General features: G+C 69.7%; 53 protein-coding genes (2 of these 53 cut by a window edge). 33 read left to right on the top strand and 20 right to left on the bottom strand.

Going from position 1 to position 56,643, the window contains the following annotated elements; all coding sequences use genetic code 11:
• Positions 1-1,280: the 5' portion of an oligopeptide:H+ symporter gene (locus WQ56_RS04050; RefSeq protein ID WP_047135923.1), read on the bottom strand. The gene continues 343 nt to the left of window position 1, outside the view; 1,280 of the gene's 1,623 nt are visible here — the first part of the coding sequence; it begins with the start codon at positions 1,278-1,280; its stop codon lies off the left edge, out of view.
• Between the two features lie 181 nt (positions 1,281-1,461).
• Here WQ56_RS04050 and WQ56_RS04045 point away from each other — a divergent pair, with 181 nt between their 5' ends.
• The 3 genes from WQ56_RS04045 (at position 1,462) to WQ56_RS04035 (ending at position 4,672) form a co-directional block, all read left to right on the top strand.
• On the top strand, positions 1,462-3,243 hold the full coding sequence (locus WQ56_RS04045) for a M14 family metallopeptidase (RefSeq protein ID WP_047135787.1): 1,782 nt from the start codon (positions 1,462-1,464) through the stop codon (positions 3,241-3,243).
• Between the two features lie 11 nt (positions 3,244-3,254).
• Positions 3,255-4,106: an endonuclease/exonuclease/phosphatase family protein gene (locus tag WQ56_RS04040; protein ID WP_047135786.1), complete on the top strand. Its 852-nt coding sequence runs from the start codon at positions 3,255-3,257 to the stop codon at positions 4,104-4,106.
• Positions 4,107-4,315: 209 nt separating this feature from the next.
• On the top strand, positions 4,316-4,672 hold the full coding sequence (locus WQ56_RS04035) for a YbaY family lipoprotein (RefSeq protein WP_047135785.1): 357 nt from the start codon (positions 4,316-4,318) through the stop codon (positions 4,670-4,672).
• Between the two features lie 434 nt (positions 4,673-5,106).
• Here the strand turns inward: WQ56_RS04035 and WQ56_RS04030 are convergent, their stop codons facing one another.
• The 5 genes from WQ56_RS04030 to WQ56_RS04010 form a co-directional block, all read right to left on the bottom strand.
• Positions 5,107-6,507 (bottom strand): replicative DNA helicase, encoded by a 1,401-nt coding sequence (locus tag WQ56_RS04030; protein WP_047135784.1) that lies wholly within the window; start codon positions 6,505-6,507, stop codon positions 5,107-5,109.
• Positions 6,508-6,972: 465 nt separating this feature from the next.
• Complete coding sequence (rplI, locus tag WQ56_RS04025) at positions 6,973-7,425, bottom strand: 50S ribosomal protein L9 (protein ID WP_047135783.1); 453 nt, start codon at positions 7,423-7,425, stop codon at positions 6,973-6,975.
• A 150-nt stretch (positions 7,426-7,575) separates the two neighbouring features.
• On the bottom strand, positions 7,576-7,806 hold the full coding sequence (rpsR, locus tag WQ56_RS04020; RefSeq protein ID WP_047135782.1) for a 30S ribosomal protein S18: 231 nt from the start codon (positions 7,804-7,806) through the stop codon (positions 7,576-7,578).
• An 11-nt stretch (positions 7,807-7,817) separates the two neighbouring features.
• Entirely contained in the window at positions 7,818-8,261 is a 444-nt protein-coding gene (rpsF, locus tag WQ56_RS04015) for a 30S ribosomal protein S6 (protein WP_047135781.1), read from the bottom strand.
• Between the two features lie 397 nt (positions 8,262-8,658).
• On the bottom strand, positions 8,659-9,978 hold the full coding sequence (locus WQ56_RS04010) for an MFS transporter (protein ID WP_047135780.1): 1,320 nt from the start codon (positions 9,976-9,978) through the stop codon (positions 8,659-8,661).
• Between the two features lie 179 nt (positions 9,979-10,157).
• Here WQ56_RS04010 and cyoA point away from each other — a divergent pair, with 179 nt between their 5' ends.
• The 5 genes from cyoA to WQ56_RS03985 are packed head-to-tail and all read left to right on the top strand — an operon-like array spanning position 10,158 to position 15,228.
• Positions 10,158-11,360, top strand: a complete 1,203-nt coding sequence (cyoA, locus tag WQ56_RS04005) for a ubiquinol oxidase subunit II (RefSeq protein WP_047135779.1) — start codon at positions 10,158-10,160, stop codon at positions 11,358-11,360.
• Between the two features lie 42 nt (positions 11,361-11,402).
• Positions 11,403-13,415 (top strand): cytochrome o ubiquinol oxidase subunit I, encoded by a 2,013-nt coding sequence (gene cyoB, locus WQ56_RS04000; RefSeq protein ID WP_047135778.1) that lies wholly within the window; start codon positions 11,403-11,405, stop codon positions 13,413-13,415.
• 1 nt (position 13,416) lies between these two features.
• Positions 13,417-14,067, top strand: a complete 651-nt coding sequence (gene cyoC, locus WQ56_RS03995) for a cytochrome o ubiquinol oxidase subunit III (protein ID WP_082132186.1) — start codon at positions 13,417-13,419, stop codon at positions 14,065-14,067.
• On the top strand, positions 14,064-14,456 hold the full coding sequence (gene cyoD, locus WQ56_RS03990; protein ID WP_047135777.1) for a cytochrome o ubiquinol oxidase subunit IV: 393 nt from the start codon (positions 14,064-14,066) through the stop codon (positions 14,454-14,456). The genes cyoC and cyoD overlap by 4 nt, the downstream gene beginning before the upstream one ends.
• A 19-nt stretch (positions 14,457-14,475) precedes the next feature.
• Positions 14,476-15,228, top strand: coding sequence for an SURF1 family protein (locus WQ56_RS03985; RefSeq protein WP_047135776.1), 753 nt, complete (start codon positions 14,476-14,478; stop codon positions 15,226-15,228).
• Between the two features lie 37 nt (positions 15,229-15,265).
• Here the strand turns inward: WQ56_RS03985 and WQ56_RS03980 are convergent, their stop codons facing one another.
• Positions 15,266-15,604, bottom strand: a complete 339-nt coding sequence (locus tag WQ56_RS03980) for an iron-sulfur cluster assembly accessory protein (protein ID WP_047135775.1) — start codon at positions 15,602-15,604, stop codon at positions 15,266-15,268.
• A gap of 114 nt (positions 15,605-15,718) precedes the next feature.
• Here WQ56_RS03980 and asnS point away from each other — a divergent pair, with 114 nt between their 5' ends.
• The 16 genes from asnS (at position 15,719) to WQ56_RS03900 (ending at position 30,476) form a co-directional block, all read left to right on the top strand.
• Positions 15,719-17,116, top strand: a complete 1,398-nt coding sequence (gene asnS, locus WQ56_RS03975) for an asparagine--tRNA ligase (RefSeq protein WP_047135774.1) — start codon at positions 15,719-15,721, stop codon at positions 17,114-17,116.
• Positions 17,113-17,415 carry a hypothetical protein gene (locus WQ56_RS03970; RefSeq protein WP_047135773.1) on the top strand — a complete coding sequence of 101 codons (303 nt, stop codon included), beginning with the start codon at positions 17,113-17,115 and terminating at the stop codon, positions 17,413-17,415. The genes asnS and WQ56_RS03970 overlap by 4 nt, the downstream gene beginning before the upstream one ends.
• 19 nt (positions 17,416-17,434) lie before the next feature.
• On the top strand, positions 17,435-17,734 hold the full coding sequence (locus tag WQ56_RS03965) for a hypothetical protein (RefSeq protein ID WP_047135772.1): 300 nt from the start codon (positions 17,435-17,437) through the stop codon (positions 17,732-17,734).
• 1 nt (position 17,735) lies between these two features.
• On the top strand, positions 17,736-18,521 hold the full coding sequence (locus tag WQ56_RS03960) for an SDR family oxidoreductase (protein ID WP_047135771.1): 786 nt from the start codon (positions 17,736-17,738) through the stop codon (positions 18,519-18,521).
• Between the two features lie 85 nt (positions 18,522-18,606).
• Positions 18,607-19,416 (top strand): DNA-formamidopyrimidine glycosylase family protein, encoded by an 810-nt coding sequence (locus WQ56_RS03955; RefSeq protein WP_047135770.1) that lies wholly within the window; start codon positions 18,607-18,609, stop codon positions 19,414-19,416.
• Between the two features lie 143 nt (positions 19,417-19,559).
• Positions 19,560-20,987, top strand: coding sequence for an aldehyde dehydrogenase (locus tag WQ56_RS03950; protein WP_047135769.1), 1,428 nt, complete (start codon positions 19,560-19,562; stop codon positions 20,985-20,987).
• 7 nt (positions 20,988-20,994) lie between these two features.
• Positions 20,995-21,669, top strand: a complete 675-nt coding sequence (gene can / locus WQ56_RS03945) for a carbonate dehydratase (protein WP_047135768.1) — start codon at positions 20,995-20,997, stop codon at positions 21,667-21,669.
• Positions 21,662-22,147: a RidA family protein gene (locus WQ56_RS03940; RefSeq protein ID WP_047135767.1), complete on the top strand. Its 486-nt coding sequence runs from the start codon at positions 21,662-21,664 to the stop codon at positions 22,145-22,147. Before can ends, WQ56_RS03940 begins: the two co-directional genes overlap by 8 nt.
• A gap of 45 nt (positions 22,148-22,192) precedes the next feature.
• Entirely contained in the window at positions 22,193-22,735 is a 543-nt protein-coding gene (locus WQ56_RS03935) for a 3-hydroxyanthranilate 3,4-dioxygenase (RefSeq protein WP_047135766.1), read from the top strand.
• A gap of 57 nt (positions 22,736-22,792) precedes the next feature.
• The gene (locus WQ56_RS03930; protein WP_047135765.1) at positions 22,793-23,803 is read left to right on the top strand and encodes an amidohydrolase family protein; all 1,011 of its coding nucleotides are present in this window, start codon (positions 22,793-22,795) and stop codon (positions 23,801-23,803) included.
• 73 nt (positions 23,804-23,876) lie between these two features.
• Positions 23,877-25,157, top strand: coding sequence for a kynureninase (gene kynU, locus WQ56_RS03925; protein WP_047135764.1), 1,281 nt, complete (start codon positions 23,877-23,879; stop codon positions 25,155-25,157).
• A complete protein-coding gene (locus WQ56_RS19230; protein WP_231583347.1) occupies positions 25,154-26,077 on the top strand; it encodes a hypothetical protein in 924 nt (307 codons plus the stop codon). The genes kynU and WQ56_RS19230 overlap by 4 nt, the downstream gene beginning before the upstream one ends.
• Entirely contained in the window at positions 26,074-27,447 is a 1,374-nt protein-coding gene (locus WQ56_RS19225; protein WP_231583346.1) for an NAD(P)/FAD-dependent oxidoreductase, read from the top strand. The genes WQ56_RS19230 and WQ56_RS19225 overlap by 4 nt, the downstream gene beginning before the upstream one ends.
• Positions 27,448-27,731: 284 nt before the next feature.
• Positions 27,732-29,180 carry an exodeoxyribonuclease I gene (gene sbcB / locus WQ56_RS03910; protein WP_047135762.1) on the top strand — a complete coding sequence of 483 codons (1,449 nt, stop codon included), beginning with the start codon at positions 27,732-27,734 and terminating at the stop codon, positions 29,178-29,180.
• Positions 29,177-29,863, top strand: coding sequence for a DUF2461 domain-containing protein (locus tag WQ56_RS03905; RefSeq protein ID WP_047135761.1), 687 nt, complete (start codon positions 29,177-29,179; stop codon positions 29,861-29,863). The genes sbcB and WQ56_RS03905 overlap by 4 nt, the downstream gene beginning before the upstream one ends.
• A 79-nt stretch (positions 29,864-29,942) precedes the next feature.
• On the top strand, positions 29,943-30,476 hold the full coding sequence (locus WQ56_RS03900) for a DUF2939 domain-containing protein (protein ID WP_047135760.1): 534 nt from the start codon (positions 29,943-29,945) through the stop codon (positions 30,474-30,476).
• Positions 30,477-30,533: 57 nt separating this feature from the next.
• On the opposite strand, the gene WQ56_RS03895 is transcribed toward WQ56_RS03900, so the two are convergent.
• On the bottom strand, positions 30,534-31,241 hold the full coding sequence (locus tag WQ56_RS03895) for a phosphatase PAP2 family protein (RefSeq protein ID WP_047135759.1): 708 nt from the start codon (positions 31,239-31,241) through the stop codon (positions 30,534-30,536).
• Positions 31,231-32,529 (bottom strand): flavodoxin-dependent (E)-4-hydroxy-3-methylbut-2-enyl-diphosphate synthase, encoded by a 1,299-nt coding sequence (gene ispG / locus WQ56_RS03890; RefSeq protein ID WP_082132183.1) that lies wholly within the window; start codon positions 32,527-32,529, stop codon positions 31,231-31,233. The genes WQ56_RS03895 and ispG overlap by 11 nt, the downstream gene beginning before the upstream one ends.
• Before the next feature lie 97 nt (positions 32,530-32,626).
• On the opposite strand from ispG, the gene WQ56_RS03885 reads away from it, so the two are divergent.
• Both WQ56_RS03885 and WQ56_RS03880 read left to right on the top strand, forming a co-directional pair.
• The gene (locus WQ56_RS03885) at positions 32,627-33,868 is read left to right on the top strand and encodes an ATP-binding protein (RefSeq protein WP_047135758.1); all 1,242 of its coding nucleotides are present in this window, start codon (positions 32,627-32,629) and stop codon (positions 33,866-33,868) included.
• Entirely contained in the window at positions 33,865-34,434 is a 570-nt protein-coding gene (locus WQ56_RS03880; protein ID WP_047135757.1) for a response regulator, read from the top strand. The genes WQ56_RS03885 and WQ56_RS03880 overlap by 4 nt, the downstream gene beginning before the upstream one ends.
• 154 nt (positions 34,435-34,588) lie before the next feature.
• Here WQ56_RS03880 and WQ56_RS03875 read toward each other — a convergent pair whose 3' ends face one another.
• The 10 genes from WQ56_RS03875 to WQ56_RS03830 all read right to left on the bottom strand — a co-directional run bounded on the left by WQ56_RS03875 (position 34,589) and on the right by WQ56_RS03830 (position 46,325).
• Positions 34,589-36,145 (bottom strand): calcineurin-like phosphoesterase C-terminal domain-containing protein, encoded by a 1,557-nt coding sequence (locus tag WQ56_RS03875; protein ID WP_047135919.1) that lies wholly within the window; start codon positions 36,143-36,145, stop codon positions 34,589-34,591.
• A 150-nt stretch (positions 36,146-36,295) separates the two neighbouring features.
• Complete coding sequence (locus WQ56_RS03870; protein WP_047135756.1) at positions 36,296-36,646, bottom strand: hypothetical protein; 351 nt, start codon at positions 36,644-36,646, stop codon at positions 36,296-36,298.
• A gap of 32 nt (positions 36,647-36,678) precedes the next feature.
• Positions 36,679-39,426 (bottom strand): type VI secretion system ATPase TssH, encoded by a 2,748-nt coding sequence (tssH, locus tag WQ56_RS03865; RefSeq protein WP_047135755.1) that lies wholly within the window; start codon positions 39,424-39,426, stop codon positions 36,679-36,681.
• Between the two features lie 34 nt (positions 39,427-39,460).
• A complete protein-coding gene (tssG, locus tag WQ56_RS03860; RefSeq protein ID WP_047135754.1) occupies positions 39,461-40,549 on the bottom strand; it encodes a type VI secretion system baseplate subunit TssG in 1,089 nt (362 codons plus the stop codon).
• Positions 40,513-42,348, bottom strand: coding sequence for a type VI secretion system baseplate subunit TssF (gene tssF / locus WQ56_RS03855; protein WP_047135753.1), 1,836 nt, complete (start codon positions 42,346-42,348; stop codon positions 40,513-40,515). The genes tssG and tssF overlap by 37 nt, the downstream gene beginning before the upstream one ends.
• Before the next feature lies 1 nt (position 42,349).
• Positions 42,350-42,841 carry a type VI secretion system baseplate subunit TssE gene (tssE, locus tag WQ56_RS03850; RefSeq protein WP_047135752.1) on the bottom strand — a complete coding sequence of 164 codons (492 nt, stop codon included), beginning with the start codon at positions 42,839-42,841 and terminating at the stop codon, positions 42,350-42,352.
• A gap of 119 nt (positions 42,842-42,960) precedes the next feature.
• Positions 42,961-43,458: a type VI secretion system tube protein Hcp gene (locus WQ56_RS03845; RefSeq protein WP_047135751.1), complete on the bottom strand. Its 498-nt coding sequence runs from the start codon at positions 43,456-43,458 to the stop codon at positions 42,961-42,963.
• Positions 43,459-43,600: 142 nt separating this feature from the next.
• Positions 43,601-45,091 carry a type VI secretion system contractile sheath large subunit gene (gene tssC / locus WQ56_RS03840; RefSeq protein ID WP_047135750.1) on the bottom strand — a complete coding sequence of 497 codons (1,491 nt, stop codon included), beginning with the start codon at positions 45,089-45,091 and terminating at the stop codon, positions 43,601-43,603.
• A 4-nt stretch (positions 45,092-45,095) separates the two neighbouring features.
• A complete protein-coding gene (tssB, locus tag WQ56_RS03835) occupies positions 45,096-45,599 on the bottom strand; it encodes a type VI secretion system contractile sheath small subunit (RefSeq protein ID WP_047135749.1) in 504 nt (167 codons plus the stop codon).
• 39 nt (positions 45,600-45,638) lie between these two features.
• A complete protein-coding gene (locus tag WQ56_RS03830; RefSeq protein WP_231583345.1) occupies positions 45,639-46,325 on the bottom strand; it encodes a hypothetical protein in 687 nt (228 codons plus the stop codon).
• 204 nt (positions 46,326-46,529) lie between these two features.
• Here WQ56_RS03830 and tssJ point away from each other — a divergent pair, with 204 nt between their 5' ends.
• The 7 genes from tssJ (at position 46,530) to WQ56_RS18490 (ending at position 56,499) form a co-directional block, all read left to right on the top strand.
• Positions 46,530-47,165, top strand: coding sequence for a type VI secretion system lipoprotein TssJ (gene tssJ / locus WQ56_RS03825; RefSeq protein WP_231583344.1), 636 nt, complete (start codon positions 46,530-46,532; stop codon positions 47,163-47,165).
• A 185-nt stretch (positions 47,166-47,350) separates the two neighbouring features.
• The gene (gene tssK, locus WQ56_RS03820; RefSeq protein ID WP_047135748.1) at positions 47,351-48,685 is read left to right on the top strand and encodes a type VI secretion system baseplate subunit TssK; all 1,335 of its coding nucleotides are present in this window, start codon (positions 47,351-47,353) and stop codon (positions 48,683-48,685) included.
• Entirely contained in the window at positions 48,682-49,470 is a 789-nt protein-coding gene (icmH, locus tag WQ56_RS03815) for a type IVB secretion system protein IcmH/DotU (RefSeq protein ID WP_047135747.1), read from the top strand. The genes tssK and icmH overlap by 4 nt, the downstream gene beginning before the upstream one ends.
• A 7-nt stretch (positions 49,471-49,477) precedes the next feature.
• The gene (locus WQ56_RS03810) at positions 49,478-52,006 is read left to right on the top strand and encodes a type VI secretion system Vgr family protein (RefSeq protein ID WP_047135746.1); all 2,529 of its coding nucleotides are present in this window, start codon (positions 49,478-49,480) and stop codon (positions 52,004-52,006) included.
• A gap of 9 nt (positions 52,007-52,015) precedes the next feature.
• Positions 52,016-52,531 carry a hypothetical protein gene (locus WQ56_RS18495; protein WP_156170304.1) on the top strand — a complete coding sequence of 172 codons (516 nt, stop codon included), beginning with the start codon at positions 52,016-52,018 and terminating at the stop codon, positions 52,529-52,531.
• Positions 52,532-52,544: 13 nt separating this feature from the next.
• Positions 52,545-55,847, top strand: coding sequence for a M23 family metallopeptidase (locus WQ56_RS17935; RefSeq protein WP_082132181.1), 3,303 nt, complete (start codon positions 52,545-52,547; stop codon positions 55,845-55,847).
• Positions 55,822-56,499 carry a hypothetical protein gene (locus WQ56_RS18490; RefSeq protein ID WP_156170302.1) on the top strand — a complete coding sequence of 226 codons (678 nt, stop codon included), beginning with the start codon at positions 55,822-55,824 and terminating at the stop codon, positions 56,497-56,499. The genes WQ56_RS17935 and WQ56_RS18490 overlap by 26 nt, the downstream gene beginning before the upstream one ends.
• A gap of 44 nt (positions 56,500-56,543) precedes the next feature.
• On the opposite strand, the gene WQ56_RS03795 is transcribed toward WQ56_RS18490, so the two are convergent.
• A protein-coding gene (locus WQ56_RS03795) for a pseudouridine synthase (protein WP_047135743.1) crosses the window boundary here: on the bottom strand, positions 56,544-56,643 show its final stretch. It continues 791 nt past the right edge of the window; the window shows 100 of its 891 coding nt (coding positions 792-891); its start codon lies off the right edge, out of view; its stop codon occupies positions 56,544-56,546.

The raw sequence follows: 56,643 nt of genomic DNA, 5'->3' as shown, positions 1-56,643 counted from the left end.
TGCTCGCCGCCGTCGATCCACAACTGGATCGCGCCGGCCGCGATCCACGCCACGCCCGAGAACGCGATGCCCCAGCCCATGCGGCGCAACGGGGTCACCGACAGGCCCATCGCGCGCAGCGCCGGGTACAGCACCAGGTTGTTGAACGGGGTCAGCAGCATCACCAGCAGCGGATTGAGCGCCTGCATCTGCGCCGCGTCCTGGATCAGCCAGCTCGGCCACCACCAGGCCGCGTGCGGGATCACCATCTCGCGCCCCTGGATGATCCAGGTCGAGGCCTTCTGGTCGAACAGCGACCAGAACGGCGTGACCAGCGCGAACACGATCAGGATCCGCAGCACCGCGCGCACGCCGTCGACGGCCGCGTCGGGGTGCGAGCCGCGGGCGCGCTCGAGCTGCATCGACGCGCCCACGCCACCGGCGGCGATGATCACGCCCAACGCCAGGCAGGCCGAGATCACGAAGTTGAAGGACTCGGCCCACGCGGCCGGGATCGCACCCAGCGCCGACAACGCCCACAGCGCGAGCAGCAGCGCCGCCACCGCGATGCCGAACAGCGCGACCAGCAGGCCGGGCCGGCCGGCACCGGGACGCTCGGCGCGCAGCGCGGTCTTGACGACCTCGAAGAACGCGTGCGGGTCGCGCCCGGCCGGCGGCACGTCGATGTAGCGCCGGCGCCCGAGCCAGAACACGAACGTGGCGATGAACATCAGCACGCCCGGGATGCCGAACGCGACCGCCGGCCCGAAGTGGCGCAGGAACAGCGGCGCCAGCAGGGACGCGAAGAACGAGCCGAAGTTGATGATCCAGTAGAACGCGTCGAAGACGAGCTTGGCCTTGTCCTTGTTGCTCTGATCGAACTGGTCGCCGCAGAACGAGACCACCAGCGGCTTGATGCCGCCCGAGCCGAGCGCGATCAGGAACAGGCCGGTGTAGAAACCCGCGGCATTGTTCTCGAACAGCGCCAGGCACGCGTGGCCGGCGCAGTAGATCAGCGAGAACCACAGGATGGTGTGGTACTTGCCGAAGAACCGGTCGGACAACCACCCGCCCAGCAGCGGGAAGAAGTACACGCCGATCACGAACATGTGGAAGATGTCCTTGGCCGCGCCGTCGCGCTCCGGCCCCTCGGGCAGGTAGGCCAGCAGCACCGAGCTGATCAGGAACGGCACCAGGATGTTGCGCATCCCGTAGAAGCTGAAGCGCTCGCAGGCCTCGTTGCCGATGATGTAGGAGATCTGGCGGGGCATCCGGCCCGCAGTGGTCTGGACGGTCGTCATCGGCGCGTCGGTGCAGTCTGGGAGCCGCACAGCCTACCCGATCCGCGCCCCGCGCCCGCGCCCTGCCATGCCGGCCGGACCACGGCAAGTGCCGGGCGCTGGGCCGCCGATCGCGACGCATGCCCTTGGGCCCGCGGGCGCCGCCGGGCATCATGCGCCATCGCTCTCCCGGATCGCCGCCATGCCCCGCCGCCCCCTCCTGCCGCTGTTGCTCGCCGCCGCGCTCGCCACGCCGCTGTCGATCGCCGCGAAGCCCGACGATCCGCGCATCACGGCCTCCGAGCGCAGCGGTTTCGTCGAGACCGGCCGCTACGACGAGGTCGTCGCGCTGTGCGCGCCCTTCGCCCGCCTGCATCCGGACGCGGTGCGCTGCACCTCCTTCGGCACCACGCCCGAGGGCCGTCCGATGCAGGTGCTGGTCGTCAGCCGCAGCGGCACGCTCGATCCCGCCCAGGCACGCGCCCAGGGCATTCCGGTCGTGCTGGTCCAGGGCGGCATCCATGCCGGCGAGATCGACGGCAAGGACGCCGGCTTCCTGGCGCTGCGCCAGGTCCTCGACGGCGACGCCGCCCCTGGCGCGCTCGATGCGCTGGTCTGGGTGTTCGTGCCGGTGTTCAGCGCCGACGGCCATGAGCGTTTCGCGGCCTGGAACCGCCCCAACCAGCGCGGCCCGCGCGAGATGGGCTGGCGCACCACTGCGCAGAACTACAACCTCAACCGCGACTACGCCAAGGCCGACTCGCCGGAGATGCAGGCGATGCTGGCGCTGGTCGAGGCCTGGGATCCGATCGCCACCGTGGACCTGCATGCCACCGACGGCGCGCAGTTCGAGCACGACATCGCGGTGCAGGTCGAGCCGGTGCATTCGGGCGACGCGGCGATGCGCACCGTCGGGCGCGCATTCCGCGATGCGGTCATCGACGACCTCGCGCGCGGCGGCGCGCTGCCGCTGCCGTACTACCCCTCCTTCGTGGAATCCGACGACCCGGCCTCGGGCTTCGAGGACGGCGTGTCGCCGCCGCGGTTCTCGACCGGCTACTTCCCGCTGCGCAACCGGCTGGCGATGCTGATCGAGACGCACTCGTGGAAGCCCTACCCGGTCCGCGTGGCGCTGACCCGCGACACCGTGGTCTCGGTGCTCGAGCAGATCGCCCGTCATGGTCGCGACTGGATGCGCGTGGCCGCCGACGCCGACGCGCGCGCCGCCGCGCTTGGCGGCACGCCGCTGCCGCTGGACTGGAAGGCCACGACACGCGCGCGGATGGTCGACTTCCGCGGCTACGCCTACACACGCACGCTGTCGGAAGTCTCGGGCGCGCTGATGACGCGCTACGACGAAACCACGCCGCAGATCTGGCGGGTGCCGCTGCGCGACGAGGTCGTGCCGTCGCTGACCGTCGCGCTGCCGCGTGCGGGCTACGTGGTGCCGGCCGCGCACGCGGCCGGCGTCGCCCAGGCGCTCGACCGGCACGGCATCGCCCACACGACGCTCACGCACGCGCATCCCGATTTCGCGGTCGAGACCTTCCGCGCCGAACGCACCGCGTTCGGCGGCGCCCCGGTCGAGGGCCACCAGCGGCTCGCGCTCGAAGGCAGCTGGCGCGCCGAGCGGCAGGACATCGGTGCCGGCGCGCTGTACGTGCCGATCGCCCAGCCGCGGGCGCGCCTGGTCGCCGCGCTGCTCGAGCCGCAGGCCCCCGACTCGCTGGCCGCCTGGGGCCGTTTCAACAACCACTTCGAGCGCAAGGAGTACATGGAGGACTACGTCGCCGAGGCGGTCGCGCGCGAGATGCTGGCAGCCGATCCGGCGCTCGCCGACGCGTTCCGGGCCCGGCTGCGCGACGACCCGGCGTTCGCCGCGGATCCGCGCGCGCGGCTGGAGTTCTTCTATCGCCGGCACAGCGCATGGGATGCGCGCTACAACCTCTACCCCGTCGTCCGTACCGACCTCGCCCCCGAATGACCGGAGCCACCATGTCCTTGTCCCGTCTATTGCGTCGCTGCCTGCTGGCGGCGCTGTCGCTGTTCGTCCTTGCCGCCTGCGCCGGTCCCGGGGGCGCCAAGCCCGAACCGGCGGCGCCGCGCACGCTGGACGTGGTCACGCTCAACATCTACCACGACAAGGCCGACTGGCCGAAGCGGCTGCCTCTGATCGTCGAGCAGCTGCGCGCGCTCGATCCGGACATCGTGGCGCTGCAGGAGGTGCTGCAGACGCAGACGCTGCGCAACCAGGCGCAGACCATCGCCGCCGAGCTCGGCTATGCGGTGCAGTTCGTCTCGACCGATCCCACCGACCAGGCGCATCGCTACGGCAACGCGCTGCTGACCCGGCTGCCGGTGCAGGCGCAGGCCTGGCACCGGCTGCAGCCACACGACGACTCGCGCAGCATCGGCCATGCGCGCCTGGACGTCGACGGTCGCCCGCTCGACGTCTACTTCACCCACCTGCACTGGACGCTGGAGGGCGGCGCGATCCGCGAGCGCCAGGTCGCCGATGCGCTGGACTTCGTGTCGCGCACCTCGGGAGACACCCCGGCGCTGTTGCTGGGCGACTTCAACGCGCCGGCCGGCGCGCCCGAATTCGCGGCATTGCGCGACGGCTACGTCGACGCCTATGGCGCGCGGCATCCGGATGCGGACCGCGCGGGCGTGACCACGCTCAACCCGCACTTCTTCGACTACCGCTCGCGGATCGACCTGGTGCTCGCGCAGACGGGACGGTTCGAGATCGAGGACGCGCGCGTGGTGCTCGACCGGCCGGGTGCGGACGGCACCTGGCCGTCCGACCACTTCGGCACCTGGGTCCGACTGCGCCTGCGCCCGTGAGCGCCGCCGGCCGGTCGTTGCGCCGCCGTTGCGCCGGCGGCGCGCATGCTGGCCGGCATCGCCGCCCCGGAGCCCGCCCGATGTCCCCGTCCCGCCCGTTCCGTTTCCTGTGCCGCATCGCCGCGGCGTCGCTGCCGGTCGCGCTGCTCGGCGCCTGCCAGACCCCCGCTGCCATTCCCGCCTCCGCTGTCGCTGCAGGAGCGCCGCCCATGACCGCATCCGTGCCGCAGCCATCGGTCGTCCTGCAGGGCGAGGCGGTGTACTTCGAGAAGATCCTGATGCCCGCCGGCTCGCGGCTGGACGCCCGCCTGGTCGATCCGGCCCGCACCGGCGACGCGCGCGTGCTCGCCGAACGCAGCACGACCGTCGGTGCGGGGCCCTACGAGTTCGAACTCGAGGTGCCGCGCGCGCGTCTGCGCGAAGGCGACCGTTATGGTGTCGAGGTCATGGTGGCGATGCCCGACGGGACCCCGCGGTTCCGAACCCGGAGCCCCGAACCGGTGGCGATCGGCGCGACGAGTACCGACCTCCACATCGGACGCATCCGGCTGGAGATCCTGCCCTGATACGTCGCCGCGCCTCTGGGCGCGAGGGCCGTCCCGCGAACGCCCTCGCGCGCGAGCGCGCTCCTACGGTTGACGACCGCGCGGGTCGATGCGCCTGCTCCCACCCGACGACACGCAGGCCCCGCCCACCCGTAGGAGCGCCCTTGGGCGCGATGGGCCATCCTGCGAACGCCAATCGCGCGCGAGCGCGCGCCTACGGTTGACGACCGCGCGGGTCGAGGCACCTGCCCCCACCCGGCGACACACTAGCCCCGCCCGCCCGTAGGAGCGCCCTTGGGCGCGATGCGCCCTCCGGCGGATGCGTTCGCGCGCAAACGCGCGCCTACGGTTCCGATCAACGCGACGACCGCCGATTCGGGTCGACACAACGGTCACCGGCCGTCGCGACGCCATTCCTGCGATGCGGCGCTTCCGGGGCGCGTCGCAAATGCGGGCTACTCGAAGCTTCCGATGGAATCGTGCGAGAGGTTGTCGAAGCGCGTGTACTCGCCGAAGAACTTCAGCTTCACCGAGCCCGTCGGGCCGCTTCGCTGCTTGCCGATGATGATCTCGGCCAGTCCCTTGTCCGGCGAGGTTTCCTTGTTGTAGTAGTCGTCACGGTAGATGAAGATGATGATGTCGGCGTCCTGCTCGATCGCGCCGGATTCGCGCAGGTCGGCCATCACCGGCCGCTTGTCGGCGCGCGTCTCCAGCGAGCGGTTGAGCTGGGAGAGCGCGATCACCGGCACGTTGAGTTCCTTGGCTAGGCCCTTGAGCGACCGCGAGATCTCCGAGATCTCGGTCGCACGGTTCTCGCTGTTGCCCGGCACCGACATCAGCTGCAGGTAGTCGATCACCACTAGGCCCAGGTCGTGCTCGCGCTTGAGTCGACGGCACTTGGCGCGCAGCACGTCCGGGCCCAGGCCCGGCGTGTCGTCGATGAAGATCTTGGTCTCCTTGAGCATGCGGATCGCGCTGCTCACCCGGCTCCAGTCCTCGTCCTCGAGCTGGCCGGTGCGCAACCGGGTCGCGTTGACGCGGCCGTTGGACGAGATCAGGCGCAGCGCGAGCTGGCTGGCCGACATTTCCATCGAGAACACGCCGACCGCCTTCTTGGTCTTGATCGCCGCGTATTCGGCGATGTTGAGCGCGAAGGTGGTCTTGCCCATCGCCGGGCGCGCGGCCAGGATGATCAGGTCGGTCGGCTGCAGGCCGGCGGTCATCTCGTCGAATTCGGTATAGCCGGTCGGCAGCCCGGTCACCCCGCCGCCGTTGTTGTAACGGGTCTGCAGCACGTCGAAGGCGTCGGCCATCGCCTTGTTGATCGCGGTGAAGTCGCTGCGCCCCTGCGCGCCGGCCTCGGCGATCTTGAAGACCTGCTGCTCGGCCTTGGCCAGGATCTCGCTGCTGTCGCGCCCCTCGGGCTGGAAGCCGTCGTTGACGATCTCGGTACCGACGTCGATCAGCTGACGCAGGATCGCCTTGTCGCGCACGATCTCGGCATAGGCGCGGATGTTCGCCGCCGACGGCGTCGTGCTCGCCAGCTCACCCAGGTACGCGCCACCGGCGACCAGCTCCGACAGTCCATTGGACTCGAACCACTCGCCCAGCGTCACCGCATCGAACGGCTTGTTCTTCTCGGCCAGTTCCTGGATCGCGGCGTAGATCTTCTGGTGATCGCGCCGGTAGAAATCCTCGGACACCAGCAGGTCGGCGATCCGGTCGTAGGCATCGGGCACCAGCATGAGGCCGCCGAGCACGGCCTGCTCGGCCTCGACCGACTGCGGCGGAATGCGCAGCTGTTCGACGCGCGCATCGGCACGGTGGTCATTGCGGTACTCGGGACGTGCGGACATGGCGGTCGACTTCGGAAAGAACGGACTACGGCGAGTGGCATGCTAGATCGCGGGCCTGTGGACACGCGACCCCATAACCTGTGGATAAGATTTCAGCGCACCGAAACATCACGCTTGCTCGGGATGGTCTCGCTGCCTGCGACGCGGCTGTCTCTGCGGCAACAGCGTGCACCGTGGCTTGTTGATCCGGACTCCATTCCTAGGACCCAATGGAAATCGCGAGCATGACATCCGCGAGCGGTGGACTGGCGGGCAGTGGCCGCGCCAAGCGCGCCATGGATGGTGCGCGCCCGAGTCAGGGCAGGATGCCCTGACCGAGGGACAAGCGGCTACTGACCGGCAGGCCACCCCAACCGAAGCCCGCCGTCAGGCCGTCAAGATAACGACAAGGCGCCGAACCAACAGACAGCCCAAACGAAAACGGGCGCCTTGCGGCGCCCGTCCAGGACCACCCGATCCGATGGATCAGGCGACCTCGCCTTCGATGATCACCTTGACCGTGGTCTCGGCGTCGGCGTGCAGATGGACCACCACCTCGTACTCGCCGGTGTTGCGGAACGCGCCCTCGCCGAGCACGACCTCCGACTTCTCGACCGGGGCGACGGCCTTGGTCAGCGCCTCGGCGATCTCGCGCGGGCCGACCGAACCGTAGAGCTTGCCTTCGGTCGACGCATTCGCGTAGACGGTCACGCTGGCGCCCTCAAGCTGGGTCAGGCGCGACTGCGCCTCGTCGAGCTGGGCCTTGGCCTTGGCCTCGTACTCGGCGCGGCGGGTCTCGAACTCGGCCAGGTTGGCCTCGGTCGCCGGCACAGCCTTGCCCTGGGGCACGAGGTAGTTGCGGCCGTAGCCCGGCTTGACGTTGACCTTGTCGCCAAGGTTGCCGAGGTTGGTGACCTTCTGGAGAAGAATCAGCTGCATGGAATTGCTCCGTATTCGTTAGCGGCGCCCAAGGCGCCGCAACGATTGCTGTCCGAACCGGACGGAATGATGATGCAGAACGGTATCGCCATCCGCTTTGGTAAAGTCCGGCCATGGAAGGCCGGGCTTCGGCGGAGGGACCCGCCGGCCTCACACGTTGTGGTTGTCGGTGTACGGGATCAGGGCCAGGTAGCGCGCGCGCTTGACGGCGGTGGCCAGCTGCCGCTGGTAGCGCGACTTGGTGCCCGTGATGCGGCTCGGGACGATCTTGCCGTTCTCGGTCAGGTTCTGGCGCAGGGTGTTGAGATCCTTGTAGTCGATCTCCTTGACGCCCTCGGCGGTGAACTTGCAGAACTTGCGGCGGCGGAAGAACTTGGACATGGACGTGCTCCTCAGGCGGCTTCGGCGTTGGTGTCGGACTTGTCGGACTTCTCGCCCTCGGCGTCGCCGCCGGTGGACTCGCCCTCGTCGTCACGGCGACGACGCTCGCCACGCTCGGGCTTGTCGCCCTTGTCGTCCTTGTTCTTCATGATCAGCGACTGCTCGGTATCGGCCTCGTCGCGGCGGATCACCAGGTGGCGCAGCACGGCATCGTTGAAGCGGAACGCCTCGACGAGCTCGTCGAGACCGGCCTGGCCGACCTCGATGTTGAACAGCACGTAGTGGGCCTTGACCAGGTTGTTGATCGGGTAGGCCAGCTGGCGGCGGCCCCAGTCCTCGAGACGGTGGATGGTGCCTTCGGCACCTTCGATCATCGACTTGTAACGCTCGATCATCGCGGGCACCTGCTCGCTCTGGTCCGGATGGACCAGGAACACGACTTCGTAATGACGCATTGTGGTTTCCTTTCGGATATCGACCGCGCCGGTCGGCGGCGGTCCGGATAGCCCCCCGCGAAGTGCGGTGGAGCAAGGGTCTCCCGGCGTCTGGCGCAGGGAGCCGGCGATTGTCACAGATCCGGCGCGGCCGGGCAAGCGAGGCACCGGAATGCGGGTCGCCGGGTGCGCAGGTGCGACACTCGGTCGCAGCCCCGACGGGTACAGGCATGGTGAAATGGGGATCCGGCCACCGCGACAACGGAGCGCCCCCCCCGGGGGCGCGCCCGAGCCGGCTCGCAGGCCCTCCCCCGCCCCCTCGTGCCCGGATGTCCCGGGCCTGGACGACCGCATCGTGCAGACCGCCCACCATCGCCAAAGCGACCGCGCGCCCCAGGGGGCGCGCGACGCGTGGCGGTCAGCGCACGGTTTCGAGCGTGCGGCTGAAGCCCAGGGCGGCCAGCGTGACCACCGCGCCCGAGAGCAGGTAGTAGCCCACGTACTCCAGCCCGAAACGACTGCAGACGCCCAGCGCGACCAGCGGGGCGAAACCCGCGCCCAGCAGCCACGCGATGTCGGACGTCACCGCGGCGCCGGTGTAGCGGTAGATGCTCTCGAAGCGCGAAGCGATCGCGTTGCTCGCCTGGCCCAGCGACAGGCCCAGCAGCGCGAACCCGAGCACCACGTAGGTCGTGCGGCCGGCGGTCGTGTCGTCGCCGAGCAGGCCGGACGCGAAGAAGCTGAAGATCGCGATCAGCACCGCGGCGATCGCCAACTGGCCGCGGCGGCCGACCCGGTCGGCCAGCACGCCCGACAGCACGATGCCGACGCCGCCCACGATCGCGCCCAGCAGCAGGCTCTCCAGGAAGTCGCCCGGGTCGTGGTCGGTGTAGAGCGTTGCCCAGCTCAACGGGAAGATCGTGACCAGGTGGAACATCGCGTAGCTGGCCAGCGGGATCAGCGCACCGAGCAGCACCTGGCGCGGATGGGTGCGCACGGTCTCGATGATCGGGCGCGGCTGCAGCTCCTGCTGCTTGAACAACTGCACGAACTCGGGCGTGATCACCAGGCGCAGCCGCGCGAACAGCGCGACCACGTTCAGCGCCAGCGCCACGAAGAACGGGAAGCGCCAGCCCCAGGCCATGAAGTCCTCCTGGCTCAGGAACCGGGTGAACACCAGGAACATGCCGCCGGCGAGCATGAAGCCGAACGTCGCGCCCAGCTGCGGCACCATCGCGTACCAGCCGCGGCGCTCGCGCGGCGCGCTGAGCGACAGCAGCGACGGCAGCCCGTCCCAGGCGCCACCCCAGCCCAGGCCTTGGCCGAAGCGGAACACCGCCAGCAGCACCGGCGCCAGCATGCCGACCTGGGCGTAGCTGGGCAGGAACGCGATGGCCATCGTCGAGCCGCACAGCAGGAACAGCGCCACGATCAGCTTGGTCGCACGGCTGAAGTTGCGGTCGATGGCCATGAACACCGCCGAGCCGATCGGCCGGGCGACGAACGCCAGCGAGAAGATCGCGAACGACTTGAGCGTGGCCTGCACCGGATCGCTGTCGGGGAAGAACAGGTACGGGAACACCAGCACCGACGCGATGCCGTAGACGAAGAAGTCGAAGAACTCCGACGTGCGCCCCATCACGACCGGGAACGCGATCTTGCCGGGCGAGATCTCCAGGTCGTCGGTTTCTGGCGCGTCGTCCAGCCCGGTGGTGGCTTGCTGTGCGGTTCCGCTCATCTGCGCGCTCTCTCCGGTCGTTATGGGGGATAATGCACCGCATTGTGAACCCCAAACGGGCCCACCAGGCAAGGTGCGCAGCAGCACGCGCCGGCGCCCTGCCCTGATTCAACGCTAGCCGCCGCGACGTGGCGTCTCCGTCAAGCCGTTTTCCCTTTTCCGTTGTCCATCTCCCGCCAATGAAATCCTTCCTTCGATTCTCGGTCCTGCTCGGGACCGTCCTGCTGCTGTCCGGCTGCGACTGGGTCGTCATGCGGCCGTCCGGCGACATCGCCGTCCAGCAGCGCGACCTGATCCTGCTGTCGACGGTGCTGATGCTGCTGATCATCGTCCCGGTGATCTTCCTGACGTTCTTCTTCGCGTGGAAGTACCGGGCGTCGAACAAGGACGCCGAGTACGCGCCGGACTGGCACCACTCCACCCGCCTGGAACTGGTGATCTGGTCGGCCCCGCTGGCGATCATCCTGGTGCTGGGCACGGTGACCTGGATCACCACGCACAAGCTCGATCCCTACCGCCCGCTCGACCGGATCGACGCGAACACGCCGGTCGCCGAGGGCGTCGAGCCGCTGGTGGTCGAGGTCGTGGCGCTGGACTGGAAGTGGCTGTTCCTCTATCCCGAGCAGGGCATCGCGACGGTCAACGAACTGGCCGCGCCGGTGAACGTGCCGATCGAGTTCAAGATCACCTCCTCGTCGATGATGAACTCGTTCTTCATCCCGGCGCTGGCCGGCCAGATCTACGCGATGACCGGCATGGAGACCAAGCTCAACGCGGTGATCAACGCCGAGGGCGTCTACAAGGGCTTCTCGGGCAACTACAGCGGCGACGGCTTCTCGCACATGCATTTCGACTTCCACGGCATGAGCCAGGACGGGTTCGATGCGTGGGTGCGCAAGGTGCAGGCCGACCGGACGCCGCTGGGCCGCGAGGAGTATCTGGTGCTCGAGAAGCCGTCCGAGCGCGAGCCGGTGCGCTACTTCGGCGACGTCGACCCGGCGCTCTACGAGGCCATCCTGAACATGTGCGTGGCCCCGGGCTCGATGTGCATGCACGAGATGGCGCACATCGACCGCTCCGGCGGTGGCGGCGTCGACAGCCATGCCAACTACGCCCGGCTGCGCTACGACAACCGCCATGCCGACGACCCGGTCGCCGCGCCCGGCGCGACGTTCCCCGAGGCCGGCCGCGAGGCGCGCGGCGACGAGCCGCAGGGCCACCAGCCGCGGGCCGTCTCGCCCGAGGAGCCCACGCCGCAGCCCGCGCCGTCGAGCGAGGGCGGCGACGACAAGGGCGTGCAGCCGATCCCGCCGGGGCAGGCGCCCCGCCAGGAAGGCGCACCCGGCAAGCCGGACGATGACAGCGGCCCCTCGGGCCGCTGATCCCGGATCGCATCACAGAATCCAGTACTAGGCAGGAACCCCATGTCCGCACCCCAGGACCAGCTCAATTCACCATGGCTCGGGCGTCTTTCGCTCGAGTCCCTGGCCTTCCTCCACGACCCGATCCTTGCGGTGACCTTCATCGGCACCGTGATCGGCGGCATCGCGCTGCTCGTGCTCGTCACCCGGTACCGCCTCTGGGGCTACCTGTGGAAGGAGTGGTTCACCAGCATCGACCACAAGAAGATCGGGATCATGTACTGCATCCTGGCGCTGGTGATGCTGCTGCGCGGCTTCTCTGACGCGCTGCTGATGCGCGCCCACCAGGCGCTGGCGTCGGGCGGCGGCGAGGGCTTCCTGCCGCCGCACCACTACGACCAGATCTTCACCGCGCACGGCGTGATCATGATCTTCTTCGTCGCGATGCCGCTGGTGACCGGCCTGATGAACTACATCGTGCCGCTGCAGATCGGCGCGCGCGACGTCTCGTTCCCGTTCCTCAACAACTTCAGTTTCTGGATGACCACCGCCGGTGCGGTGCTGATCATGCTGTCGCTGTTCGTCGGCGAGTTCGCGCGGACCGGCTGGCTCGCCTACCCGCCGCTGTCGGGTGCCGACTACAGTCCGGGCGTCGGCATGGACTACTACCTGTGGGGACTCCAGGTGGCCGGCGTCGGCACGACACTGTCGGGCATCAACCTGATCGTGACGATCGTCAAGATGCGTGCGCCGGGCATGAAGTACATGCGCATGCCGATCTTCACCTGGACCTCGCTGTGCACCAACATCCTGATCGTCGCGACGTTCCCGATCCTCACCGCGACGCTGGCGCTGCTGACGATGGACCGCTACGTCGGCACCAACTTCTTCACGAACGACCTGGGCGGCAGCCCGATGATGTACGTGAACCTGATCTGGATCTGGGGCCACCCGGAGGTCTACATCCTGGTGCTGCCGGCGTTCGGCATCTTCTCCGAGGTCGTGGCCACGTACTGCGGCAAGCGGCTGTTCGGCTACACCTCGATGGTCTACGCGACCGCGGTGATCACGATCCTGTCGTACCTGGTGTGGCTGCACCACTTCTTCACGATGGGCTCGGGCGCGAGCGTCAACGCGTTCTTCGGCATCACCACGATGATCATCTCGATCCCGACGGGCGCGAAGATCTTCAACTGGCTGTTCACGATGTACAAGGGACGCATCCGCTTCGACGTCCCGATGCTGTGGACGATCGGCTTCATGTTCACCTTCGTCATCGGTGGCATGACCGGCGTGCTGCTCGCCGTGCCGCCGGCCGACTTCGTGCTGCACAACAGCCTGTTCCTGATCGCCCACTTCCATAACACCATCATCGGCGGCGTGGTCTTCGGCCTGTTCGCCGGCATGGTGTACTGGTTCCCGAAGGCGTTCGGCTTCAAGCTCGACGAGTTCTGGGGCAAGGTGTCGTTCTGGTGCTGGCTGACCGGCTTCTGGGTCGCGTTCACCCCGCTCTACATCATGGGCCTGATGGGCGTGACCCGCCGCCTGAGCCAGTTCGAGGACACCTCGCTGCACCTGTTCTTCGTGGTCGCGGCGATCGGCGCGGCGCTGGTCGCGGCGGGCATCGGCGCGTTCATCATGTCGATCGTCCAGGCCGTGCGGAAGCGCAACGCGCTGCGCGACGTCACCGGCGACCCGTGGGACGGCCGCACGCTGGAGTGGTCGACCTCGTCGCCGCCGCCGGCCTACAACTTCGCCTTCACCCCGGTGGTCCACGAGATCGACGCGTGGGCCGACATGAAGCGCCATGGCTACAAGCGCCCGCTGGCCGGCTTCGTGCCGATCCACATGCCCCGGAACACCGGTGCCGGTGTCGTGCTGTCGGCAATCAGCGTCGCCCTGGCCTTCGGCCTGATCTGGCACATCTGGTGGCTGGCGGGCGTGTCGTTCGTGGCACTGATCGTCGCGGCGATCGCCCACACCTTCAACTACGACCGCGACTACCACATCCCCGCCCAGGACGTGATCGACACCGAGGAACAACGCACGCGCGATCTCGCGCAGCAGGCGCTCTGACATGGCACACAGCATCCAACCCACTTCCGGCGACACCGCCCGCGTCTACCACGTGATCGAGGATCCCCATGCCGACGACGGGCATGGGCACCACCCCGAAACCGGCACCAACCTCGGCTTCTGGATCTACCTGATGAGCGACTGCCTCATCTTCGCGATCCTGTTCGCCATCTACGCCGTGCTCGGTCGCAACTACGCGGCCGGCCCGTCGCCGGCCGACCTGTTCGACCTGAAGCTGATCCTCGTCGCGACGTTCATGCTGCTGTTCTCGTCGATCACCTACGGGTTCGCGATGCTGAACTCGTACCGCAACAAGGTGGGCGGCACGATCGGCTGGCTGCTGGTGACCGGGCTGTTCGGTCTGGCGTTCCTCGGCATCGAGCTCTACGAGTTCCAGCACCTGGCGCACCTGGGCGCGACGCCGCAGCGCAGCGCGTTCCTGTCGTCGTTCTTCACGCTGGTCGGCACGCACGGCCTGCACGTGACCTTCGGCCTTATCTGGCTGGTGACGCTGGTGTTCCAGCTGCGCAAGCACGGCCTGATCGAGGCCAACCGCCGTCGCCTGATGTGCCTGTCGATGTTCTGGCACTTCCTCGACGTGATCTGGATCGGCGTGTTCTCGTACGTGTATCTGATGGGAGTCGTGGGATGAGCAGCAACGTCAACAACACGGCGCACCAGGCCGGCCACGAGCCGGCGCACGATGCGCACAGCCACGGCAGCATGCGCGACTACGTGATCGGCTTCGTGCTGTCGGTGATCCTCACCGTCATCCCGTTCTGGCTGGTCATGGGCGACGTGATCGAGAGCCGCGTGTGGACGGTCGCGCTGATCATGGTGTTCGGTGCGATCCAGATCGTCGTGCACATGATCTACTTCCTGCACATGAACCGGAAATCGGAGGGCGGCTGGCTGCTGATGTCGCTGCTGTTCACCGGCATCATCATCGTCATCGCCCTGGTCGGCTCGCTGTGGGTCATGTACCACCTCAACACCAACATGATGCCGATGTCGCCCGAGCAGATGCGCGTCGCGCCCTGACCACGCACGACGCTTCGTCATGACTGCGCAACGCGCCCCGCAACGCCCGGCCCGACGCTGGGCGTTGCTGGTTTTCCTGGTCGCGGCGACTGCCGGCTTCGTCGCGCTGGGCCTGTGGCAGGTCGAGCGGCTCGGCTGGAAACGCGACCTGATCGCCCGCGTCGACGCCCGGATCCACGCCGCGCCCGTGCCGCTGCCGGACGCCGCCCACTGGACCGGCCTGGACACGGCGGAGACGGAGTACCGCCGCGTGACCGCGCGCGGACGGCTGCTGCACGACCAGGAGGTCGCGGTCTACGCCTCGACCGAGCGCGGGCCTGGCTACTGGATCATGACGCCGATGGCGACCGCCGGCGGCACGGTATGGATCAACCGCGGCTACGTCGACAATGCCCATCGCAGGCGCGACAGCCGCGCCCGCGTGGACGATTCGGACGTCGTCGAGGTGACCGGCCTGCTGCGTCAGCCGGACCGCGCGGGCCTGTTCGTCCGCGCGAACGTGCCCGCCGAGGATCGCTGGTATGCCCGCGTGCCGGCGGAGATGACTGCGGCGCGGCACGTGCCGACGCCCGTGGCGCCGTTCTTCGTCGATGCGCAGACCTCGATCGACGGCGCCAACTGGCCGGTGCCGGGCCTGACGATCGTGCGGTTCCGCGACAACCACCTCAGCTACGCGCTGACCTGGTTCGGCATGGCGCTGCTGACGCTGCTTGCGATCGGCTTCGTGCTGCGCAGCGAGTTCCGCCGCAACGCCCCCGACGCCGCCGCATAGGCAGGTCCGTCCAGGCAGCCGAGGCCGCCGCCGCCCGTCAGGCCTTGCCGGGATCGGTCGTGAAGCTCTCGCCGCAACCGCACTCGGCGGCCGCGTTCGGGTTGCGGAACACGAACTCCTGGTTCAGCCCCTTCTGCGCGAAGTCGATCTCGGTCCCGTCGACCATCGGCTGGCTCTGCGCGTCGACGTAGATCCGCACGCCGTCCTGCTCGGACACCGCGTCCCCGGGCTTCTCCTCGTGCGCCAGGTCGACGACGTAGCCCCAGCCCGAGCAGCCGGTCCTGGCCACCCCGAAGCGCAGGCCCAGCGCACCGGGGCTGGCGGCGAGGAAACGGCGGGCCCGTTCGAGGGCGGCGGGAGCGAGTGCGATGGCCATGGGACGAGTGTACTCCTGCGGTCGGCAGCGGCAGCTGAGCGGGCATCCGCGGCGCTGCGGCGGCACGGTAGACTGTGCAGCCATTCATCGGTGCGGATTCCCGGGATTCAAGGCATGACCACGACCAGCGTCCAACAGGCCCTCGCCGGCCATCTTCCCGAGGGCGGCGACGTCACCGTCCGTGGCTGGGTCCGCACCCGCCGCGATTCCAAGGCGGGCCTGAGCTTCGTCAACGTCAGCGACGGCTCGTGCTTCGCGCCGATCCAGGTCGTGGCGCCGCAGGCGCTGGCCAACTACGAGTCCGAGATCAAGCGGCTGACCGCCGGCTGCTCGGTGATCGCCACCGGCACGCTGGTCCGCTCGCAGGGACAGGGACAGAGCTTCGAGATCCAGGCGCGCGAGATCGAGGTCGTGGGCTGGGTCGAGGATCCGGAGACCTACCCGATCCAGCCCAAGGCGCACTCGCTGGAGTTCCTGCGCGAGGTCGCGCACCTGCGCCCGCGCACCAACCTGTTCGGCGCGGTCACGCGCATCCGCCACTGCCTGGCGCAGGCCGCGCACCGCTACTTCCACCAGAACGGCTACTACTGGATCAACACCCCGATCGTGACCACGTCCGATGCCGAGGGCGCGGGCCAGATGTTCCGCATCTCGACGCTGGACCTGGCGAACCTGCCGCTGCGCGAGGGCAGGGTCGATTTCTCGCGCGACTTCTTCGGCAAGGAGGCGTTCCTGACAGTGTCGGGCCAGCTCAACGTCGAGGCGTTCTGCCTGGCGATGAGCAAGGTCTACACGTTCGGCCCGACGTTCCGCGCCGAGAACAGCCACACCACGCGCCACCTGGCCGAGTTCTGGATGATCGAGCCGGAGATCGCGTTCGCCGATCTCGCCGAGGACGCGCGCGTGGCCGAGGACTTCCTGAAGTTTCTGTTCCGTGCGGTGCTCGACGAGCGCAGCGACGACATGGCCTTCATCGCCGAGCGCGTGCAGAAGGACGCGATCACGCGCCTGGAGAAGTTCGTCAACGCCCCGTTCGAGCGCATCGAGTACACCGATGCGGTCGAACTGCTGCGCCAGTCGGGCCAGAAGTTCGAATTCCCGGTCGAATGGGGCCTGGACCTGCAGACCGAGCACGAGCGCTGGCTCACCGAACAGCACGTCGGCCGCCCGGTGGTGGTGACCAACTATCCCGAGCACATCAAGGCGTTCTACATGCGCCTCAACGACGACGGCAGGACGGTCGCCGCGATGGACGTGCTGGCGCCGGGCATCGGCGAGATCATCGGCGGCGCGCAGCGCGAGGAACGCCTCGACGTGCTCGATGCGCGCATGGACCAGTTCGGGCTCGACCGCGAGCACTACGGCTGGTACCGCGACTTCCGCCGCTACGGCACCGTGCCCCACGCCGGCTTCGGCCTGGGCTTCGAGCGCCTGATCGTCTATGTCTGCGGCCTGTCCAACATCCGCGACGCGATCCCCTACCCCCGCGCGCCGGGACAGGCGGAATATTGATCCTCTTCCTCGCCCTGTGCTTCTTCGGCGTCGCGATCGGCGGGGCGACCGCGTTCGTGATCTTCTGGCCGCTGTCGCTGGTGCACCTGCGCGACCGGCATCCGGCGGTGCGGGCGCGATTCGCCGAAGGCGCGTTCCTGCAGCCGGCCGCGCTGCGCTGGCTGCTGGCCGGCGGCTACTACGAAGTGCCCGACCGCCAGTTCACCGGCCTGGCCACACCGGCGCGGATCGCGCTGATCGTGATCCTCGGCGCGCTGACCGCGTGCGCCGTGCTGTGGCTGTGGTCGATCGCTCCCTGACCCTGGAAGGACCTGTTCGATGACCCGCGACGAATGGTGGCTGGCGACGATCGGGCGGACCGTGATCTGGGCGCGCCTGCGCGTGCTCGAGGCCGGGACCGCCGAAGTGTTCGACAGCGACGGCAACACCCTGCCCTACGACAGCGAGGACACCGCGCGCTCGATGCTGCTCGACGCCGAGTTCGTCGCCTGGGACGGCCTGGACGCGGAGGACGCGCTCGAGCGCGGCTTCGCGCCCGGCGAGATCGCCCCGCCGCAGGCCCAGGACGACGCCAGGCTGCGCGACCGCATGGTGCAGTCGCTGGGTGCGCGCGCCTGACATGGACCTCGACCTCACCGGACGCCACGCGCTCGTCTGCGGCGCCTCGGAGGGCATCGGCCGCGCGACCGCGCACGAGCTTGCGCTGCTGGGCGCCAGCGTCACGGTGCTCGCCCGGCGCGCCGACGTGCTGCAGGCCGTGCGCGACGCGTTGCCGGCGCCCGCGGGCCAGTCGCACCACGCGCTCGCCGCCGACATGGACGACACCGCGACGCTGCAGGCCCGCATCGAGGCCCACGTCGCGACGTTCCCCGCGCAGGTCCTGGTCAATAACAGCGGTGGCCCACCCGGTGGCCCCGCCCACACCGCGACGGCCGATGCCTACCTCGACGCGTTCCGGCGGCACCTGCTCGCCGGGCAGATCCTGGTCCAGGCGCTGCTGCCGGGCATGCGCGCCGCCGGCTGGGGCCGGATCGTCAACGTCGTCTCGACCTCGGTCCGCGAACCGATCGCCGGCCTGGGCGTATCGAACACCGTGCGCGGCGCGGTCGCCGGCTGGGCCAAGACCCTTTCGCGCGAGCTGGCCGCCGACGGCATCACCGTCAACAACGTGCTGCCCGGCTACACGCGCACGCGCCGCATCACGCAGGTCGTCGCCGATCGCGTCGCCCGCAGCGGCCAGTCCGAGGAGACGGTCGTCGCGACGATGCAGGCCTCGGTGCCCGCCGGCCGTTTCGCCGAGCCGGAGGAGACCGCCGGCGTGATCGCGTTCCTGTGCGCGCCGGCGGCCGCCTACGTCAACGGGACGAGCCTGCCGGTCGACGGCGGGCGCATGGCCTCGATCTGAGGCAGCGATGGCCGGGCCGCGCGCGTCGCAGCGACGCGCACCGTCGGTCACGAGGCCGCGACGCCCGGGCTGGTCCGATGCGCCCATGCCCGAAGGTCCCGAGACCCACGCCCTCGCCGATCGCCTGTCGCTGCTGCTCGCCGACGAGACGCTGACGCGGGTGCGCTTCGTCGATCCGGCGCTGCAGCGCCGGCGCGGCCTGCTCGAAGGCCATCGCGTGCTGGCGGTCGAGGCCCGCGGCAAGGCGCTGCTGACCGCCGTCGACGGCGGCTGGACGCTGTACACGCATAGCCACCTGTTCGGCTTCTGGCGGTTCGCCGACGTGCCCGAGGCCCTGCCCGGCGAGACCCGACCGCGTGTGCTGCTGGCCACGGCGCGCGGCGTCGCCGCGCTCTATGCCGCGCCCTCGATTTCGCTGTGGCGGACCGACGACCTCGGCGACCAGCCCTACCTCGCCAAGCTGGGGCCCGACGTGCTAGATCCGGCCGTCGACGCGAAGGCGCTGCTGGCGCACATGCGCACGCCGCGCTTCGGTCGGCGTAGCCTGGCCGCGCTGCTGCTCGCGCAGGATTTCGCCGCCGGAATGGGCAACTATCTGCGCTCGGAGGTGCTGTTCCAGGCGCGGCTGTCGCCGCATCGCATCCTGCAGGACCTGACGGTCGGGGAGCGGCGCCGGCTGGCGAACGCGCTGCTCGACGTGCCGCGGCGCGCCTATCGCGCCAAGCACGGCGACGCGCTGCCGCCGGGCAAGGACTACCTGGCGCGGACCCGTGCGACCTTCGGCTTCGCGGTATTCGAGCGCAAGGGCGATCCCTGCCCGCGCGGCGATGGCACGATCGTCGAGACCCGGCTCGCGGGCCGCAGGCTGTACTGGTGCCCCGGCTGCCAGCATTGACCGAACGCCTGTAGGAGCGCGCTCGCGCGCGATGGCCTCACCCGCGAAAGCCATCGCACGTCCCCGAAAAAGGGATGCAAGCACAAGCGCGCGCCTACGGACGCTGAGGCGAAGAGCGCCCCCGCCTCGGGTAAGCTGGCGCCATGCAGCGGCTGACCCACTGGATCGACGGCGCGGCGCGGGAGCCGGCAACGGACCGCTGGCTGCCGGTGCACGCGCCCGCCACCGGCCGGGTATACGCCGAGGTCGCCGCCGGCGACGCGACCGACGTCGATCTCGCGCTGCAGGCGGCCACGCGCGCCGCCCCCGGCTGGGCGGCGCTGCCCAACAGCGCGCGCTCGGCGATGCTCGAACGGCTGGCGACGCTGCTCGAGGCCCGCAGCGACGACTTCGCCCACGCCGAGTCCCTGGATGGTGGCAAGCCGTTCGCGCTGGCGCGCGACGTCGAGATCCCGCGTGCGGTCGCCAACCTGCGCTTCTTCGCGCACGCCGCGACCCAGTTCGCCAGCGAATCGCACCACGGCGAGGCCGGCCTGCACTACACCCTGCGCCAGCCGCTGGGCACGGTCGCGACGATCTCGCCGTGGAACCTGCCGCTGTACCTGTTCACCTGGAAGATCGCGCCGGCCCTGGCGGCCGGCAACGCGGTCGTCGCCAAGCCCTCCGAGATCACCCCGGCCACCGCCGCGCAGCTGGCCGCGCTGTCGGCCGAGGCCGGCCTGCCGCCGGGCGTGCTCAACGTCGTCCACGGCAGCGGGCCGGAAGTCGGCGAGCCGCTGGTCGCCGACCCGCGCGTGCGCGCGGTGTCGTTCACCGGCAGCACCGCGGTCGGACGGCGGATCGGCGCGCTCGCCGGCGGCCTGCTGAAGCGGGCGTCGCTGGAGCTCGGCGGCAAGAACGCGACGCTGGTGTTCGCCGACAGCGACTGGGAGGACCGGCTCGGGACGCTGGTGCGCTCGGCATTCCAGAACAGCGGCCAGATCTGCCTGTGCGGATCGCGGATCCTGGTCGAGCGGCGCATCGCGGTGCAGTTCACCGAGCGCTTCGTCGCCGAGGCCGCGGCGCTGCGCGTCGGCGACCCGATGGACCCGGACGTGCGCATGGGGCCGCTGGTCTCGCAGACGCATTTCGACAAGGTGCTGGCCGCGCTGCAGCGCGCCCGCGACGAGGGCGGGCGGGTGCTGTGCGGCGGCCATGCGCTCGACCGGCCCGGCTGGTTCGTCGCGCCGACGGTCATCGACGGCCTCGGGCCCGACTGCGCGACCAATCTCGAGGAGATCTTCGGGCCCGTGGTCACGCTGCAGACCTTCGAGGACGAGGCTGAGGCACTCGCGCTTGCCAATGCCGGCCGCTACGGCCTGGCCGCCACGCTGTGGACCCGCGACCTGGCCCGCGCCCACCGCATGGCGGCCGCGCTGCGCGCCGGCATGGTCTGGATCAACGGCTGGCTGCTGCGCGATCTGCGCACCCCGTTTGGCGGCAGCGGCGACTCCGGGCTGGGCCGCGAGGGCGGACTGGAGGCCATGCGATTCTTCACCGAGGCGAAGAACATCGGCCTGTCTCTGGAATAATGCCGCGATGGGCGAACTCGACAACCTCCTGCAACGCAACCGCGACTGGGCCGACAGCGTTTCGCGCGACGACCCGGACTTCTTCAACCGGCTGTCCCGGCAGCAGACGCCGAAGTACCTGTGGATCGGCTGCTCCGACTCCCGGGTGCCGGCCAACCAGATCCTGGGGCTCGACCCGGGCGAGGTCTTCGTGCACCGCAACGTCGCCAACGTGCTCTCGCACGGCGATCTCAATGCGCTGTCGGTGATCCAGTTCGCCGTCGACGTCCTCAAGGTCGAGCACATTCTGCTGGTCGGCCACTACGGCTGCGGCGGCGTGCATGCCGCCCTCACCGGCACGCGGGTCGGCCTGGTCGACAACTGGCTGCGCCACGTCTCCGACCTCGCCTACAAGCATGAGGACCTGCTCGCATCGGTCCAGGACGAGACCCAGCGTCACGCCCGGATGTGCGAGCTCAACGCGATCGAGCAGGCGCTCAACGTCTGCCAGACCACGGTCGTGCGCGATGCCTGGGCGCGCGGGCAACCGCTGGCGGTCCATGGCTGGGTGTACGCGCTCGGCGACGGGCGGGTGCGCGAACTGTCGATGGACGTGTCCGCACCCGAGCAGATCACGCCCGCCTACCGTGCCGCGGTCGCCAAGGTGGCGGCCGTCGCCGCCCGCGGCGGACGCGATGACTGACGCGGTCCACGCCGCATCCGCGCCCGTCCCGGTCGGGCGCTATCCCCATGCGCGCCGCGCCGGCGGCCTGCTGTTCCTGTCGGGCATCGGTCCGCGCGATCCCGCGACGGACGCAGTGCCGGGCAACGTGCTCGACGCCGGTGGCCAGGTCGTCGCGCACGACATCGCGGCGCAGACCCGCGCCGTGCTCGGCAACGTGCGCGCAGTGCTCGAGGCCAGCGGCGCGCGCTGGGACGACCTGGTCGACGTGACCGTCTACCTGACCGACATGGCGGACTTCGCCGCCTACAATGCGGTCTGGGCCGAGTATTTCCCCGACCCCACGGCCGCGCCGTGCCGCACGACGCTCGGCATCGACGCGCTGCCGACGCCGATCGCGATCGAAATGAAGTGTGTAGCGGCCATTGGCCGCCAGCCCACGTCCCTCTCCCGCCCTGCGGGAGAGGGGGGGACCATCGGCGGAGCCGATGGTGGGTGAGGACCACGGACGCCGACGCACCTGCATCCATGAAGGAATAAGCCCATGATCCCGGGACCGCTGAACCTTCACGCGTGGATCGATGAACACCGCCACTTGCTCAAGCCGCCGGTCGGCAACAAGTGCATCCACGACGGCGACTTCATCGTGATGATCGTCGGCGGGCCCAACGCGCGCACCGACTACCACTACGACGAGGGCCCGGAGTGGTTCTTCCAGCTCGAGGGCGAGATGGTGCTGCGCATCCAGGAGGACGGCCGCCCGCGCGACATCCCGATCCGCGCCGGCGAGACCTTCCTGCTGCCGCCCAAGGTGCCGCATTCGCCGCAGCGCAGCGCAGGCTCGGTCGGGCTGGTGATCGAGCGCAAGCGCCTGCCCCACGAGCGCGACGGCCTGCTGTGGTTCTGCGAGCGCTGCAACCATAAGCTGTTCGAGCACTACTTCACGCTTGACGACATCGAGCAGGACTTCCCGCCGGTGTTCGACCGCTTCTACGGCGCGATCGACCTGCGCACCTGCCGCGCCTGCGGGCATCTCAACCCCCGGCCTGCGCGCTATGAGCAAGGACCGGCCCCCACGGCCGGCTGAGACTGCCCTGCCGCGCCGCAGCGGGTGCCTCTGGCCGACAGTGCCTACAATCGGGCCATGCTGAAGATCGACATCCACGCCCATTACCTGCCGCGTGACTGGCCGGACCTGGCGGCCAAGTACGGCGAGGCGCGGTTTCCGGTCATCCATCACACCGCGGACGGGCGTCACCGGATCTACAAGGACGGGCGGTTCTTCCGCGAGATCTGGTCGCGGACCTGGGACGCGCGCGAGCGCATCGACGACTACGCGCGCTTCGGGGTGCAGGTCCAGGTGATCAGCACCGTGCCGGTGATGTTCGGCTACTGGGCCAAGCCGGCGCACGCGCTGGAGCTGCACCAGGCGCTCAACGACCACATGGCCGCCACGGTCGCCGCCCATCCGCGGCACTATGCCGGCATCGGCACCGTGCCGCTGCAGTCGCCGCGGCTGGCGATCCAGGAACTGGAACGCTGCATCGACCAGCTCGGCCTACAGGGCGTGCAGATCGGCAGCCACGTCGGCGACTGGAACCTCGACGCCCCCGAGCTGTTCCCGTTCTTCGAGGCCGCGGCCGACCTGGGCGCGGCGATCCTCGTCCATCCCTGGGACATGATGGGCAGCGAGTCGATGCCCAAGTACTGGCTGCCCTGGCTGGTCGGCATGCCGGCCGAACAGGCGCGTGCGGCCTGCTGCCTGGTCTTCGGCGGCGTGCTCGAACGGCTGCCGAAGCTGCGGATCTGCATGGCGCACGGCGGCGGCAGCTTCCCGTACACGATCGGCCGGATCGAGCACGGCTTCAACATGCGCCCGGACCTGGTGGCCACCGACAATCCGCACAACCCGCGCGGCTACCTCAAGCGGCTGTATTTCGACTCCTGGGTCGCCGACCGGCGAGCGCTGCAGTACCTGCTCGACACCTGCGGCGCCGATCGGGTGATGCTCGGCACCGACTACCCCTTCCCGCTCGGCGAGCAGGAGCCCGGCGCGGGCATCGAGCAACTCGCGCTCGACGACGAGGCCCGTGCCCGGCTCTACCACGGCACCGCGCTCGACTGGCTGGGCCTGACGGCAAACCGCTTCGCATGAGCGCACCGGCCGCCACCGGCCGGGCCTTCTCGTTTCCCATGTCCGCGTTCCCACACCCGAACGGCCTCTCCCGATGACCGACTCCCAGACCCTGTTCTCCGACGACCACGCGGCTGCCGCCGACGCAGCCGATCCGCTGCGCGGCTTCCGCGAGCGCTTCCACCTGCCGCGCATCGACGGTGTCGAGCAGGCCTACTTCGTCGGCAACTCGCTCGGCCTGCAGCCGCGGCAGGCGCGCGCGCACGTCGAGGACGTGCTCGACAAATGGGCCATGGAGGCCGTCGAGGGCCATTTCCGCGGCAACTCGCAGTGGATGACCTACCACGCGCTGCTGGGCGCCCAGCTGGCCGAGGTCGTGGGCGCGGAGCCGACGGAAGTGGTCGCGATGAATTCGCTGACCGCCAACCTGCACCTGATGATGGTGAGCTTCTACCGCCCCACCGCGGCGCGGCCCGCGGTCCTGATCGAGGCCGGCGCGTTTCCGTCCGACCGCTACGCGATCGAGTCGCAGATCCGTTTCCATGGCTTCGATCCGGCGACCGACCTGATCGAGGTCGCACCCGGTGACGACGGCCTGTTCGGCATCGAGCGCGTCGCCGAGGCGATCGCCACACACGGCCACCGCCTGGCGCTGGTGCTGTGGCCGGGCGTGCAGTACCGCACCGGCGAGGCGTTCGACCTGTCCGAGATCGTGCGGCTGGCCCACGGCGCCGGCGCGGTGGTCGGCTTCGACCTCGCCCATGCCGCCGGCAACCTGCCGCTGCGGCTGCACGACAGCGACGCCGATTTCGCCGTGTGGTGCCACTACAAGTATCTCAACAGCGGGCCGGGCGCGGTCGCCGGCGCCTTCGTGCACGCGCGCCACGCCACCACCGACCGGCCCCGGTTCGCCGGCTGGTGGGGGCACGATGCGGCGACGCGCTTCCAGATGGGACCGCGCTTCGAACCGACGCCCGGCGCCGACGGCTGGCAGCTCAGCAACCCGCCAATCCTCGGCCTGGCACCGCTGCGCGCCTCGCTCGACCTGTTCACCGAGGCCGGGATGCCGGCGCTGCGTGCCAAGTCCGAGCGCCTGACCGGCTATCTGGAGGCGCTGATCGGCGCGGGCCTGTCGGACGTGCTCGACATCGTCACGCCCGCCGACCCGGCCCGGCGCGGCGCCCAGCTGTCGCTGCGCGTGCGCGGCGGGCGCGAGCGCGGCCGTGCGCTGTTCGAACACCTCGCCGGCGTCGGCGTGCTCGGCGACTGGCGCGAGCCCGACGTGATCCGGATCTCGCCGGTCCCGCTGTATAACACCCACGCCGACCTGCTGCGGTTCGCGCGCGCAGTGGCGCAGTGGAGCGGCGCACGATGACGGCATGCGAGGGCTTCCCGCCCGGTGCCGATGCCGGCCTGGCCGACGCGGAGGGCGACGCGCTCACGCAAGAGCTCCGCAGTACGGGCGTCGCGCCGTGGACGCTCGACGAGGACGAACACGTGCGGCCCCTGCACGACCCGCACGGCACCGCCGCGGGCGTGACCGCCGTCGACGGCGACATCGGGCTGCGCGACTGCCGCGTCGAGGCCACGGTCCGGCTGCCGATGCGCCTGCCGACGCGCCGCCTGGGCCTGTTCCGCGGCGGGCGTGCGCTGCCGCGCCTCGCACTGCCCGATGCGTCCCTCGCCAGCGCGATCAGCGTCGGCCCCGACCCGCGGCGCATGCAGCTCGAGGCGCAGTCCTGGAGCGCATTCGCGCTCGACGCCGATCCCGTCCGCTGGCAGGCGTGGTTCGACGCCTTCGCGCAGGCCTGGCCGGCCGCGCGCGCGCATCGCTTCGACGTCTCGGCGCTCACGCCATCCTGGCGGATCCAGATCCATGTCGCCGACCGCCATACCGAAGTCGGCGGGGTCGCGATCGAACTGCAAGCGCCCGACATCGACACGCTCGGCGTCGCGATCGACCACCTGCGCGCGTCGCCGGCCGCGGGGCGCGAGGCCTTGGCGCTGCCGGTGCGGGACGGCGATGTCCCGGTCGCCGCGATCCTCGGCGACCGCAGCTGGCTGGCGGGCGATGCGGTCATCGTCGACGCGTACGCCTGGGACATCCGCAGCGAGGCCCGGCTGTCCAGCGACGATCCCGACGCGACGCCGCTTCACCGGATCCGGGTCCGGTTGGCACGCCGTCCGCTCGCCGACGCGCTGTCGAGCATCCGGGGCGCGCTGCGGTCGCTCGCGACACGCTTCGACGCCGTGGCGCCCGACGGATCGGCGTTCGTCGGCGGCAACGCGCCGTGAGCGCCCGCCGGCTGACGATCGTCGGTGCCGGCCTGGCCGGCGCGCTGCTGGGCATCCTGCTGCGCCGCCGGGGCTGGGAGGTGGACCTGTACGAGAAGCGCGGCGATCCGCGACTGCTCGGCTACGGCGGCGGGCGTTCGATCAACCTGGCGCTGGCCGAACGCGGGCGGCACGCACTGCGCGCCGCCGATGCCGACGACGCGGTGATGCGGCACGCGATCATGATGCGCGGGCGCATGGTGCACACCGGCGACGCCGACCCGCGGCTGCAGCGCTACGGCCGCGACGACGCCGAGGTGATCTGGTCGGTGCATCGCGGCGACCTCAACATCGTGCTGCTCGCCCTGGCCGAGGCGGCCGGGGCGCGGCTGCATTTCGACGCGGGCCTGGACGCAGTGGACTTCGATGCGCGGCGGACGGTGTTCCGCAATCCGCGCGACGGGCGCACACGCGAAGTGCCGTTCACCGCGCTGATCGGCGCCGACGGTGCCGGGTCGACGCTGCGCGCGGCGATGCAGCGCGTGCGCGCCCTCGGCGAGCGCGTCGACGTGCTCGACCACGGCTACAAGGAACTGGAGATCCCGCCGTCGGCCGACGGCGGCTTCCGTATCGAGCCCCACGCACTGCACATCTGGCCGCGCGGCCACTACATGTGCATCGCCCTGCCCAACGACGAGCGCACATTCACCGTCACGCTGTTCCTGCCGCATCGCGCGGGCGCCGACGGCGGCCCGGCGTTCGACCAGATACCCGACGTCGACGCGGCGCAGGCGTTCTTCGCGCGCGAGTTTCCCAGCGCGCTGGCGCTGATGCCGGACTTCCGCGCGCACTGGGCCGCCAACCCGGTCGGCCAGTTGGCCACGCTGACCCTCGACCGCTGGCATCTCGACGGCCGCGCGGTGCTGCTCGGCGATGCCGCGCACGCGATGGTGCCGTTCCACGGCCAGGGCATGAACTGCGCGTTCGAGGACTGCGTGGCGCTGGCCGAGCAGCTCGATGCGCATGACGACACCGCCGGGGCATTCGCGGCATTCGAGGCGCAGCGCCGGCCCGACGCCGCGGCGATCCAGCGCATGGCGCTCGACAACTACCTGGAGATGCGCGACCGGGTCGACGATGCCGACTACCTGCTGCAGCGCGAACTCGAACTCGCGTTGCAGGCGCGCCACCCCGGCCGCTTCGTTCCGCACTACGCGATGGTGACCTTCATGCGCATCCCGTATTCGCTGGCAATGCGGCGTACCGACGTCCAGCGCGGGATCCTCGAGCGCGCGACCGCCGGCCACGCCACGCTCGACACGCTGGACTGGCCGGCGATCGACGCCGACGTGCGCGCGCGGCTGACCCCGCTCGAGGACGCGGCGGCATGAGCGCAGCCGACCGGGCCGACGCGCGTGGCCCGGCGATGCCGCGGCGATGCGCGTGCCCGCCGCCGCCGTGGCCTGCGACAATCCCCCGCCGACGCCCGCACCGCATGCCGAACGACGTCGGCGCCGCGACGCGCTCGCCACGGCTGGCCGCAACGAATCGCCGATAGCCCCCGCATGACCGACCGTTTTCTCTTCTACGATCGCGCCTCGACAAGACTGCCGCACTTCCCCGGAATGAAGCCGTCGCAACGGCTCGCAGCAACGAGGCGCCAGTAGAATCGCTTATGACCGACAGTTTTCTCTTCTACGACTTGGAAACCTTTGGCGCGGACCCGCGCCGCAGCCGCATCGCGCAATTCGCGGCGATCCGCACCGATGCCGATCTCGTGCAGCTCGACGAGCCGATCGACTTCTTCGTGCGGCCCGCCGACGACCTGCTGCCCTCGCCGGTCGCCACGCTGATCACCGGCATCACGCCGCAGCAGGCGCTGCGCGACGGCGTGATCGAGGCCGAAGCGTTCGCGCGGATCTTCGAGGAGATGGCACGCCCCGGTACCTGCACGCTGGGCTACAACTCGTTGCGCTTCGACGACGAGTTCGTGCGCTTCGGACTGTTCCGCAACTTCCACGATCCCTACGAGCGCGAGTGGCGTGGCGGCAACTGCCGCTGGGACCTGCTCGACGTGATGCGGCTGTGGCACGCGCTGCGCCCCGAGGGACTGGTCTGGCCCACGCGCGACGACGGCGCGACCTCGTTCAAGCTCGAGCACCTGGCGCTGGCCAACGACGTGCGCACCGGCGATGCCCACGAGGCGCTGTCGGACGTACGCGCGCTGATCGGCCTGGCGCGGCGGATGCGTGCCGCCCAGCCACGGCTGTGGGACTACGCCGCCAAGCTGCGCGACAAGCGGCACGCGGCTTCGATGCTCGACCCGGTCGCGATGACCCCGGTGCTGCACGTCTCCCAGCGCTACCCCGCTTCGCGGCTGTGCGCGGCGCCGGTGCTGCCGCTGGCGCGCCACCCGACGATCGACAGCCGCATCGTCGTCTTCGACCTCGACGCCGAGCCCGACGCACTGCTCGACCTCGATGCCGAGGCGATCGCCGCACGCGTGTTCGTGCGCGGCGCCGACCTGCCCGAGGGTGTCGCGCGCATCCCGCTCAAGGAGGTCCACAGCAACCGCTGCCCGGCGCTGGTCGCCTGGGCGCACCTGCGCGCGGAGGACTTCGAGCGCCTGTCGATCGATCCGGCGCTGGTCGAACGTCGCGCGGCGCGGCTGCGCGAGGCCGGTCCCGCGCTCGCGGCCAAGATCCGCGCGGTGTTCGCGACCGAGCGCGTCCACGCGCCCTCGGATGCCGACGGCTCGCTCTATGACGGCTTCCTCGGCGACGGCGACCGCCGCCGCGTCGCCCGGGTGCGGGCCACGCCGCCCGCGCAGCTGCACGGGGCCGACTTCGGCTTCGAGGACCCGCGCCTGGACGAACTGTTGTTCCGCTACCGCGCCCGCAACTGGCCCGACACCCTGTCGCCGGACGAGCGCCATCGCTGGGACGACACCCGGCGCCTGCGCCTCGGGCCGGGCACGACCGCGTCGGAGCACGACTTCGCCGGCTACTTCACGCAGATCGACGCGCTGCGCGCCGAGAATGCCGATGCCCCCGCCCTGCTCGACGCTCTCGCCGACTGGGGCCGCGGCCTGCACTCGCACCTCCATCCCACGCCCCCCGCATGACCGCCTACTTCAGCGAGAAGAGCTTCCGTTTCCTGCGCGCGCTCGCGCGCCACAACGACAAGGCCTGGTTCGAGGCCCACCGCAAGGACTACGAGGCCCACGTGCGCCAGCCGTTCCTGCGGCTGGTCGGCGACCTGCAGCCCGACGTCGCCGCGATCAGCCCGCATTTCCGCGCCGACACGCGCACCGTCGGCGGGTCGCTGTTCCGCATCCATCGCGACGCGCGCTTCTCGCACGACAAGTCGCCGTACAAGACCTGGCAGGGCGCGCGGCTGTTCCACGAACGGCGCCGGGAAGTCGCCGCGCCCTCGTTCTACGTCCACCTCGAGCCGGGCGCGAGCTTCGTCGGCGCCGGCCTGTGGCACCCCGAGTCCGACACCCAGCGCAAGGTCCGGCAGTTCATCCTCGAAAATCCCGGCGGCTGGAAGGCGGCCGCACACGCGCCGAAGCTGCGGCGCCGCTTCGCGCTCGACGACAGCCAGATGCTGGTCCGTCCGCCGCGCGGCTTCCCGGCCGATTTCGCGTACATCGACGACCTGCGCCATCGCAACTGGGCGTTCCTGCGCCCGCTCGACGATGCCGCGATGGCCGGCCCGGACCTCGACCGCGTGGTCGCCGCCGACCTGGTCGCGCTGGCGCCGTTCGTCGACTACCTGTGCGCGGCGCTGGACCTGGAGTTCTGAGCCCGGCGCGGCAGCGTTCAGCCCGTCGGCGGCGGCCCGGCCCACAATGGCGACGGTCCCCCGTCCGGCCCGAAGCCCGATGAAGAAGCTCGCCTGGCTCTCCGCCCTCATCGCCGTCCTGTTGCTGGCCTACGCCGCGGCCGGCCCGTTCCTGACGATGCACGCGATCCGCGACGCCGTGCAGCGCGAGGATTCCCGGGCGCTGTCGAAGCAGGTCGACTTCCCGGCGTTGCGCCAGAGCCTGCGCCTGCAGCTGTCGGATGCGCTGATCCGGCATGCCGGGGCCGACGTGCAGTCGAGCCTGCTCGGCGCGCTCGCGCTGCGCGCGGCCGGCGGTACCGTGGGCACCGGCGTGGACATGATGGTGACGCCGGTCGGACTGAGCGCACTGATGCGTGGCCGGCGGCTGTGGGACCTGTCCAGCGGCGCCGCGCTGCCCGTCGGCGGCGACCCCGCGCCGGCGTCAGACCCGCTGGCCGACGCGCACTGGCGCTACCACTCGCCATCGCGGTTCTCCGCGACCGTGCGCGACGATGCCGGCCGGCCGATCGTGTTCGTGCTCACGCGCCAGGGCCTGCGCTGGCGGCTGTCGGACATCCAGTTGCCGCTGTAGGCCGCGCCGATCTGCGGCGCGCGTCGGCGGGCCATCGTGGCGACGGCCCGGGCGGGCCTAGCGTCGCTGTGGCGCGGCGCGCCCGCGGCGTCGCAGCGGCGGGTGGTAGAGCAGCAGGTAGACGCCGATCACCCAGACCGAGGCCGCCGCCCAGCCGGCGAGGATGTCGGAGGGGTAATGCACGCCCAGGTAGACGCGCGACAGCCCGACCATCGGCACGAACACCGCCATCGCCGCTACCACCCACCATCGTGCGCGCGTCGGCCACGCCAGCAGCACCAGCACCAGCGCCAGCGTCATCGAGCCCATCGCATGGCCGCTGGGGAAGCTGTAGGTCGCCTCGGGCGCGATCGAGTCCCACAGCGTGGGCCGGTCGCGCGCGAACAGCTGCTTGGTCGCGAGGTTCAGCAGCGCCGAACCGCCGGTCGCCATCGCCGCGAACAGGCCGTCGCGCCAACGCCGCAGCGCCAGCAGGACCACGACCAGGCCGATGTCGGCCGGCACCACGCCACGCGCGTAGCCGATCTGCGAGAAGAACAGGAACACCCGGTCGAAGCCCTCGCGCGCCATCGTGTTGGCGTAGAGCAGGATCGGCTCGTCGAACGGGATCGCCTCGGCCTCGTGGACCTCGTCGGCCAGTTCCATGAACGCCCACATCGGCAGCAGCACGCCGGCGAACAGCAGCGCCAGCTTCCAGCCGTGGCGTCGCAGCAGCCCGCCGGTTTCGCGCGCGGCCTCGTGCGCGACCGCGTGGTCAGCCGGCATCGGCACCGCGACCGTAGGTCCGGTGCACGTAGTCGTCGACCAGCGCGACGAAGTCCTGGGCGATGCGTTCGCCACGCAGCGTGACGGCCTTCTCGCCGTCGATGAACACCGGGGCGGACGGCGCCTCTCCGGTGCCCGGCAGTGAGATGCCGATGTTGGCGTGCCGCGATTCGCCGGGCCCGTTGACCACGCAGCCCATCACTGCGAGCGTCATGTTCTCCGCGCCGGGGTGGGTGATCTTCCACTCGGGCATCTTCTCGCGCACGTGGTCCTGTACCACGCCGGCCAGTTCCTGGAAGAACTCCGACGTCGTGCGCCCGCAGCCGGGGCACGCGGTGACCATCGGCGTGAACGCGCGCAGGCCCATCGTCTGCAGCAGCTCCTGCGCGACGACGACCTCCTTGGTCCGTGACGCGCCGGGCTCGGGGGTCAACGAGATGCGGATCGTGTCGCCGATGCCCTCCTGCATCAGCAGCGCCAGCGCGGCGCTGGAGGCGACCATGCCCTTGCTGCCGATGCCGGCCTCGGTCAGCCCGAGGTGCAGCGCGAAATCGCAGCGCGCAGACAGGTCGCGGTAGACCGCCACCAGTTCCTGCACGCCGCTGACCTTGGCCGAGAGCACGATGCGGTCGCGCCCCAGGCCCAGCGCCACTGCGCGCTCGGCCGAATCGACCGCCGAGCGGATCAGCGCCTCGCGCAGCACGCGGCCCGCGTCCCAAGGCTCTGCGCGGCGGGCGTTCTCGTCCATCAGCGTCGCGGCGAGCGACTGGTCGAGCGAGCCCCAGTTCGCACCGATGCGCACCGGCTTGTCGTACCGCATCGCGAACTCGATCAGCTGCGCGAACTGCAGGTCCTTCTTCTTGCCGAAGCCGACGTTGCCCGGGTTGATCCGGTACTTGGCCAGCGCCTGCGCGCAGGCCGGCTCGCCGGCCAGCAACTGGTGGCCGTTGTAGTGGAAGTCGCCGATGATCGGCACTTCGATGCCCTGCATCGCCAGCCGCTCGACGATCCGCGGCACCGCGGCCGCCGACTCGGGGTTGTTGACGGTGATGCGGACCAGTTCGGAACCGGCGCGCCACAGCTCGCCGATCTGCCGCGCCGTGGACGCCACGTCGGCGGTGTCGGTGTTGGTCATCGACTGCACGACGACCGGGGCATCGCCGCCGACGGCGACGCCGCCGACCCGGACCTGACGCGTCGCGCGGCGCGGCGCGGCCCCGAACGGCGGCACCGCGGCGGGCTCGGGACGGCGGTCGGGGAACGTCGGGGCGTCGGGCTGGGCGGACATCCGCGCAGTTTACCGGCTCCGCCGGGCCGGCGCTGACGGGCGCCCAAACGCCGGTCGCGATAGGCGCCCGGCCCCCGGTGCTCTACGATGGCGGCCCATGCAGCCGCAACCCCCCGCCACCGCCCTGCTGCGCACCCTCTACAGCCTGCGCTGGTTCGCGGTGGGCGGGCAGTCGCTGACGATCCTCTGGGCCACCCGCGGTTTCGACATGGGACTGCCGTCCTGGCCGCTGTGGACCGCGGTCGCGGTGCTGGCGGTGTTCAACGTCGCGGTCCACCTGCGGCTGCGCAGCAGCCGCGACGCGGCGCCGGCCGAGGCGTTCGCGCACGTCCTGGTCGACACCGCGGTGCTGACCTGGCTCGTCGCCTGGACCGGCGGCATCGCCAACCCGTTCGCCTCGCTGTTCCTGCTGCCGATCGCGCTGACGGCGATGGCACTGCCGCCGGCCTGGGCGGTTGCCGCAGCGCTGTCGTGCGTCAGCGGCTACCTGCTGGCCGTGCACTTCGGCCAGCCGCTGCCGCACCTGCACGACCGGTTCGACCTGCACCTGGCCGGCATGGCGGTCAACTTCTTCGTTTCGGTTGCGCTGGTGCTGTACTTCCTGATCCGGCTGGCGAGCGCCCGCGACCGCCGCGAGCGGGAACTCGCCGCGCTGCGCGACCGCTTCGTGCGCAACGAGGGCATCCTCGCGCTCGCCACCCATGCCGCCTCGGTCGCCCACGAGCTCAACACTCCGCTGGGCACGATGACGCTGGTGCTCGACGACTTCGACACCGAGGCCCTGCCCACCGCCGCCGCCGAGGACGTCGCGATGCTGCGGCGGCTGGTGGACACCTGCCGCGACCGCGTGCGCTCGCTCGCCAACCCGGCGGACCCCGCGGCCAGCCGCCTGGTCGACATCGGCCGGGTGCTCGACCACTGGCAGCTCGTGCGCCCGACCGTGGTGCTGGTGCGCACCGGCAACGTCGAGCCGCACCTGCGCGTCGACCGCACGATCGGCCACCTGCTGCTGGCCCTGCTCAACAACGCCGCCGATGCCAGCGCCGCCAACGGCAGCCAGCGGGTCGACCTGCGCCTGCAGCTCGACGACGGCATGCTCGACGGCGCGATCCGCGACCACGGCACAGGGTTCGATGCCCAGGCGCCGTTCCTCCCGGTCCTGTTCCGCAGCGGCAAGCCCGACGGCCTCGGCGTCGGCCTGGCGCTCTCGCACGCTGCGATCGAACAACTGGGTGGCGAACTCGACCTGGAGGAGGCGGACGGCGGCGGCGCGGTGCTGCACTTCCGCGTGCCGGTCGACGCGCGCCATGCCGACGCTCCCAAGGAAACGACACGATGAAAGGCCTGCTGGTCGACGACGACACCCTGTACCTGGAAGCGCTGCGGCGCGCACTGACCCGTCGCGGCATCGACTGCGAGGTGGCGCCCGATGCGCCCACCGCGCTCGAGGTCGCCGCGCGCATCGCACCCGACTTCGCGCTGGTCGACCTCAAGCTCGCCGATGCCTCGGGCCTGACGCTGATCGAACCGCTGCGCGCGATCCGCGCCGACATGCGCATCCTGCTGGTGACCGGCTATGCGAGCATCGCCACCGCCGTCGAGGCGATCAAGCGCGGTGCCGACGACTACCTGCCCAAGCCGGTCTCGGCCGACACCCTGCTGCGGATCCTGCACAACACCGACCCGGCACCCGGCGCGGTCGGCGAGGCCGACGACGGCCCGAGCGTCGAGAGCGCGACGATGATCCCGCTGCACCGCCTGGAGTGGGAGCACATCCAGCAGGCGCTGGCCGAGACCGGCGGCAACATCTCCGCGACCGCGCGCCTGCTCGGCATGCATCGCCGCTCGCTGCAGCGCAAGCTCGCCAAGCGCCCCGGCCCGGAGCGCCGCCCGCTGTCGGAGTGAGCGGGCCGCGGCATCCCGCAACCGGGCACGACCGCGCCTGCACGACCGGCACCAGGCCATCGACGCCTGGCGCCGCCCGTTCGCGATCGCGCACCGCGGATGCCCGGCACCGCCTGCGCCAGGTCCACGCCGCGGCCTGCGCCGCCAGGCCCGCTCAGTCGGGCGTCGCCGCGAGCCGGTAGACGGTCCACGCCCGCTGTTCGCCCTGCCAGGGATCGAACGCCCGCACCTCGACGCGATGCTCACCGACCGGCAGGTCGGTCGCGAGCGCGCCGCGCCACAGGTGCGGCGACAGGTCGGCCTCCGGCGAACGGTCGCGTCCGCGCAGACCGTCGGCCAAGTCGTCGCGCACGTTCTCGAGCACCAGGCGCGGATCGGCGCGCTCGACGCGGCGCATCGGCCGCCAGTCGCCGTCGCCGATGCGGTACTCCACCCGCGTGTCGGGCTGCCCCATGTAGACGTTGGCGTAGACGCCCCAGGCCGGATACGCGCCCTGGCGCAGCACGCGCGGCGCGTGCAGCGCCATCGCCGCCGTCGTCGCCGGATCGTCGGCAGGCAACCGCCCCGGTCGCCAGGCCAGCCGGTAGGCGCCGTCGGCCTCGACGCGCAGCGTGGCGAATCCGTTCGGCGTGCCGTCGGCCATCGTCGCCGCCGGCATCCCGTCGGCATCCGGCGCGCCGCTCCAGAACGCCCCGCTCGCCGCGCCGACGTTGTACTCGTGCAGCGGCGCGGCGCCATGCCAGCCCTGCGCCGCACCGTGGCGCACGTGGCGCTGGGTGTGGCGATGGCCGGTGAGCAGCAGCACATGCGGGAATCGCGCCAGCAGCGCGAACAGCCGGGCGCGGTCGGCGCTGCGCACGGTCTCCGGCCCACCTTCGGCCGCGGTGTCGAACCACGGAATGTGCGCGCCGACGACCAGCAGCCGCTCGGTTGACGCCCGCGCCAGGTAGGCCTCGACGAACGCGAACTGGTCCTCGCGCAGCCCGCCGACGTAGGCCGGGCGCGCACCCGGCCGGTGGATCACGTTGTCGAGCATCAGGAAACTGGCCTGCGGTTCCTCCCAGGCGTAGGTCTCGGGGCCGTAGACCGCGCGGTAGGACGCGGTCGAGCCGCCGTCGTCGGATGCGTCGACGTCCAGGTCGTGGTTGCCCGGGACGTGCAGCCACGGCACGTCCAGCCGCGCGGTCGCGGCGTTGATCGCCGGGTACAGCGCCGGCACGTCGTTGCCGACATCGCCCAGGACCAGGCCGAGCGCAGCCGGCTCCCGCGCCGCCGCGGCCACCACGCTGCGCGCGTAGTAGTCGACCTCCGCCTCGCGGCCGGCCTGCGGATCGGCGAACACCAGCACGTCCAGCGCCGTGGCCGGCGCCTGCGCACGCAGCGCGAACCGGCAGTCGCCGCCCCCGCCCTGAGCCTGCCAGTATCGCGGCAACGCGCCGTCGCGCGCGATCGCATGGCCCGCCGGCTTGATCACGAACGCCGTCACGCCGGCGAGGCCCCGGAACCGGCCGTCCGCGTCCGTGTCGACGATCCGCGTCCCGTCCGAGACGCCCACGCCCGCGACGCCCGGCTCGCCCGCATCGGGCACGCCGTTGCCGTTGCGGTCCTCGAACACCAGCCCGGCATCGCAGGCCAGAGCGAGCACGGGCGCGACCCCGAGCAGCGCGACGACGGCGGACAGCAGCGGAACGATGGAACGCGGGTACGACATGGCGGACATCCGGCAGCGGAAAGCGCGCCGATTATGCACCGCGCCCATTGCGGACGATCCGGCCGGGTCGGCGGGATCTGACGGCGCGCGCGCTCGGCACCGGCGCGCCCGCACCAGCGACCGCGTGGCCGGGCCGGCTGCGAGCGCGCCCTAGGCGCTGATGCGCTCGAGCGTCAGCGCGCTGCCCTCGGTGCAATGCAGCACGTAGGTCCGCCCTGCGGACCCGATCGCGATCTCCCGCGCATTGCTGACCAGCCGGTTCGTGCCCAGCGCGGGTGCCACCGTGCGCTGGATGTGCCACGGCATCCGCGACAACCGCACCGCCAGCGACCGCGCATCGGCGCGCACCGCAGCATCGGCCTTGTCCAGCAACTCGACCACATGCTCGGGCCGGATGCGGTTCCATGCCCGCAGCGTCGACAGTGCGCTGCCCGCACGCCCCAGGCCCTGGCTGTCGCAGTTGCCGATGACGCGTGCCCGATCGATCCCGTAGAACTCCATTTGCGCTTCTCCTTCGCTTCGCGAGCGTCGGCTCACGATACCTTGTACTTGAACGCGCCGGACTTGCCTGCGGTCACCTTGACCCGCTCGATGCCGCCGCCTTCTGCCATGCGTGCCAGCACCGTCTCGGCGATCTGCGGCAGCAGCGTCCCGTTGAGGATGTGATCGACGTTGCGCGCCCCTGAATCGACCTCGGTGCAGCGGGCGAGCACCGCTTCGACCAGCGCGTCGTCCCAGGCGAAGGCGGCCTTGTGATTGCGGGCGATGCGCGCGCGGATACGCTCGAGCTTGAGGGTGATGATCCGTGCCAGCGCGTCGTCGTCGACCGGGTAGTACGGCACGACCTTCATGCGACCGAGGAACGCCGGCTTGAAGCGCTGCATCAGCACCGGGCGCAGCGCCTCGGCCAGCGTCTCCGCATCGGGAATCTCGGCCGGCGGTCTGTTGAGGCAGGCCTGCATGATCTGCGCCGAGCCGACGTTGGAGGTCAGGATGATCAAGGTGTTGCGGAAATCGATCTCGCGCCCCTCCGCATCGTCCATCGCGCCCTTGTCGAAGACCTGGAAGAACATCTCCATGACATCGGGATGCGCCTTCTCCACCTCGTCGAGCAGCACCACGCTGTAGGGATTGCGGCGCACCGCCTCGGTGAGCACACCGCCCTCGCCGTAGCCCACGTACCCCGGCGGCGACCCCTTCAGGCCGGAGACGCTGTGCGCCTCCTGGTACTCGCTCATGTTGATCGTCACCAGCTTGCGCTCGCCGCCGTAGAGGATGTCGGCGAGCGCCAGCGCGGTTTCGGTCTTGCCGACCCCCGACGGCCCCACGAACATGAACACGCCGCGCGGCTTGTCCGGGTCTTCGAGCCGGGCGGTCGCGGTGCGCACGCGCTGGGCGATGGCCTCGAGCGCGTGGTCCTGTCCGATGACCCGCTCGCCGAGCAGGCCCGCGAGGTTGCGCACGGTGCGGACTTCGTCCTTGACCATGCGCCCGAGCGGGATGCCGGTCCAGGCGGACACGACCTCGGCGACGACGATGCCGTCGACCTGCAGCGGCACCATCGGCGACTCCCCCTGCAGGTCCGCCAGTTCGGCACGCAACGCGGCCAGCCGCGCCTGCTCGGCAGTGCGCGTCGGCGCCGTCCGGTGCCCGGCGCGTCCGGCCGACGCGTCCGTGCGCACCGGCGCGGCGACCCCGCCGTCGTCGTCCGTGGCCCCGGGTTCGCTGGGATCTGTCGTATCGGCCAGGCCGGTCGGGTCGCCGGCTTCGAGCGCGCCCAACAGCGTGCCGATCTCGCCGGCGAGCGCGCGCTCGCGCGCCAGGCGCGCCTCGCTGGCGACCAGGACCGCCTGCGCCTCCAGCCGCTGCGCGCGCAGCGCATCCAGGCGTTCGCCGTGGTGCGCGCCGCCGGCGACCTCGCGCTCGAGCGCGGCGATTTCCGCATCCAGGCGCTCCAGGCCCCGCTGCGTCTCCTCGACGAGCGCCGGCGTCGCGCTCTGGCCCAGCGCGACCTTCGCGCAAGCCGTATCGAGCACGCCCACCGCCTTGTCGGGCAGCTGCCGGCCGGTGATGTAGCGATGCGACAGGCGCACGGCCTCGGTGATCGCCTCATCGAGCACCCGGATGCCGAAATGGCGTTCCATCAACGGCACCAGGCCCCGCAGCATCGCCGCCGCCAGCGCCTCGGTCGGCTCCTCGACCTTGACCACCTGGAACCGGCGCGCGAGTGCCGCGTCCTTCTCGAAATACTTCTTGTATTCGCCCCATGTCGTCGCGGCGATCGTGCGCAGCTCGCCACGCGCGAGCGCCGGCTTGAGCAGGTTCGCCGCGTCGTTCTGGCCGGCGGCGCCGCCGGCGCCGATCATCGTGTGGGCCTCGTCGATGAACAGGATGATCGGGTGCGGACTTTTCTTGACTTCGTCGATGACGTTCTTGAGGCGGTTCTCGAATTCCCCCTTCACGCTCGCGCCGGCCTGCAACAGCCCCATGTCGAGTACGTGCAGCGACACCCCGCGCAGCACCTCCGGAACATCGTCCCGGGCGATGCGCAGCGCCAACCCCTCGACGACAGCGGTCTTGCCGACACCTGCCTCGCCGGTCAGGATCGGATTGTTCTGGCGCCGGCGCAGCAGGATGTCGACCAGTTGCCGGATTTCGCCGTCGCGGCCGATGACCGGGTCGATGTGGCCGTCGCGGGCGCGCTGCGTGAGATCGGTCGTGAACTGGTCCAGCGCCGGGGTTCGCGACAGCCCGCCAGCGGCGACGGGCACCTCTTCGCCCGCGTCGGCGAAGCCCACGGCCTGCGTCGACTCGATCGAGCCTTCGGTGAGCTTGGCGAAATCGTGCTTGAGCGCCTCGCGCTGCACCTTCGCGAACAGGGACGACCCGCGCTGCGCCAGTTGCGCCAGGTCGGGCTCGGTCAGCAGGGCGAGCAGCAGGTGGCCACTGCGGATGCGCGTCGTGCCCGACTCGAGCGAGGCCAGCAGCCAGGCGTGCTCGAACAGCGCCGGCAGGTGCTGGGAGAAGACCGGCGTGCGCGTATTGCCGTTGCGCACGCGTTCGAGCTCGCCGCGCAGGTCGCGCTCCAGGGCCTCCGGCGCGATCCCGCTGCGCTGCATGACCAGCGCGAAGTCGCTTTGCGGCTGCTCCAGCAGCGCCAGGAACAGGTGTTCGAGGTCGACCTCGTAGTGACCGTGCGCCATGCACAGGTTCGCGGCGCGCTCGGCGGCCTGCCGGGAGGTGTCGTTGAGCTTGCTGATGAGGGTCTTGAGGTTGCGCATGGACCGCGGGACGCTCCGTGTCGGGTCGAAGGAATCAGTGCAGGGTGTGGAGGTGATAGCAGGCATCCGATCGCGGTGTCGGCGACGGACGGGTGCACAGGTGGCTGTCCCAGCCCAGGCGGCCGCCCCGGCCATCGACGAACCCGACCGGCTGCACGTCCTCGGCGCGGATGACCAGTCGCACCTCGTACTCGAGCACGCAGCCGGTCAGCAGCGTCAGCCATTTGCCGAGCGCGAGCGCGGCGCTGCCGCCGGGCAGGAAATCGTCGAATGCGGCGCGGTCGAGCGGTCCGATGGACAACCGCATCCGCAGGTCGCGCTGCCATACCCGGTCGCCGGCGAGCGCCGTGGTCCCGAGCCCGGCGTTCGCCATGCCGAGCCGGGTCCGCTGGTCCGCCGGCACGGTGTACCAGGCCCCCGCGAACTGCTCGACCTGCACGTCGACGCCGAAGTACTCGCACAGCACCTGCCGCAGCATTGCCGCCGAGACCGGTCGCTGGCGGATCGCACCGGCGTAGTAGGCGGCCGCCTGATCGAAGATCTCGCCGTCGCCACCGCGCATCCGGTCGCGCAGCCCGTCCATGCCCAGCCCGCCGAGCGACAGCGCGAGCGGCAGGAAACGCTCGCGCCGGTCGAGTTCGTACTGCATCGCCAGGCGATGCTTCTTCCAGGCGCCGTAGTGCAGCGCCACCGCACGCGTCGTGAAGATGTCCAGGAACGCGCGCGCGGCACGGTCGCGCTGGTAGGTCTCCCGCTCGGCAAGCGTCTCGGTGTAGTGCAGCGGCAGCGCGCCCGAGACGCCGAGCAGCCCCATGAAGCTGGGCGTGAGGTGCACCTCGCCGACCGTCTCGGTGGCCGCCGCGTGCTCGATCGCCGCCGGCTTCTCCAGCGGCTCGCCATCGGACGCGTATGCCTGCACCGCCTCGAGCTCCGCGGCCGGGAACCCCAGCGACAGCGTGTTGCGGAATCGCAGGTGGCGCGGCACCGCGTCGGCCACCGTGGTGCCCTGCCCGACAAACAGGTGCTCGAGAATCCGCATCGCCTGGAAGAACTCGAAGCGGTGCGGTTCGGCGAGCAGCTGCTGCGCTACACCAGGATCGAATCGCCGCTTCGGGGCTCGCATCGGATCAGCACCTCGTCGTCGTGGATGGAGAGCAGCGTGAGCTGGGTGAAGCTGTTGGCGTGCACGTACAGGCCGAAGAAGCGGTCCATCACGCCGGCGAACGCCGCGATGCCGACGCCGACGAAGGCCGCCGGATCGATCGTCATCCGGATCTCGACGCCGCGTACGACCGACGCGAAATGGCGCCCGGGCAGCCAGGCGGTCGCCGCGCGATGCTCGATGCCGGCGATGCCTTCGATCTGGCGGGCGGTCACGCCGCTGCCGGCGATGTCGTAGAGCCGCAGCATCTCGCGGATCGCCGGCAACGCGTCCTGGGTCAGCGACAGGCTGTTGAGCGAGAGATGGGAAATCAGGCGCCACTGCGCGGCGCGACCTCGCCGGAACCGGAGCGACCGGGTGGGCTTGCGCAGCAGCGCGATCGCCCTCGCAGGGCTGCCGCCCTCCATGCTCAGGTCGCCACCCTGAACGCCGTAGGCCAGGTGCGCCGGCAGATCGCGGTTGGTGCAGGTCAGCTCCACGCTCGCCACGTCGGTCCTGGGCAGCGTGGGACTGAACGCCACGTCGACGAACGCGATCTCGGTCTCGAAGCCGGGGCTGCTGCGCGCGACGTCCTCGTCGCGCCGGCTCATCCAGTACGCGCCGCTGCGCTCCGGGTCCTCGCCGTGCTGCAGCGAGTAGAACGGCCGGTAGCGCATCACCTGCTCGCCCTGCGGCGTCGTACGGACGCGCTGGACCGAATCGATCGAGCTCACTTCGTAGGCCCAGGCCCGGCGGGCGTCGGCGACGACCGGATACGTCGCGGTGCGATGGGTGATGCGGATCGGCTCGCCGTGCTGGGCGAACAGGTTGACCACCGGCGTGCAGCCCAGCAGGACGTTCGCCGGCCCGAGGTGCTCGAGCACGCGGTTGTCCGCGTGATCGCCGGCCCCACCCCGCAGCACGAGGTGGACGGTGAACGCCCGAGACGCTCCGGCGCATGCCCGGGGGAGATCGAGATCGAAGAAACCGAACTTCTCCGGGAACGCGAACAACTCGGTCAGCAACCGGTACGCCGGATGCGACCGCCTGGGGTAGTCGATCAGCGCATCGGCATCCGAGAAGCCGGCCTGGCGCAGCAGCGGCGCGTCCATCGCGCGCCAGCGGCCGTCGTCGTCCGCCTCCACGTAGGTTCCGAGCACGCCCAGCGCCAGTGCATCGCGGGCGGCCGCGCAGAACGACGGCTCGCCATCGACGAACAGGCGCATGGCCCCGTCCCCCAGGCTCGCGAAGGATGCCTGGTCGGACGCGAGCCCGAATCGCAGCGAGATCTGTCCGCCGGCGCCCGCCGGCAGGCGCGTCGCCATCGGTGCCTGCGCCACCGGGCGATGCGAGGCGGCGGTGATCGTCAGCGGCAGCAACGCCACGTCGCTGGTGGTCCGAAACCGGCAGCTCACGCCCCGCACGGGCCGCGACGACAGCATCGTGCCGCGCGGCAGGCGGACCGGCGCGCTGAGCCGCGAGGCGCCCGGTCCCAGGTCGAAACGCGCGATCGAGCAGGACGGGAACGGTCGCAGGTAGTGGGGGTACAGGACCTCCAGCAGCGCGTCGGTGAACTCCGGATAGTCGTCCTCGATCCGCTTGGAGATCCGTGCGCCGAGGAATGCGAACGACTCGATCAGCCGCTCGACGTGCGGGTCCTGGCTGCCATCAGCCGACAGCAGCAGACGGTTGGCGATCCTGGGGTAGCGCTCGGCGAATTCGCGGCCGTAGCGCCGGAGATAGGCGAGCTCGCGCTCGTAGAACGGCAGCAGTTCCTGCACGTCAGGCGACCGCGGCCTGGCGGCGCATGCGGCTGATCGAGTACTGCAGCGTCGTGGGCTGCAGCAGCGCATCGAAACTGACCGCCTCCCGTGCGGGCTGCAGGTCGAGCAAGGCGTGGATCGTGAAACGCAGTCCCGCGCCCAGATAAGGACTGGCGTCGAGCGAAACCTGCACGTCGTGCAGCCGGGGTTCGTGTCGCGCGATCGCCTGCTCGAGCGCGCGGCAGATATCGGCACGATCGTAGGCGTTGGCGAGGCTCATCGCCGAGAAATCCGACAGCCCGTAGGTCATCAGCGACCTGCGGCATTGCGGAAAGGCCTCGAGCTCGGTCTCGGCGAACGCCGAGCGGCTGTTGAGCAGGCCCTCCAGGTCGCGCGCGACCGATTCCTTGTACTGCTCGACGGAGACCGCCTGCGGACTCGCCGGTCCGCGGGACGACCGCGGCGCGTCGTCGAAGAGCTTTTCCAGCAGGCTGGGTTCGAATCCTTTCATGTTCCTGCATCTTGCGCCGCATGTCGGCGAGGCTTGCGGGCATGTCCAGCCCGTGTCATGGCGGAACCGCCGCGGCGCCAAATGCGGTGGCGACGTCGCGCCACCGCATCCCAGCGCAATCAGGCGCTGTAGTTGGGCACGTTCTTGCTCGCGCTCCACTGGGCGACGGTCTTGCCGCCGACGCCGCCTTCCGCCTTCTGCTGGTTGTAGGTCCACTTGATGGCCGCGAAGCTCAGCTGCACGACCTCCTGTGGCATGCCGTCCTCATCAACGGTCGTCGTCACGCGATGGACCAGCACGTTCAGCAGCTCGACCAGATAGTAGTTGATCGCGTTGCCGTCCTTGTCGGCGCGCATGAACTCGATGCGGGCCTTCGGGAACGTGGTGCCGCTGGCACAGGCCTGGTTGAGCGGCGTGGTCGACAGGTCGATGGACTTGACCACCTCGATCGGCGACAGGTTCACGCGCGCGGCGGTCTGGCCGCCGGACGTGGACGCGGTCGCCGAGCGCGGCTGCAGCAGGTCCTGGGAGAACGACTTGATCTCGATCCAGTCCTTGTGCTTGTCGTCGCGGGACTCGCCCTTGATGGTGTCGATTGACAGGAATGCATGTTGCATAATCTGGTTTTCCTTGTTCCGTTCTTCCGTGAGATTGAGGATGCCGGCGCGAGCCGGCGATTGTTGATCTGCCGCCCGTCCGGGCGGCTGCGTCACTGCACAGCAGGGTCTGCGCCCCCGGACGCACAACAAGGCAACATCGCTACGCCTTCTTGGCCGTGGCCGGCAGTTCGGCCACCAGACGCAACGAAACAGACAGCTCGTCGAGCTGGAAATGCGGCCTGAGGAAGGCCACCGCGCGGTAGACACCGGGCTTGCCCGGCACCTCCGAAACCTGGATCGACGCCTCGCGCAGCGGATACTGCGCCTTGGCCTCCTGCCCGGCGTTGTCGTCGAGCAGCACGTACTGCGCGATCCACCTGTTGAGGAAGTCCTCGACATTACCGGCCGAGGCGAAGCTGCCGATCTTCTCGCGCATCATCGACTTGAGGTAGTGCGCGATGCGCGAGACGGCGAAGATGTACTGCAGTTGCGCCGAGAGGATCGCATTGGCGTTCGCGGCATCGGTGTTGTACTTCTTCGGCTTCTGTACGGACTGCGCGCCGAAGAATGCGGCGTAGTCGGTGTTCTTGCAGTGCACCAGCGGGATGAAGCCCAGGTCGCTGAGCTCCTTCTCGCGCCGGTCGGTGATCGCGATCTCGGTCGGGCATTTGAGTGCGACCTCGCCATCGTCGGTCCGGAAGGTGTGGGTCGGCAGGTCCTCCACCAGGCCGCCGCCTTCCACGCCACGGATCGCCGCGCACCAGCCATAGTCCTCGAACGCCTTGGTCAACCGCGCGCCCATCGCGTAGGCGGTGTTGCACCACAGGTACTTGCCGTGATCGGCGGCGTCGACCTCCTCCACGAAGTTGAACCCCTCCACCGTTGTCCCGTCCTTGGGGTTGTACGGCAGGCGGCCCAGGAAACGCGGTAGTGTCAGGCCCACATAGCGGCTGTCCTCGCCGTCGCGGAAGGACTTCCACTTCGCGTACTCGACCGTGTCGAAGATCTTCGCCAGGTCGCGCGGCTTGCCCAGTTCGGTAAAGCTCTCCAGCCCGAACATGTCCTCGGATGCCGCCGCGATGAACGGCGCGTGCGCGGCCGCGGCCACGTGCGACATCTGCTCGACGAAGTACATGTCCTCGGGCTGCCGCCCGATGTGGTAATCGCCGATCAGCGCGCCGAAGGGCGCTCCGCCGAAGGTGCCGAACTCCTCCTCGTAGATCTTCTTGAACAGCGCGCTCTGGTCGAAATCGATGGCCGACTTGAAATCGCGGACCAGGTCCTTCTGGGGCGCGTTGAACACCTTGATCTTGAGTTGCGAACCGGTCGACGTCTGCTCGCACAGGTAGTGCAGGCCGCGCCAGCTGCTCTCGAGCTTCTGGAACTCGGGCGCGTGCAGGATCGCGCTGAGCTGCTCGGAAATGAGCCTGTCGAGCTCGGCCACCCGGGCGTCGAGCGTCAGGTTGAGGTTGTCAGACACCACCACGGTGCCGTCGAGGACTTCCCTGGCCAGTTCGGAGATGATGTCCCGTGCACGCGTGCGTTCCTGGTCGGAACGCGCGACGCGGCTGGTCTCGATGATCTGGTCCAGCAGCCCGCCCTCGGCGACGACGGGGCTTGCGGCTTCGGCAGTGCTCGCCTGTGCGGCCATGCGCTTACTCCTGGGTTTCCTTCGGGCCGAGCTGCCTGAGCTGTTCGGTGTTGTTGAGCACGTCCGAGAGCAGGTCCTCGAGCTTCTCGTTGCCGGCGATCTTGTTGCGCAGGTCGGCAAGCTTCGCCCGCGACTCGAGCAGGCGGCGCAGCGGTTCGACCTGCTGCACGACCGATTCGGGCCGGAAGTCGTCGATCGACTTGAACTTCAGCTCGACCGCGAACTCGCCGCCCTCCTCGCTCAGCTTGTTCGGCACGCGGAACGTGGCACGCGGCGCCATGCCCTCCACGACTTCGTCGAAGTTGTCGAGGTCGACGTTGACGAACTTGCGGTCCTTGACCTTCGCGAGCGGCTGCTCGGGATTGCCGCTGAAGTCGCCGAGCACGCCGACGACGAACGGAATCTCCTTCTGCTCGATCGCATCGCCCTTTTCGACGTCGTAGGTGAGCTGCACGCGCGGCGGACGCACCTTCTGCAGGCGCTTCTGGACGCTATCCTTCTTGGACATCTGATTCGTCTCCTGACGAATGGGGAGGCTCGCGCGGGATCAATTCCCGCCGATGCGCTGGAACGGATCGGACGACGCCGGTCGTGCGGGCGCAGGCTCGGGCTGGGCAGGTCGCGCCGCGGGCTGCGCGGCAGCAGGGCGTCGCGGGGCCGCACCGGAGGAGCCGCGTCGCCGGGTCTCGCGCTCGGGCGGGGGCGCCTCCTCCTGCAGGATGTCGGCCCCCATCGTGGCGCGCAGCGTGCCGGCCAGGGCCTCGGCCTCGCGCCTGGCCGTGTTGGAACCGAGCGCACCGCGCCTTTGCAGCCGCAGCAGCGACTGGTTCGCGATCCGGAACCCGCTGACGGTGAGGATGCCGTCCGCGACAAGATCATCTCCGTCGCGCTGCAGCACTTCCTCCGCCGCGACGATCGCGCGGGCGTAGTTCTCGTTGTTGAATTCGATCTGCGCGATCCGTACCCACGGATCCTTGCGCGTCGGATCGGCCTTCCCCGCGTCCGCGAAGCCGATCAGCGCGGCCTCGTTGCGGCCTGCTGCGGCATCGGCCTCGGCCACCGCGAGCAGCCCCGCATAATCCCCGCCCGACTCGCGCGCCTCCTTTCGGAAGGCACAGCCGCCGAGCATCGCCACCAGTGCGAATCCGACCAGCGGCCGCACGACCCACGCCATTCCTTTCGTCTTCATGACAATCCCGATCAATCCTGAAGGTTCCATCCACGCGACGTCCATCGCGCGGTCGCCCCGCCGCCGTTCCACGGCACCCGGGGACGAATCGCATCCTGTCCACACCATCTGCGACCACAACCGATATAGTCGCAGCGCACCGGAATCGTCAAGCGGCGCTCGACGCTCCCGGCCGCGACCACGGACGGGCAACCTGCCCCGCCGTCGTCACCGGACCATTAAAAATCACCAGGGAATGGGATTTCAAGTATGCGAACGGACATGAAGCGGGGGAACCGGACATCCGTCCGCAGACTCGAAGCGACCGCGGTCACAGTGCTGGTGGCCTTGCTGGCAGCCGGCTGCGGCTCGACGCCCGACACGCCGGGGCTGTTCGGCAAGGCGATGCAGCGCATCGGCATCTCCGAGCCCAGCCCCGAGCGCGCGCGTCTCGTACCGGTGCGCCTCCATGGCGGCGAGAACCTCAATGCCGGCGTGGGCGGCCGCCCCAGCGCCGTCGTGCTCAAGATCTATCAGCTGCGCGACGGCCAGCGATTCGACGCCGCCCCGTTTGCGGCGTTTCTCGATGAAGATTCGGAAAAACAGGCACTTGGCCAGGATCTGCTTGCGGTCGACGAGATCGTCCTCGCGCCCGGGGCGCGGCAGGAGCGACCGACGCAGGTCGCGGCCGGCACGGGCGCCATCGGCGTGGTGGCACTGTTCCAGGCGCCAGCGAACGGACGATGGCGCCTGCGCTTCGACGCGGCCCATGCCGACCTCGAGCGCGACGGCATCACGCTGGGGGTCCACGCCTGCGCGCTGACCACCAGCAGCCCGGCGCTGCGCACGCGGACGGCCGCCGCCCCCTCGAGCCTGGTGTCGGTCCGATGCGCCGATGCACGATGACCCGACATGGAATTCGGAGTTTTCCGAATCGCGGGCGGGTATTTCTTTCGGGTATCGTGCCGCCTGGCGCTTGATCCGGCCGGCGCGAGCGGCGAGGATGGGCCGATCGGAAACACGGAAGCGTCCTGTGGTCGAGCGACGCGCGCAACACTGACAAGGAAGATGGCGTGTCGCATGTAAGCCCGATGTCGAAGGTCTTCTGGGGTGAGGGACTCTTCCTGCGCCCGCAGCACTTCCAGCGCCAGGACGCCTACCACGAGGCCCGTCTCCACGAACTCGCCCAGAGCCTGCATCCGCACGCCTGGGGCCTGCGGCGCGTACGCATCGATCGCCAGGGCCTGGCCCACGGGACGTTGCGGATGCTGGAGGTTTCGGCGGTGTTCCCCGATGGCGAGGGCCTCGACGCGCCCGCGCACGACACGCTGCCCGAGTCGCTGTCGCTGGCGGACCTGCCGGACGGCGTCGCCGCCACGACCGTCCATCTGGCGCTGCCGTTGCTGCGCGAACACGGCGGCAACAGCCACGCCGGCGACACGCAGGCTGCGACCCGGTTCGTGCAGCAGAATCTCGCCACGCCGGATCTGTTCACGGACGCCGCCGAGGCGGATCTGGCCTACCTGCGCAAGTCCGTGCGGCTGCTGACCGACGACGCGCCGCGCGATGCCTACGTGTCGCTGCCGGTCGCCCGCATCCGGCGCACGTCGACCGGCGCCTTCGAGGTGGACGAGACCTTCGTGCCGCCGTCGCTGCAGATCGCCGCGTCACCGGGCGTGCACATGCAGCTGCGCGCGCTGCTCGATTCGCTGCATGCGAAGGTCGACGCGCTGTACGGGCTGCACCGGCAGCCCTCGCAGCACATCATCGAGTTCCGTTCGGGGGACATCGCCTCGTTCTGGCTGCTGCACACCGCAAGTTCGGCCTTCGCCACGCTCTCCCATCTCTTCCAGCACCCCGGCCTGCACCCCGAGCGCCTGCACCAGGAACTGCTGCGGCTCGCGGGCGGCCTGCTCACGTTCTCGCGCAAGTACGCGCTCGACGACCTCCCGCACTACGACCACGCACAGCCCGAGGCCGGGTTCGAGCAGCTGTTCTCGATGGTCCGCGAACTGCTCGATACCGTGATCTCGGCGCGCTACTTCCAGATCGCGCTGTCGGAGATCAAGCCATCCTTCCACCTGGGACGGATCGACTCGCAGCGCATCGACGACGATTCGGCGTTCTACATCGCCGTGGCGGCCGACATGCCCGCGCAGGAGCTCATCCAGAGCGTGCCGGTGCGCTTCAAGGTCGGTGCGCCCGACGACGTCGAGAAATGCGTGTTGTCCGCGCTGCCGGGCGTCAAGCTCACGCATGCGGCGCAGGTCCCGGCCGCGATCCCGGTGCGGCCGGGCAGCCACTACTTCGCCGTGGAACCACGCGGCCCCCTCTTCGAACGGATGCTCAAGGCGCAGTCGCTGATGATCTACACGCCCGCCGGGCTGGCCGACCTCAAGCTCGAACTGATCGCGGTGGCGTCATGAATCGGGGCCTGCCTCCCGTTCCCGCGCCGATGCCGTCGCTGACGCCGCAGCAGGCGTCGCCGCAGGGCGGCGCGGTCGCCGCCCCCCGCACGCTGCTCGACCTGTTCGCCGACGGCTTCTACCTGCTGCTGATGCTCAAGCGCGGCCGGCTGCCGCAGGACGCCGAGACCTTCGTGCAGTCGGTCCAGCGGCTGCTCGACGGCATCGAGCGCAGCGCGGTCAAGATGGGCATCGCGGCGGAGGACATCTACGCCGCGAAGTACGCGTTCTGCGCCGCGGTCGACGAGGCGATCCTGTCGCAGCCTTCGACGCTTCGGGACCAGTGGGAACTCCAGCCGCTGCAGTTGCGCCTGTTCGGCGACCACCTGGCAGGCGAGCATTTCTTCGAGCGTCTCGAGTCACTGCGGGCCCAGGGCGCGCAGCGGCTGCAGTCGCTCGAGGTCTACCACTACTGCCTGCTGCTGGGCTTCGAGGGCAGGTACCGGCTCGAGGGGCCGGAAAAGCTGGGGTATCTGACCGCCCGGCTCGGCGACGAGATCATCTACCTCAAGGGGCGCCGCACCGGCTTCGCGCCGCACTGGCCCCCGCCCGACAGCGTGCGCCACGCGTTGCGCCGCGTCGCGCCGCTGTGGCTGCCGGCGGCGATCGTCGCCGCGTTCGGGATGCTCGGCTGGCTGGGGCTCAACGCCTGGCTGGATCGCCAGACCGAGCGCGAGCTGGCCGCCTACGCCGACGTCGTGCAGATGCCCGAGCGCACTGCACATATCACCATCACCTTGCCATGAGCACGCTATGGACATGCCGTCTCAGGCCCGCGAGGCGCTCGCCGCCCTGGCGGCACCGTCTCAGCACGCACGACTGATCCAGCTCGACGCCCCCGTCGCGGGGCTGGTGGTCGAACGGTTCGAAGGCCGCGAAGCGGTCTGCGCGCCATTCCGCTTCGACATCGACGTACTGTCGACCTCGGCACTGCTGTCACCGGGCGCGTTTCTCGGTCGGCCGTTACGGCTGCGGCTGCGTCAGGCCGACGGCCGCCTGCGCAGCTGGCGCGGACTGTGCAGCGAGGCGATGCCGCTGGGCGCCGATGGCGGCCTGGCCCGCTACCGGCTGGTGATGTCCCCCTGGACCACGGCGCTCGCCTACCGCCGCGACGCCGCGATCTTCCAGGACCTGGACGTACGCGGCATCGCGGAGCGTCTGCTCGGACGCTATCCCGGTGCCGACTGGCGCTTCGAGGTCACCGAGTCCCTGCCGGTCCGTCCGGTCGTCACCCAGTACCGCGAGACCGACTGGGAGTTCCTGACCCGTATCCTGGCCGAAGCCGGGCTGCATTGGCATTTCGAGCACACGCCATCGGGGGAGGCCGCCGCCGGGCTCACCCTGGTGATTCGCGACGGCAAGGCCGAGACGCCCGTCGACACGGCGATCCGCTTCCATCGGGTCGACGCGGCCGAGCGCGACGACGCCATCGACAATTTCGGCGAGCGCCACGCCCTCGTTCCGAACCGGGTCCAGGTCGAGAGCTGGCATGGCGAGCGACTGCAGACGGTCGCAGGACAACGCGACGCGGGCGCCGGCGGACTGCCCCCGCTGGAGTGCCACGCCCATCCCCGCGCAGGGCGGTTTCCGACCCAGGACGACGCCGACCTGGCCGCGCAGCACCTGCTCGATGCACTGCGGCTGCCCGGCGTGCTGCATCGCGGTGCCGGCAGCGCGCGCGGCCTGCGAATCGGCGCCGCATTCACTCTCGAACAGCACGACCGCCACGGCGGGCACGCCTTCGTGCCCCTGAACGTGGAACACGCGGCGACCAACAATCTGGGAGCCGACATCGTCGAACTGCTGGACGATCCGCGCCTCGAACGCGGCAGTTACCGCAATCGGTTCGTCTGCGTCCCGGCCGACGCTCCCATCGTTCCCCTCCCGCCTGCCCGCCCGACTCTGGCGGGACCGATGACCGCACGCGTGGTCGGCCTTCCCGACGCGGCGGTCACCTCAACGCGCGATCATGAAGTCCGCATCCAGTTCGCGTGGCAGCGTGGCACGCAGCCCAATCCTGGCGGACTGGAGGATGCTGCAGGGCATGCCCCCGGCGACCACACCAGCGGCGCGTGGGTGCCTGTCGCCGAATGGCTGGCCGGCCCCAACTGGGGCAGTCATTTTCTGCCGCGCATCGGCAGCGAGGTCCTCGTCGAGTTCGTCCACGGCGACATCGACCAGCCGCGCATCACCGGCCAGCTCTACAACGGCGAGGTGTCTCCCCCTTTTGCGGGTGGAATCGACGGTGCATCGAACCATCCGGGCACGGTCAGCGGCCTGCACACCCGCGCCCACGACGGAGACGGGACGCAGCAATGGCTGGTCGACGACGCGCCCGGCCAGTTGCGCACGCGCCTGCACACGTCCCTGTCGGACAGCCGTCTGGAGCTGGGCTACCTGATCCAGCACGACGACCGGCAGCGCGGACCGGCGCGGGGCCAGGGGCTGGAACTGGCGACGGCAGGCTGGGTCGGCGTGCACGCCGCGCAGGGGCTGTTGTTGTCGAGCACCGCGCGCCCCGACGCGGTCTCGACCCAATTGGACATGGCCGAGGCCGTCGCCCAGCTCAAGGGCGCACTGCGCACCGCCGGCGGGCTGCACGACGTCCTGGTTCAACAGCAGGTGCCGGGTTTCGCATCCAACGCGACCCTGGATGCCTTGCGCGAGGCCGTGGATCCGGAGGCCGGTGGCGCCTACGCTGGCAACGTTGCGGGCCAGCCGGCAACAAAACCCGCGGCCGGCGCTCGCGATCCGGGCTCGGTGCCGGTCGAGCGCTTCGCCGACGCAAGACTGATTGCCGAATCTCCCGAGGGAGTCGCATTGTCCACGCCCAAGAGCGCGCTGGCCCAGGCAGGTGGCGCGCTGCACGTCACCGCCCAGGACGACGTCCATCTCGTGGCCGGCCAGACGATCGCGGGCGTCGCCGGCCAGCACGCCGCGCTCTACGCGCACGGCGGCCCGCTGCGCGTCGTCGCCGCCAACGGACCGGCCAGCCTGCAGGCGCATACAGGAGAGCTGGAACTGCTGGCCGACCAGCACGTGACCGTCACCGCGACCGATGCCCGGATCGATGTTCTCGCGCAACAGAAGATCGTGTTGCAGGCCGGTCAGTCCCAGGTGGTCCTGGAAGGCGGAAACGTCACTTTCCGATGCTCCGGAACATTCACGGTCAAGGCGAGCCAGCATCCGTTCAAAGCGGGTTCGTCGGGTAACCTGGATCTATCGCTGCCCGACGGGCTCGTCAACATCGAGCCGCGTCGCTTTCTCAGCTTCTCCGACTAGGCCCACAGCATGCGGACGTTCTCAGCCTTGCGCGCCATCGGAACGACGACGATGGTTCTATCGACAGCCCTTTTTGGCTGCAGCGCCAGCCTCGCCGATGAGGCGCTGAGCAGTGCAGCCGATGCGCACGATCCCTCCCCGCAGTTCGAAAAAGCCACCCGCGGCTTTCCGACCTGCGCGTTGGCTGACCTTTTCATTGACGAGCATTCGCAGACGACAACCAGCCCATATCTTCGGACGATCGAGGCGCATCGTTGCGAAACATCGGACACGCTGGTCACGTATTGCATCGACGAACGGTTCCACGGACTCGCTGTTCGTCGGTTGGCGGTGCCTCGTACGACATTTCCTGTCTTCGCCCTTTATTTTTCCGATGATCTCGAGCACTCGCGATCGACGCTGCTGGCGAGACTTGGAACGGATTTCCGAGCGTCGCCGCGGTCGCGCGCCGGCGCAGCACCGGAACTCGTCCAGGACCCCGACGACGCATCGGCCTCGATTCTGATCTGCACGAAACCCGACTGAAAAGGAGGCAAGGATGCCTGCCTACAATCCCGGCCCGCTGTTTCGGCGTGGCAATCGCAGATTTGGACGGCAACGCCACCCGATTACCGGTGTAGTGACGGGACATGCGGGAGACGACTGGCCGGCGCCGAGCGGGACCCCGATCCCGGCGGCAGCCGGCGGTCGAGTACTCGAGAACCGGTACCAGTACAACGCAGCCAGCAAAACCGGCTGGGGCTGGTTCCTGCTGCTCGAGCACGAGATCAACGGGCAGACCGTTCGCACGCGCTATGCGCACATGCGCGTCCAATCGCCGATCGCGGTGGATCAACCGGTATTACAAGGACAAACGATCGGCGAGGTCGGCAGCACAGGTGGAAGCACCGGTCCTCACCTGCACTTTGAAGTGATTGTCGATGGAACGCACGTTGATCCGGCGACTTTCGACTTTCCGGCCGAAGATGCGCCCAGCACGGCGCCAAGCGATTGGTCGTATCCGTTTCCAGCGAAGGACTCAGAACAAGGGGACGATCTCTCTGGGCTGTACCAGCGGGCGCTGTCCGAATCGGAAAGCGGCTTCTTCCCGATTGGCTTGAACGGAATCTGGCATGGTGGTGTCCACTTCGACCGGAGCACAGGCGCGACGCTGGATCAGGAGTCGGGCGTCTGCAGCCTGATGGCTGGCGAGGTCGTGGCCTATCGGGTGGACTCGACGTACCCCGTGACGAGGTACTCGACCGGCGAGGCGGAGTATTCTTGCGGGTTCGCGCTGGTCCGCCATCGGCTCAAACTGCCCCCGGCGCCCGCGGCAACAGACACGTCGACCGCACATCCCGAGCCGGAAGATTCCAGACCTGCCATAGGCACCGACGAGGATGAGAGCCTCACCTTTTTCAGCCTTTACATGCATCTTGCGGGCGTCGACGAGTATCCGAAGAACGGACCGCGCCCGCCCTATTGGACGACGCCCGAGGACCGGTTCTCCGTAGGCACAAAGGCGGTGGATCGTAATCCTTACGATCCGCAGGACGCACGCAAGGGCATCAGGATCCGTCGCGGCGGAAGCAGCAAGACCCCTGTCACCGGCTGGCTTCCGCCCGGGGTCAAACTACGCGTCCAAGCAGGCAGCGCGGCGTGGCGCAAGATCGATGCGTACGAGGAGGGCGGCCCTGCCCTGGATCCCGCGAATGCGGCCGCGCAGGATGCACCGCTGGGCTGGATTTACACGCCGGAACTGGACAAATCTGGCGTCAGTGAGCCGGCGGCAACCGACACCGTTCACATTCTTCCGGAACCTGTCCCCGTTGCATCGGGCGAGATTCTGGGCCGACTGGGTCAATATCGGCGGCGCAGGGATGCCGGACCGTTCTGTGCGCCACGCCCTTTGCTGCATCTGGAGGTGTTCGCCGGGTCGGAACTCAAAGCCTTCATCGAGTTGAGCCGTCGGCGCGATCTCGAGCTTTCCGACACAGCGAAGACGTTACTGTACGTCAAACGTGGCGCACAACTCGTTTTGCCGACCCAGCCGGATCGTCAAATCTCAGCGTCGGACGCGTTGATACTCGATGATGATAGACAGGACGGCGACTGGGTGGGGGCTGCGATCGCCACAGTGCACACTGCATCACGGACTACCCTCGGCGTCTACAGCGGGGACCTGACGCGAACCTATGGTGGCAACCAGCACCTGATTCGCATTCTTGACCGGCAGGGGGGAACGATATCGCTGGAAGATTTCAACGCGCTCGACGACGCACGACGCCGTCTCTACCCGGATCGCGAGGTGGCGACGCCTACCACAACCCGCCTCTGGGTTAGACGGTCAGATGCCGGTGGAACGCGCGTGCTCCAGGGGCGGACCCTGGACGCATGGTCGACATTTCCGCTGGATCCGTCCGCTGCCAATGGTCCGACCGCTGGCTTTCCTCGCATCATGCGAATCTCGAGCCTGCCCGAGCCGCTTTTCGACGAGGCGGACAAGCGCTGGTGGGAAATCGAGGTCGGCCTCGAAGGGGGACAATCGGCGACCGGCTGGGTTCGGGAGACGGGCCTCGTCAATGTGGAGCTCTGCTCGTGCTGGGCGTGGCCCGGCTTCGAGATCGTCCAGGAGCGAAGCAGCAATGGAGACATCCTCCGACACAGTCTTCAGGTCAACGGGGAGACGACACCCGCGGAGCACTTCCAGGAGACTGCGAGTACCGTGGAGCAGAGCGAGCTGTTCCGAAGCTTGCGCCAGGTTATGGACGCCGACCAGCGCGATGGCGTGACACGCGATGAGATGCGGAGCGCACTGCGTCGCCCTTGGCTGGCGCAGGCCCTCTCACGCCTGATCGCGAACTACGAGACCGAATGGGGCGGCGACATGACGAAGTGGGACGCGCTCGACACGCTGATGGCGGGCGAGTACGCGAATGACTGGATCGCCGAGAAAAACCGCATCGGGCAACTCATGTGGTGGGACGACGCGTCGAGCCTCGAGGGATTTCCATCGTCGACGCGCATCTATTGCATCCATCCGATCGCGCTGGTCGACAACTTCTACGAGACAATCTCCAACACCTGTTTCCCGTTGAAGGCGGCGCAGGAGATCGCGCTGCGCGTCAGCGGCGGCTATGAGGGCCGGGCCAATCTCGACTATCACGCACTCGCGGACGACTTCGACGGACAGGGCACCTCGTTCGGGTTGATCCAGTGGAACTTCGGTCAGAACACGCTCGGCCCCCTGTTGCTGCAGATGTACAACCGCGACCCCGGCGCATTCGCTGGCGCCTTCCCAGCCGCAGCGGATTACAGGCCCCTGGAAACCGCGATCCGCAACCAGAGCCAGCAAGCGCAGTTGGATTGGGCTCGCAGCGTACTGCGGACGAATCGGGCTGCCTGGTCGCAGGCCTTCCACAACATCGGCGATGTGCCCGCATTCCAGGAGATCCAACTGAACGCTGTCCTGGACTATCACGAGAATGTCGTGACTGCGATCGGAATGATGCGGGGAATCGCGCCGGATCTGATGCAGGAGATCCATGTCGGGACCTATGCCGCGCTGTATGATCTATGCGTACAGCAAGGCACGATCGACAAGGGCGGGTCTCTCGCCAGCATCAGGCAACGCTACGCCACTGAGCGCCCTGCCACACAGACCGATTTTCTCAAGATCGTCGTACAGGAGCGTGCCCGCACAGCCAACAGTCGCTGGCGGGCCGACGCGATGAGCCGCCGCATGGGAATCATTCAACGTAGTGCGTATGCGGCGTCCGAGAGCGGGCACAGCGCGAACCGATCCAATGTCAACTTCCAACTGCTGGAGGGCATCCATGACCAGCCGATCTGCCAGCTCTAGGAGCGCCTTTTTGATCATGGCGCTGTGTCTGCTGGGCTGCTCGGGCAGCGAGCGTGTTGGCGCAGCAACGCCTGACGTCGCAGGGACAGCAGCGGCAGCGCTGTCTGAAGGCCCTCCCCCTACGGCGGCACGCGCCTGTGATGCCGGCGGCCATTGCCAGGCGGCGCTCGAGGGCGAGGATGCCCGGACCATCTGCGAGGGCGCCACGCCCACGTTGTACTGGAACCAGGGCGAGGACAGCCGTCTCCTGGCCTGCGAATGCGTGTGCACCTCGCACGACAATACCGGTTGGCTGGTGCACGGGCCTGACAGGCAGGTGCAGGCGGTCGCACTCGGCAAATCCGCCATCGGGGCCGAACTGGCCGATGCCGTCGTCGTCGAGGACATCATGGCGTCCCATCCTTTCTGCGAGACGTTGGATCGACGCCCGTTGCGTGTGGCGGAATTCGTCAGCCTGATCAAGTACCCGACCGGCAGGGACGACGCGCCATACTGCTTTTCGGTCAGGACCTTGAGCACGTCGCGCGGCGATCTCGTGATCGAGGACGACGGACGCCGGGTCGACGACCAAGACGATGAGGTGTTCCTGGAAACGCCGGCCGGTATCGCCGACACGGTCCGGGCCATCGTCGATCGAGCGACAGCGGAGTGATCCGGCGCGTGCCTGAAGCGCTGCGGCCGATGACCGCACGTGCATTACCGCGCCAGCCGCCACTGCGACTCGAAGCGGCGCGGCCGCCCGTCGAGCGGATCGTCGAAGGCCAGTGACGCGGCCAGCAATTGCAGCGCAGGGGTG

The sequence above is a fragment of the Luteimonas sp. FCS-9 genome (assembly GCF_001014645.1).
Classification (GTDB): domain Bacteria; phylum Pseudomonadota; class Gammaproteobacteria; order Xanthomonadales; family Xanthomonadaceae; genus Luteimonas.
This window is presented reverse-complemented; position numbering and strand designations above follow the sequence as displayed.

Coding starts and splice junctions, on each gene's coding strand:
- WQ56_RS03940 (WP_047135767.1), top strand. CDS start 21,662: ATGACTGACGCGGTCCACGCCGCATCCGCGCCCGTCCCGGTCGGGCGC.
- WQ56_RS18495 (WP_156170304.1), top strand. CDS start 52,016: ATGCGGACGTTCTCAGCCTTGCGCGCCATCGGAACGACGACGATGGTT.
- WQ56_RS04010 (WP_047135780.1), bottom strand. CDS start 9,978: ATGAGCGGAACCGCACAGCAAGCCACCACCGGGCTGGACGACGCGCCA.
- cyoD (WP_047135777.1), top strand. CDS start 14,064: ATGAGCAGCAACGTCAACAACACGGCGCACCAGGCCGGCCACGAGCCG.
- tssB (WP_047135749.1), bottom strand. CDS start 45,599: ATGTCCAAGAAGGATAGCGTCCAGAAGCGCCTGCAGAAGGTGCGTCCG.
- WQ56_RS03935 (WP_047135766.1), top strand. CDS start 22,193: ATGATCCCGGGACCGCTGAACCTTCACGCGTGGATCGATGAACACCGC.
- cyoC (WP_082132186.1), top strand. CDS start 13,417: ATGGCACACAGCATCCAACCCACTTCCGGCGACACCGCCCGCGTCTAC.
- WQ56_RS04030 (WP_047135784.1), bottom strand. CDS start 6,507: ATGTCCGCACGTCCCGAGTACCGCAATGACCACCGTGCCGATGCGCGC.
- WQ56_RS03930 (WP_047135765.1), top strand. CDS start 22,793: ATGCTGAAGATCGACATCCACGCCCATTACCTGCCGCGTGACTGGCCG.
- WQ56_RS03985 (WP_047135776.1), top strand. CDS start 14,476: ATGACTGCGCAACGCGCCCCGCAACGCCCGGCCCGACGCTGGGCGTTG.
- WQ56_RS03895 (WP_047135759.1), bottom strand. CDS start 31,241: ATGCCGGCTGACCACGCGGTCGCGCACGAGGCCGCGCGCGAAACCGGC.
- rpsF (WP_047135781.1), bottom strand. CDS start 8,261: ATGCGTCATTACGAAGTCGTGTTCCTGGTCCATCCGGACCAGAGCGAG.
- WQ56_RS03880 (WP_047135757.1), top strand. CDS start 33,865: ATGAAAGGCCTGCTGGTCGACGACGACACCCTGTACCTGGAAGCGCTG.
- rplI (WP_047135783.1), bottom strand. CDS start 7,425: ATGCAGCTGATTCTTCTCCAGAAGGTCACCAACCTCGGCAACCTTGGC.
- rpsR (WP_047135782.1), bottom strand. CDS start 7,806: ATGTCCAAGTTCTTCCGCCGCCGCAAGTTCTGCAAGTTCACCGCCGAG.
- tssK (WP_047135748.1), top strand. CDS start 47,351: ATGTCGAAGGTCTTCTGGGGTGAGGGACTCTTCCTGCGCCCGCAGCAC.
- tssJ (WP_231583344.1), top strand. CDS start 46,530: ATGCGAACGGACATGAAGCGGGGGAACCGGACATCCGTCCGCAGACTC.
- WQ56_RS03885 (WP_047135758.1), top strand. CDS start 32,627: ATGCAGCCGCAACCCCCCGCCACCGCCCTGCTGCGCACCCTCTACAGC.
- WQ56_RS04040 (WP_047135786.1), top strand. CDS start 3,255: ATGTCCTTGTCCCGTCTATTGCGTCGCTGCCTGCTGGCGGCGCTGTCG.
- cyoA (WP_047135779.1), top strand. CDS start 10,158: ATGAAATCCTTCCTTCGATTCTCGGTCCTGCTCGGGACCGTCCTGCTG.
- WQ56_RS03980 (WP_047135775.1), bottom strand. CDS start 15,604: ATGGCCATCGCACTCGCTCCCGCCGCCCTCGAACGGGCCCGCCGTTTC.
- sbcB (WP_047135762.1), top strand. CDS start 27,732: ATGACCGACAGTTTTCTCTTCTACGACTTGGAAACCTTTGGCGCGGAC.
- asnS (WP_047135774.1), top strand. CDS start 15,719: ATGACCACGACCAGCGTCCAACAGGCCCTCGCCGGCCATCTTCCCGAG.
- WQ56_RS03900 (WP_047135760.1), top strand. CDS start 29,943: ATGAAGAAGCTCGCCTGGCTCTCCGCCCTCATCGCCGTCCTGTTGCTG.
- icmH (WP_047135747.1), top strand. CDS start 48,682: ATGAATCGGGGCCTGCCTCCCGTTCCCGCGCCGATGCCGTCGCTGACG.
- WQ56_RS03960 (WP_047135771.1), top strand. CDS start 17,736: ATGGACCTCGACCTCACCGGACGCCACGCGCTCGTCTGCGGCGCCTCG.
- WQ56_RS18490 (WP_156170302.1), top strand. CDS start 55,822: ATGACCAGCCGATCTGCCAGCTCTAGGAGCGCCTTTTTGATCATGGCG.
- cyoB (WP_047135778.1), top strand. CDS start 11,403: ATGTCCGCACCCCAGGACCAGCTCAATTCACCATGGCTCGGGCGTCTT.
- ispG (WP_082132183.1), bottom strand. CDS start 32,529: ATGTCCGCCCAGCCCGACGCCCCGACGTTCCCCGACCGCCGTCCCGAG.
- WQ56_RS03965 (WP_047135772.1), top strand. CDS start 17,435: ATGACCCGCGACGAATGGTGGCTGGCGACGATCGGGCGGACCGTGATC.
- tssE (WP_047135752.1), bottom strand. CDS start 42,841: ATGAAAGGATTCGAACCCAGCCTGCTGGAAAAGCTCTTCGACGACGCG.
- WQ56_RS03955 (WP_047135770.1), top strand. CDS start 18,607: ATGCCCGAAGGTCCCGAGACCCACGCCCTCGCCGATCGCCTGTCGCTG.
- WQ56_RS03870 (WP_047135756.1), bottom strand. CDS start 36,646: ATGGAGTTCTACGGGATCGATCGGGCACGCGTCATCGGCAACTGCGAC.
- WQ56_RS04045 (WP_047135787.1), top strand. CDS start 1,462: ATGCCCCGCCGCCCCCTCCTGCCGCTGTTGCTCGCCGCCGCGCTCGCC.
- WQ56_RS17935 (WP_082132181.1), top strand. CDS start 52,545: ATGCCTGCCTACAATCCCGGCCCGCTGTTTCGGCGTGGCAATCGCAGA.
- WQ56_RS03875 (WP_047135919.1), bottom strand. CDS start 36,145: ATGTCGTACCCGCGTTCCATCGTTCCGCTGCTGTCCGCCGTCGTCGCG.
- WQ56_RS03905 (WP_047135761.1), top strand. CDS start 29,177: ATGACCGCCTACTTCAGCGAGAAGAGCTTCCGTTTCCTGCGCGCGCTC.
- can (WP_047135768.1), top strand. CDS start 20,995: ATGGGCGAACTCGACAACCTCCTGCAACGCAACCGCGACTGGGCCGAC.
- WQ56_RS03830 (WP_231583345.1), bottom strand. CDS start 46,325: ATGGACGTCGCGTGGATGGAACCTTCAGGATTGATCGGGATTGTCATG.
- WQ56_RS19230 (WP_231583347.1), top strand. CDS start 25,154: ATGACGGCATGCGAGGGCTTCCCGCCCGGTGCCGATGCCGGCCTGGCC.
- tssC (WP_047135750.1), bottom strand. CDS start 45,091: ATGGCCGCACAGGCGAGCACTGCCGAAGCCGCAAGCCCCGTCGTCGCC.
- tssG (WP_047135754.1), bottom strand. CDS start 40,549: ATGCGAGCCCCGAAGCGGCGATTCGATCCTGGTGTAGCGCAGCAGCTG.
- tssH (WP_047135755.1), bottom strand. CDS start 39,426: ATGCGCAACCTCAAGACCCTCATCAGCAAGCTCAACGACACCTCCCGG.
- kynU (WP_047135764.1), top strand. CDS start 23,877: ATGACCGACTCCCAGACCCTGTTCTCCGACGACCACGCGGCTGCCGCC.
- WQ56_RS03950 (WP_047135769.1), top strand. CDS start 19,560: ATGCAGCGGCTGACCCACTGGATCGACGGCGCGGCGCGGGAGCCGGCA.
- WQ56_RS03810 (WP_047135746.1), top strand. CDS start 49,478: ATGGACATGCCGTCTCAGGCCCGCGAGGCGCTCGCCGCCCTGGCGGCA.
- WQ56_RS03845 (WP_047135751.1), bottom strand. CDS start 43,458: ATGCAACATGCATTCCTGTCAATCGACACCATCAAGGGCGAGTCCCGC.
- WQ56_RS04035 (WP_047135785.1), top strand. CDS start 4,316: ATGACCGCATCCGTGCCGCAGCCATCGGTCGTCCTGCAGGGCGAGGCG.